Here is a 57671-nt window from a genome sequence, read left to right as displayed (position 1 = left end):
AGTGAAATAAATGAGATCTAACGCAACTGAAGGAGGAATTACTATTTCCTGCGCCTGATCCAAATCCAAATCTTTAACGCAGGAGGTCATGACGAAAAATATAGACAGCAACGTAAGCCTGAATAACAGTTTCATTGTAGACATTGGGGGGCAATTTAAGTAGTCTAACGATTAGGGCAATCTTTTATTGCTACAAATAGGCAGCTATTTCTTTCATTTTCAGCACCTGCAGGTATTTGGGAGAAAATTCTCTTTTATAATAATTATATAAGATCGCTTTCATTCCAACTTTTTGAGCACCCAGAACATCTGCCTCAAAATTATCACCAATCATGATGCTGTTGGAGACCAAAGCTCCTGCAGTTTTAAGGGCTTTTTCAAAAATTAACCGATTAGGTTTTTTTACTCCGGCATCCTCAGAGGTTGTTACCGTATCAAAAAAGGTTTCAATTCCAGAATTTTTTAATTTTTTATGCTGTACATCCTTAAAACCATTGGTGATGATGTGCAGCCTGTACTTTGGCGCCAGGTATTCCAGAAGATCTACCGCTCCCTCTAAAAGAATATTGTGGTTGGGCAAATGATCTATATATTCTATAGATAAAATCTCAATTTGTTCATCACTCACGCTCATCTTGAGCATATCAAAACTCTCCTTCAGCCTCCCATAACGAAGATCTGTTTGGGTCACTTTATCTTCCCGATAAAGCTTCCAGTAATTCTCATTTATGGGAGAATAAACTTCCATAAATCGATCTAGCTTTACTCCTATTTTGTTTTTTTCGAAGATCGAATTGAAGGCCATTCCGGAATTTTTATCAAAATCCCACAAGGTATGATCAAGGTCGAAAAATATATGCTCAACATTATTTAATTTCATTGATGTTCTTTAAGATTTCATAATTTCTTTTAGCATTGGAATATTCAGAAAAATCTTCATTGGTATAAACAGCAATAAGATTTCCGTCCACATTATTGATATTCCGCTTAATTTCAGCAATCCGGCTTTTTATTTCATTTTCTTTAATGCCCTCTAAAGCCTGAATACTGATAGCGTATGGATGTACCTGCAAGGGCGTAGTCACTTCAAAATTTATATCATAAAACAGGAAAGGACTGCAGGTCCCTGCTCTAAAACCTACAGCTTCGGGGTAACCCATAGAATAATCATTCCTAAATTCAAGTTCGGCCATATGGTTATAAGTATCTGGCAGGAGCAAGTTGTATTTACTGTTCATACCACTTTCTATAGAACGTTTCAGGATAGATTCCAGCCGTAATTTCTCATTTTTAAGAACCTTCATTTTTTGATTGGCATAGTAGCCCAACAATAAACCTACTTCTGCATAATCAGCTACAGATTTAATGAGACTCTGAAATTCGAGTCGATTGTGATTAATATTCCTGTCATGGGTTGAAAAATCACTTACCTGAAACATGAATTTCAGCGAAATCCTGTACTTTTTCAGGAATTTAATGATTCCTGTGTAGTTATCAAAGGGATCCTTTTTGAAATTCATCATCACCTGAACCCTGTCTACCACATATTTTATTTTAAACTGTATGAGATCTACCAGAAAACCAATCACGGCCCTTACAATTCCTTTCTTCCTATAACAGAAGGCTTCAGTTACAGAAATCACATTATGGATCTGCCTTTTTCGTACAGGAAATACATTCTCCGGAAACCTTTCCTGCAACAAATTTCTGAATTTGTAGGCCCAAATATCTACCACCGGAAGATTGAGAAAGTCTTCTCTAAAAGCAAGACTTTCTGATGCAGGAAAACGTCCCTGTTCATCCTTTACGTGGGGAGAATATTCTTCATACCTGGTCAACAGATAAAAAGAGGCTGCAAAAATATCAAACGGAATGGAACTCTTTTCAGAAACCGTAAAGAAGCAAGGAGTTCCCTCCCAATCCTGCACTTTAAATTCTACATCGGCAAAACCCTGCTCCTGAAGCAAATCGACACTCTGAATAAAAATTTCATTCCCCAAACTTTGTTTTCCATAGGAGATCTTCATGCCTTCATGAGCTATGAATTCTTCAATTTTGGAAGTAAAAGTCACCGGGATCTTTAATATACCCGTACAAATATGTTTAAAGGAATAAGTAATCCTAGGGGTAACTTTTTGAGTATAAATTAGAAGCATAGCTGCAGCAAGTGTGTTTAAAGCAAACCTTCATCGGCAAAGCTAAAATAAGATTTCTCGGTCACAATGATGTGATCCAGGATCTTTATATCCAGACTTTCTCCGGCGGTTTTTAATTTTTGGGTGAGTTGTTTATCTGCACTACTAGGAGAGAGATTTCCGGATGGGTGATTATGGCTGAGGATGATGGAGGTTGCACCGAGCTCCAATGCTTTTTTCAGAACCAAACGAACATCAACCAGTGTTCCGGTAATGCCGCCCTTACTTAACTGTAGCTGATCAATGACCTTGTTTGAATTATTCAGGTAAATGATCCAGAATTCTTCATGAGGCAATTCTCCTATTATTGGCTGCATCAATTCAAAAACAGAAGCACTGGAAGTGATCTTTTTCTTTTCAAGTGCTTCTTCTGTACGCCTTCTTCTACCTAGTTCCAGAGCTGCAACTATTGCCACAGCCTTCGCCTGCCCTATTCCTTTATAGTCGGTTAACTGATTTATTGAAAGTTTCCCCAATTCGCTCAGGCTATTGCCTGTGCCCGAGAGAATCTTTTTGCAAAGATCAACAGCACTTTGATCTCTGCTACCACTTCCTATTAAAATGGCCAGCAACTCTGCATCACTTAAAGAAACTTTTCCTTTTTGAATAAGTTTTTCCCTTGGGCGGTCATCTTCTGCCCAGTTTTTGATCGTGAATGGAGTCCGATGTTCTTCAGCCATAATTCTTTTTTTTGACTAAATATAATAAAACGAACTCTTATCACGCTCTAAGTCATCATTTTACCCAGCTTTTTATTTCATCAAAATTGAGTCCGCCATAATTTCCGCTACTCATTAAAAGCAGTACAGAATTTTCAAAATCCCGGTCTTTCAGATAATTTTTTAAACTGTCAGGATTTGTAAAGATCATAAGCCCCTCCCTCTGAAAAGCAGCGTGGATCTGATCTTTAGAAATTGCCTTCAATTGTTTCATTTCAACTGCTTCAGGAGAATAAAATACCACCGGCACATCGGCCTGGTTCAAAGCACTTTTATACTGTTCTAAAAACTCTCCATTAAGACTGCTATAGGTATGTAATTCCAGGCACGCGATCAAACGTTTATCGGGATATTGTTCTTTAACAGCAACCGTAGTAGCCAAAACTTTAGATGGACTGTGAGCAAAATCTTTAAAAACCAGACTTGTTCCAGTCTCCACAATTTTCTCAAGTCGTTTGGAAGCGCCATGAAAAGAAGCGATTGCTTCATAAAAATCATCTTCATCTATTCCCATGTGTTGACAGATCCACTTTGCGCCGGCCAGATTATTCAGATTGTGTTTTCCAAAAACCTCGATCGGCATATCCCCTTCGGGGGTTTCAAGCAAAGTAATACCCTCCTCAATTTTATACTCTGGCGTTTTATAAGGGTGCTTCCTAATAGTATTTGTGGTCTCTTCTACAATTTTTTCCAGTTCTTTATCCTCTTCATTATAAACCAGGATTCCTCCTTTCACTATAGAGTCTACAAATATTCTGAATTGCTCTACATATTCCGGATACGTAGGGAAGACGTTTATATGGTCCCAGGCAATTCCACTCAATAAAGCTATGTTGGGTTTATATAAATGAAACTTTGGCCTTGGATCAATAGGAGAAGAGAGATATTCATCGCCTTCCAGAACTATAAAATCGTTATGATCGGTGAGGTGCACCATGGTTTCAAAACCTTCCAGCTGTGCTCCCACCATAAAATCTACTTCCTTTTGATGATATTTGAGCACATGGAGGATCATGGAAGTAATAGTAGTCTTACCATGCGAGCCTCCTATCACCACTCTTGTTTTTCGTCTGGATTGCTCGAATATGAATTCAGGATAAGAATATATTGGTAGATTCAACTCTTTTGCTCTTAAAAGCTCCGGATTATTGGCTTTTGCGTGCATTCCAATAATTACTGCATCAAGGTTCGCAGTCACTTTTTCCGGAAACCATCCGAACTCCTCCGGAAGCAGGCTGTGATTTGACAATCTTGTTCTGGATGGCTCATAAATAGCATCATCACTTCCGGTGATTATGTATCCTTTTTGATGCAAGGCCAGTGCCAGATTATGCATTGCACTACCTCCAATAGCAATAAAATGTAATCTCATGAATTAAAAAATTTAAGCAAAGATAACCGAATCCTAAAGAAGTAAGAAGACTGAAGGAAGAACGTTTTTCTTCATGAAAATAATCTCCTTGACAGGTCTAAATTATCAAGTAGGAATCCACTTTACTTATTCCATTGACCCTGTTAAAAAAAAGTTCATAATTAGAATTTAAAAAAAACCTTAAAAATTTTTTCTTACATAAAAAATTGTACTTTTACCACCCCCTACTTCAACGACATAGCAGCGCAAACCAGCCTGTGATTTAAAGCTCCCCATTAACAGGAGTTTAGGTTTTTTTTTTAATCTTTGTCATATATTTGAACCTTGAATACCATAAACACAATCGATTTAATTTAACACTTAGAGCCTATGCGAATTTTTACTCTGGGCAAGAATGGAATAACCCTATTCTATTTTGCCTTTATTCTATTTAGTGGAACTTACTCCTATGGACAGCAGGTAGACAGCTGTGGAGTAACTGACCAAAACACAGAGGCTGCTGGTAATCAGCAGTATTTCTGTGACAGCCAGGAGGCTGAGCTTAACGACCTGTTGGTAAGCGGAACAAACATATCTTATTATGAAGATTCCAATTATTCAACTGAACTAGACGCCACAGACTTATTAGTTGGCGGAACAACCTATTACATCAATGTTGATGGCTGTTCATCTTCTGTTACAGTAACCATCTTCAACCAACCTCAAATTTTAGGTGTTGAAGAAGATGCATTGACAAGAAGACCGGAAGCAAGTACTAAGCAATCATTAGGAACCTTAGGCCTTTGTGTTGCAGATGTCGACAGTCCAGGAATTTTTGTTTCGGACCTTAGGACTAATGCACCTGAAGGAACAATTCAGTGGTACATGAGTGCTACAGGTACAGGAGAACCACAGCCGATTGCTAATCCAGCTGCAGAAGAACTTCAGAACAACACTTATTATTATGCTGAACGCGTATACAATGACCCTGTAGATTCTGAACTTAATTGTGCTACAAACAGAGCCAGAACATTAGTTCTACTTACTGCAGAAGCAGCGCCAGAGGCCACTCCAGAACAGGAATTTTGTTCATCTGATAATCCAACTGTAGGTGACATCGTTGCTTCTGGAGACAATAGATACTATTCAACTGCAACTTCAGAGGTGGAAATCAGCCAAAATGCACTTCTTGAAGACGGAAGAACATATTATGTTTCCACATTAGGACAAAGTTGTGAGAGTGAATTAAGAACTCCTGTTACAGTGACAGTTCAAGAGCCAGTAGAATTAGAAGACCAGGTTGGAACTGTTTGCGAAACTGAAGTGAGTGAAACTTTTCCAGATGAAGATTCTATCAGAGAATTTTATGTTAATCTTTTAGGAGACGGCTATAGTGTGGACGGCACCTTTGAACCCACTATTGATGAAATTATAGAAGATTATGCAAACAGTGACGGAACAGGTGATTTCACCACAACGTACACAGTGAATACAGGTCTATGCGAATCTCAAGCAGATTTGACGATAAGCATTACCCCAGCTGCAGAAGCGAATGCCGGAGGAGATCAGCAAGCTACTTTATGTATTGGTGAAGGTGAACAGAACCTTTTCGACCTCTTAGGCGAGGATGCTACTCAGGGAGGAGCATTTGTCGGTTATGATGGCGGTACCTTTGATCCTTCAACCGAGGGAGCTGGAACTTATCAAATAACCTATACAGTTAGCGAAAGTGATGAAGAAAGCTGTATTACAGGAACAAGCTCTGCGGTTATTACCATTATTGTAAATGATGGTGAAGGAGATTTAGGTGAAGATCAGGTAGCAGTGATTTGTGAAACTGATATTTCTTCTACATTTCCTGATGATACTGCTGTTGAAGATTTCTACCTTGCCCTTTTACCAGAAGGTGTTTCTCAAACCGGAACTTTTGAGCCTTCTATTCAAGAATTGGTTGAAGAATATCAGGATAACAGTGACGGATTAGGTGATTTCACCACTACATACACTGTAGGTGACGACGAATGCACAGGATCAATTGATCTAACAATTAGCATTATTGAAGCAGTTGAAGCCAATACAGGTGACATTGCAGATGTTACCGTTTGTTCAGCTGAAGGGAGCATTGATCTATTTGCTCAACTTTCAGAAGCGAACACCCCAGGCGGAACTTTCTTTAACGAAGCTGGTGATGAAATTGCCAATGGCACGTTCAGCACTTCTGAAGAAGGTGAATTCACAATCACTTATACCGTAAGCGAAGATGATGAGGAAACCTGTTTGACGGGAACCAATTCTACCAGCTTCACCGTTAATGTAACGGAAGGAACGGCCAATGCAGGTGATGATGTTCTTATTGAGCTTTGCGCTGCACAAGTAGACAACTTTATAGCCAATCCGGCTGAAGCAATAGCTTTCTTGAGCGGTATCATTGATGAAGATGTAGACCAGACAGGGACATTCGAACCTTCACTAGGCTCTATAGTAGCTCAATGGACTTCTAATCCTATTGGAACCTTTAATTCAACGTATACTGTTGGTAACGACGAGTGTGAAGATTCTGCCGAGATCACCATAGTGGTAACTGAAGATGGACCAAGTTTAGGTGAAGAGCAGGTTGGAATTATTTGCGAATCTGATGTTTCTTCTACTTTTCCTGATAATACTGCTGTTGAAGATTTCTACCTTGCCCTTCTACCAGAAGGTGTTTCTCAAACCGGAACTTTTGAGCCTTCTATTCAAGAAATGGTTGAGGAATATCAGGATGACAGTGACGGATTAGGTGATTTCACCACTACATATACTGTGGACAATGGGGAATGTGTTGCTTCAGTAGACCTAACAATCAGGATTAACGAAGCAGAAGATGCTAATGCTGGTACAATCGCAGACCAGACAGTATGTTCTACAGATGGTCTAATCGACCTTAGCACCTATTTATCTGATGAAGCTACCAATGGCGGAACTTTCTCAGGAACAGGTGTTGAGGAAAATGGAATGTTCAATCCTTCTACAGGTGCTGACGTATACACCATCACATACTTTGTAGATGATTCTGCAGATTGTGTTACTCCTGGAACTGAAGATTCAACAACTTTTGAAATTGAAGTGCTTCAGGGTGCAGATCTTGGTGAAGACCTTACAGCAACTGTGTGTGAAACTGATCTTGCAGATGATTTTGGTGCAGATGATTTCACAGCTTACTATATGAGCCTTCTGGGAGATTTGCCAGCCAACGGTACATTTAGCCCTAGCCTGACATCTCTTTACGATGATTATACTGACCAATCAACTGGAACATTTACTACAACATATACTGTAGGAAGTGAAGCATGTGAAGATTCAGTACAAATCTCTTTAACTATTAACGAAGAGGAAGATGCTAATGCTGGTACAATTGCAGACCAGACAGTATGTTCTACAGATGGTCTAATTGACCTTAGCACCTATTTATCTGATGAAGCTACCAGTGGTGGAACTTTCTCAGGAACAGGTGTTGATGAAAATGGAATGTTCAACCCTGCTACGGGTGTGGACGTTTACACCATCACCTACTCCGTAGATGATTCTGCAGATTGTGTTACTCCTGGAACTGAAGATTCAACAACTTTTGAAATTGAAGTGCTTCAGGGTGCAGATCTTGGTGAAGACATTACAGCAACTGTGTGTGAAACTGATCTTGCAGATGATTTTGGTGCAGATGATTTCACAGCTTACTATATGAGCCTTCTGGGAGATTTGCCAGCCAACGGTACATTTAGCCCTAGCCTGACATCTCTTTACGATGATTATACCGATCAATCAACTGGAACATTTACTACAACATATACTGTAGGAAGTGAAGCATGTGAAGATTCTGTACAAATCTCTTTAACTATTAACGAAGAAGAAGATGCAAATGCAGGTACAATCGCAGACCAGACTGTATGTTCTACTGACGGCCTAATTGACCTTAGCGCCTATTTATCTGATGAAGCTACACTTGGTGGAACTTTCTCAGGAACAGGTGTTGATGAAAATGGAATGTTCAACCCTGCTACAGGTGTTGACGTTTACACCATCACCTACTTCGTAGATGATTCTGCAGATTGTGTTACTTCTGGAACTGAAGATTCAACAACTTTTGAAATAGAAGTTCTTGAAGGTCCCGATGCAGGTAGTAATAATAGTGCAGATTTATGTAATGCCGATATTCAAGCAGGATTGTTTGATGGTGATATAGATTTATTGAGAGCATTCTATTTAGATTTGTTAGATGAAGGTGTTTCAAGAGAAGGAACATTTACTACAAATCTTCAGGATCTTATTGACAGGTATGACAGTGGTGATGAAATAGGTGCATTCACTGCTATTTATTCAGTTTCTAATGGAAATTGTGAAAATTCTGTAGAACTAACACTTAATGTAATAACTGGCGAAGAACCTAATGCAGGTGAAGATATGGATCTTGCTTTCTGTACTACAGAAGGAGCTCAGGATCTTACTGAATACCTTGCAGACGGAGTTAATACTACCGGATCTTTTGAAGGTCTGGAAGATGGAATTTTTGATCCTTCTGAATTGGAAGCTGGTGAATACACCTACACTTACACTGTTATTACAACAGGTGAATGTGGAGGTGCAGATACCGCAACTATCACTGTTACTCTAAGTGATTCTCCGGAAGCTCCAGAAGTTGACAACGCAGTTTACTGTGTATCTGAAGGTGCTACTGTTGCAGATCTTGACGCAGAACGAGGCCTTAACTGGTATTCAACTGCCGATTTGGGAACTCCCGCATTAGCTGACGATGTTCTTGTGGAAGGTCCTTACTACGTAACTCAAACCAATGAAGGCGGATGTGAATCTGAAGCTACAGAGATTACAGTTACACTGGAAGACACTGCAGCTCCAACTCTGGGACAGGATGGAAATGTATTCTGTGAATTCGATAATCCTACGATCGCGGATCTGGAAAACAATATCACTGAAACAGGAGATATCACCTGGTATGATGCTGCAACCGGCGGAGAAGCATACAGTAGTGCTGAACTGTTAGAAGATGGTATGACTTACTACGCTTCATTGACAGATGCAACATCTGCATGTGAAAGCTCTCAAAGACTTGCAGTAACCGTTACCCTTGAATCTTGTGAACTTCTAATCCCTGAAGCATTCTCTCCAAACGGAGATGGAATCAACGACAGATTTGATATTGAAAATCTTTCAGCTGAATATCCAAATTTCGGAATGGAAATTTATAACAGATGGGGTAACAAAGTGTTCACCGGAAATTCTTCCAACTCTTCATGGGATGGTACTTCCGATGATGGTTCATTGGGAGATGGAGTTCTACCGGTAGGAGTATACTTCTACATCCTGAATTTTAACGACGGACAAACCGCACCTATCCAAGGTAGAGTGTATTTAAGCAGATAATTTGAAACATCCGAAACACATGAGAAATTCATATATTAAACTTTTAACTATTGTAAGCATTGCCCTTTTTTCTATAAAGGGTAATGCTCAACAAGATCCAATGTATACCCAATACATGTATAACATGAGCGTGATTAACCCAGCTTATGCTATCGATGACATGGGAATGCTAAATGTTGGAGGGATCTACAGAAATCAGTGGGCAGGTATGGAAGGAGCTCCGGAAACGGCTACCTTCTTTGCTCATACTCCTTTAACTAACAGACTTGAAGCTGGTATCTCTATTGTTCACGACGAGATTGGTGATATTGTAAAGGAAAACAACCTTTATGCAGATGTTGCTTACGTGCTTCCGGTATCTGAATCAACTAAACTATCTTTTGGTGTTAAAGCAGGGGTAACCTTCTTTGATGCTGATTTGACAAGGTTGCGCACCCAGCAGGAAAACGATCCTGCAATGCAGAACATAAGTGAGGCCTTTCCTAACTTTGGTGTAGGTACTTACTTATTTGGAGACAACTACTATGTAGGTTTATCTGCTCCAAACCTGTTCACTGCAAAACACCTGGAGAATGAAACAGGACTGGCTCGATTAGGTGAAGAAAACATTCACTATTTCCTTACAGGGGGATATGTGTTTGATCTTAACCCAAATTTAAAGCTTAAACCTGCTTTCATGATGCGTGGAGTTGAAGGTGCACCATTATCTGTAGATATCACAGCAAACTTCTTACTTTACAATAGATTTGAAGCCGGTATAGCGTACCGTCTTGATGAAACTGTAAGTGGTTTGGTTAATTTCAGGGTTACTCCTGAACTTAGAATTGGGTATGCCTATGATTACACAACCGGAAACCTTGGAGATTATAATGACGGCACCCATGAAATCATGGTGTTATTTGACCTCGACCTACTTGGATTATCAAAAGGTTACAACGTATCACCCCGATTCTTCTAAAAAACACTTAATATGAAAAACGTATATACAACAATTTTAACCATACTTATTGGAGTATCGGCATTCGCTCAGAATGCCAATATCAAAAAGGCCGACAAGCTTTTCCTCCAAAGAGCATACATGGACGCCTCCGATGAATATCGGAAGGCTGCCGACAAAAACCAGGAGATACTTCAGAATCTTGGCGATTCCTACTTCTACACAAACAGAATGGGCAATGCCGAAGAAACGTACCGTCTGTTATTTTTGAGACATGAAGGAGAAGTTGCTCCGGAATACAAATTCCGTTTTGCACATGCTCTTAGAGCTTCCGGAAATCATGAGGAAGCGGATAAGTACATGAGTGAGTATCTTGGAACTAAAGTTAACTTCGAAGACTGGGAAAATGAACTGGACTCAACTGTTGTTCATACCTACACTACAGATCAGGTTATGCAGAATGCTGCCTCTTCTGACTTTGGAATCACTTTTATGGGAGACCGTGTGGTATTTGCTTCTACAAGAAATCAGGATAGACCAATCTACAAATGGAACAACAAGCCATATTTAGATCTTTATACTGCTGATATTTCTGAAGAAGGACAACTTTCTAACATCTCTTTATTCTCAGATGAGATAAATACAGATACTCATGAAAGCTCTGCAGCTTTTAGTGATGATGGACAAACCATGTACTTTGACAGAACGAATGCAAGAAGAGTTAAAACTCTTTGGTCTGAAGTACCTGTAGCTACCATCAGGATCTACCGTGCAGAAATGGTAAACGGAGAATGGGATAATATTGAAGAATTACCTTTCACAAGCGATGACTACTCTACCGAGCACCCAACTTTAAGTGCCGATGGAACGAAATTATATTTCGCCAGTGACATGCCGGGTGGTCTCGGATCATTTGATATCTACGTTGTAGATGTAAATGAAGACGGAACTTTTGGAGAACCTCAAAATTTAGGGCCAAATGTAAACACTCCGGAGCGTGAGCAATTTCCTTACATCAGTGATGAAGGAGTGCTTTACTTCGCTTCTACAGGAAGAATGGGCTTTGGTAACCTTGATCTTTTCAGAAGCGAAGGTTCAAACGGTTCTTTTGAAGAAGCTCAGAACCTTGGGAGTTCAGTAAACAGTAGTTCAGATGATTTCGCCTTTGTATTAAAAGAAGGTGAAGACAGAGGATATTTTGCTTCTAACAGAAGAGGATCTGACAACCTTTACGCCTTCACTCGTGAAGACTATGAAAAGCCAGTTGTCCCAAAAGACCTGAGAGAAACCAATGTTGAAACCGGAAGGCAGCAACTTAGAGACGTTGGAAATATTCACTTCGACTTTGATAAAGCTGAAATCTTACCAGAAGCCGAAGAGACTTTGGATAAGGTGGTAAACATCATGAAGGAGTATCCAACGCTTGAAATCGAAATAGGTTCTCATGCTGATGCTCGTGGTCCAGATCAATACAACCAAAAATTATCTGAAAGACGTGCAGCTGCAACTCTTGAGTACATTGTAAGTCAGGGAATCGATCGTAACAGATTGAGCGCTCAGGGATATGGTGAATCAAGACCATTAAATGATTGTACACAACCAACCGGATGTACAGTTGAACAGTATGCAAGGAACAGACGAAGCGAGTTCACTATTATGAACTAAGCAGGTTTCTGACTAACCAACCAAAATTAAGGCTCCGGAAACGGAGCCTTTTTTATTTTATCCAACCTATACTATCTATATTCCTTGTTTCAGAAGTTGCAATAACTGTTACACTTTCCAGTACATTAAAAACCTGCCTTCAATCCAGAATAAGAATTATTACTTTCACAACTTAAAATTGCCTGTTTAATGAAATGCAAAATACTATAAGACGTCCCTTGAAAACTTCCCTGTTGCTAATAGTATAATGAGCTAAGAATTTTATACATATGGCATGTTAGCCCCTTGTTTTCTAAACAGGAAAACATCTCTTCATAATATTCTGTAGTAAAACTGCTAAACAATAATTCTATTTTTTAGGCGGATAACCTTCTAGAGCTTTCTTTACGATCCTTTCAAATCTCGCCTGCCGCTTTTCCGGACTGGCATCGGGATCAAATTTACTCTCCACTACTGCCTGCCAAATCAAAGAATCATCCTGAACATCTATAAAATCGAACGTAAGTTTCAGGAAAGTTTTAGGTCCGCCTAAAGGGATGCCACCAGAAACTCCTACGCCCAGGTTCCCTCCTCCTCCACCAACTCCTATACCTATATTATTACGGCTCTGTTCCTGAAATTCTTCCGTATATACATTCACGTAAAGATCGGGCATTTGGGAGCTTGAAAAGCCTTTTTCCTGGAGAGTTGATTCAAGACCGGAAACAAGCCGGCGTTCATCCAACTGACTAAGCCCCGAATGGAATTCGGGGTATAGTGAATAAGTAACATAGTTATCGAAATTCACCTGTGGATCGTAATCGTGGACAGCTCGAGGCGTATTACAGGAAGAAGCCAACAGGCATAGAAAGAAAATTTTTAGAATTTTCATCGAAATAGTTTTTACTAAATTTAGCAAAAACTATCCCAATAATATTGCAGCTATACTTCAGGTTCTCGGTTCAACATTTCCCAAAGTTTATCTTTTAATTGTGTAAGTCCCTGTTGGGCTACAGAAGAAATAAAAAGATAAGGAGCATTAAGATTTTTATCAAGTTCAGACTTTAGTTCAGCTTTGAGTTCATCATCCAGCATGTCACTTTTTGAAATGGCGATCAACCGGTCCTTGTCCAGCATTTCAGGGTTGTACCTTCTTAACTCATCCAGCAAGATCTCGTACTGTTTCACAATATCTGCAGCATCTGCAGGGACCAGGAACAACAATGTAGAGTTTCGCTCAATATGTCTTAAGAAACGATGTCCAATACCTTTTCCTTCCGCAGCACCTTCAATAATTCCAGGGATATCTGCAACCACAAAGGTCTTAAAATCGCGGTATTCCACGATTCCAAGGTTTGGCTTTAGCGTAGTAAATTCATAATCTGCAATCTTTGGCTTGGCAGCCGTAATGACAGACAACAAAGTGGATTTTCCGGCATTCGGAAAACCGACCAGACCTACATCTGCCAAAATTTTAAGCTCCAGCGTAATATCATGCTCTTCCCCAGGAATCCCCGGTTGTGCATAACGCGGTGTCTGATTGGTAGAGGATTTAAAATGCCAGTTTCCCTGGCCTCCTTTTCCTCCCTCAGCTATCACTAGTTCCTGACCATCTTCAGTTATCTCATGAAGGATATCCTGCGTCTCAGTATCCCGGATCACCGTTCCCAATGGAACCTCAATATATTGATCTTCCCCGTCACCCCCGGTACTTCTTTGTTTTCCGCCATGTTCCCCATGGCCCGCTTTGACGTGTCTTTTGAACTTTAGATGGAAAAGTGTCCAGAGGTTTTTGTTACCACGCAATATAATGTGCCCTCCACGGCCACCATCTCCCCCATCGGGACCTCCTTTGGCAATATATTTCTCCCTGTGTAAATGAGCAGATCCTTTACCTCCGTTTCCGGAAGCTACGTGTATCTTTACGTAATCAACAAAATTCCCTTCTGTCATATTCTTTTCCTGTTATCTTTCAGCAGGTATTTACTGCTTCTTCTTAATCTTTTCTATCACCTCACTCAGGCGCTGTGTTATTTCATTCACACTACCTACTCCGTCAACTCCGTAATATTTATCCTGTTTCAGGTAAAACTGCTTTAAAATAGCAGTTTCTTCGTAGTACACCCTAATTCTTTTTCTTATCACTTCTTCATTTGCATCATCTGGCCTTCCCGAGGTTTTCCCTCTTTCCAAAAGACGTTGCACCAATATTTCATCATCAACTTCCAGTGCAATCATAGCACTCACTTCCGTACCTTTTTCATCCAGAAGTTCAGCCAAAGCTTCCGCCTGGGCCACTGTTCTTGGAAAGCCGTCAAAAATGAATCCGTTCCCATTAATATCTTTTTCTACCTCAGCATTCAACATGTTGATCGTCACTTCATCTGGCACTAACTGACCTTTATCCATATAGGATTTTGCCAGATTACCAAGTTCAGTTTGATTTTTAATGTTATATCTAAAAACATCCCCGGTAGAAATATGTTTTAACTGATAGGATTCTTTCAAGATGTTCGCCTGTGTTCCTTTTCCGGCACCCGGAGGTCCGAATAACACTAAATTTGTCATGTTGCTGCTTTCTTTAAGTTTATATACCTGAGTAAGGTTTCGTCCCAAACCGTCGTAGTCCAGGCCGTAACCAACAATAAAGTCATTAGGGATCTCCATACCTATATAATCAATAGGCAGTGGTTTTTTATAAGCTTCGGGTTTATAGAACAAAGTCACCACTTTAAATTCCTTTACCTTTTCTGCTTTTAAAATCCTGTGAATACTTTCCAGGGTATTTCCTGTATCCACAATATCTTCAATAACAATTACTGTTCGGTTTTCAAGAGACTGGGTTAACCCCAGCAGAGTATCCACATTTCCGGTAGTACCAGTGCCCTCGTAAGAACTCAACTTCACAAAATTGACCTCACAATCTCCTTCAAATCTCTTGATTAGCTCGGCTGCAAATAAAAAAGCGCCGTTTAAAATCCCCAGAAATACAGGTTTTTCGTCCCTGAAATCTTCATTGATCTTTAGCGCAAGTTGTTCTATTGCCAATGTGATCTCGGCTTCAGAAATAAAAGGAGTAAATTTTAAATCGTGTAGTTGTACCAAAACAGAATTATTTTTGGGAAACAAAGATACATATTCCAATCAAACCCACAGGCCCTAAAAAAGTACATTTACAGAGGTTTATTTCTCCTTTTCCGTCTTAATGAATTATTTTTGCTGAAACTCTTCATATATGACCAATTATTTTTCTTCAGAATTTAAATTAGGCATTCTTGGCGGCGGCCAGTTAGGGAAAATGATGCTTTATGAAACCAGAAAGTTTGATGTACAGACTTTTGTACTGGACCCCAGCAATGAAGCCCCTTCCCGGATAGCCTGTAACCAGTTTGAACAGGGAGATCTCATGGATTACGAAACTGTTCTCAACTTCGGAAGAAAAGTAGATGTCCTTACTTTCGAGATAGAATCTGTAAACGTGGAGGCACTTGAAAAACTGAAAGAGGAAGGAATCAAAGTTTTTCCGGCTCCGGAAACATTAAGAAAAATTCAGGATAAAGGAATTCAGAAGGAGTTTTATCTTGAGAATGATATTTCAACCGCTCCTTTCAAAAAGTTCACCTCCAAAGCCGATTTAATTTCAGCTATAGAAAATGTAGAGGTCGACCTTCCTTTTGTGTGGAAAAATACCACCGGAGGTTATGACGGAAAAGGTGTGGCGGTCATTAAAACAAAAGATGCTTTAAAGGATCTTCCCGACACTCCTTGTATTGCAGAAAAACTTATTCCTTTTAAAAATGAACTTGCCGTGATCGTGGCGAGAAGCCCTTCAGGCGAGGTACAAACTTACCCTGTGGTGGAGATGGAATTCCATCCCGAAGCAAATCAGGTAGAATATGTAATCTGCCCCGCAAGGATAGATGCTTCAGTAGCTGAAAAAGCCAGAGCGTTGGCTAAGAAAGTTTCCGAAGCATTTGAACATGTAGGCTTACTCGCGGTGGAAATGTTCCAGACTAAAGAGGATGAGATCCTGGTAAATGAAGTGGCACCGAGACCTCACAACAGTGGACACTATTCTATCGAAGCCAGTTATACCAATCAGTTTGAACAACACATTAGAGCTATATTAGATCTTCCGTTGGGAAACACCCAGAGTAAAGTGGGTGGTGTAATGGTTAATTTAGTGGGCGAAGAAGGTCACACGGGAAATGTGGTTTATGAGAATATTTCTGAAATATTGGCTATGAAAGCCGTTACTCCGCATATCTACGGAAAAAAAATCACCCGGCCTTTCCGGAAAATGGGGCATGTAACAATCGTAAATGAAGATCTCGCAGAAGCCCGTCGAATTGCTGAAGAAGTAAAAAATACCATTAAAGTTATTAGTGAATAAATAATAAACAAACCTCACAGATTTTCAAAATCGGGAAGGTTTAAATTTAATTTATATGAGTAAAGTAGGAATTATTATGGGAAGTACCAGTGACATGCCTGTTATGCAGGACGCCATTGATATTCTTGAAAGTTTTGATATTGCAGTGGAAGTAGACATAGTTTCTGCTCACCGTACGCCAGATAAGCTTTTTGACTATGGAAAAAATGCCCATACCCGTGGAATTAAGGTTATCATTGCCGGAGCCGGCGGGGCAGCTCACCTCCCTGGGATGATTGCCTCCTTGTCACCGCTACCAGTGATAGGTGTGCCGGTGAAATCCAGCAACTCCATTGACGGTTGGGATTCTGTACTATCTATCCTACAAATGCCCGGCGGAGTGCCTGTAGCTACAGTGGCTCTGGATGGCGCAAAAAATGCCGGAATTCTTGCCGCCCAGATCTTAGGCGCTTCAGATAAAGATATTCAGCATAAAATTCTGAAGTACAAAGAAGGCTTAAAAGATAAAGTCATCGAAGGCGCGAAAAACCTGAAAAAATAAAAGCCACACCGTGTGGTGTGGCTTTCTGGTAGCATTTAAATGTTTAATATTATTTATTAACCATTCTAAATATATTAATCAAAACTTAAAAGCTACTTCTTTTAATGTTTTTCCTGTTATCTTCCCGATAAGCTGTAAAGATATGAAAATGTAATTTCTTTTTCGGGGAAAAGCACTTAAAATCGATAAACAGTTTAAACATTTTTAATCAGAAATTAATTTATGTCTCAACAAAATCCTCTTTTAGAACCTTTTGAAACCGCTCCTTTTTCCCAACTAAGGACCGAACATTTTAAACCGGCAATAGAAGAAGCAATAAAATCTGCCCGGCTGCAAATTGAAGAAATCACCTCTTCCGAAGCCGAGCCTGCATTCAAAAACACCATTGAAGCACTGGAATTTTCCGGCTCGCAACTGGACCGGGTAACCAGCATTTTTTTTAATCTCAACTCCGCTGAAACCAATGATGAGATCCAGAAACTTGCCCAGGAAATCTCTCCTGTCCTTTCAGATTTCAGGAATGATATCATTCTCAATGAAGAACTTTTCCGAAAAGTAAAAGTGGTATATGATCAAAAGGAAAATCTGGACCTCAACGTAGAGCAACAAACTTTACTGGATAAAAAATACAAAATGTTCTCCCGAAACGGAGCTAATTTAACCGAAGACAAAAAACAGCAATTGCGGGAGATTGATAAAAAATTATCCTCCTTAAGCCTTAATTTCGGAGAAAATGTACTGGCAGAAACCAACAGGTTTGAACTTCATCTCACCGATGAAAAAGAACTCGAAGGATTGCCTAACGGGTTGAGAAGTGCAGCAAGAAGTCTCGCTAAATCAAAGAATAAGGAAGGATGGATCTTCAACCTTCATTACCCCAGCTATCTTCCATTCATGAAATATGCTACCAATCGTGAGCTTCGGAAGAAAATGGCCATCGCTTTTGGAGCTAAAGGCTTTCATAATGATGAACTGGATAACCAGAAAAATGTGCTTCAGATTGCGAAGCTAAGGCATGAAAAAGCAAATTTACTGGGATACAAGACCTATGCAGATTTCATCCTTGAAGAACGTATGGCAGAAACACCAGATAAAGTCGATAGCTTTCTGCAGGAATTATTGGAAAAAGCAAAACCAGCTGCAGAAAGAGAGTTTAAAGAACTGGAGAATTTCGCCAAAGATCTTGACGGGATCGACCGACTGGAGAAATGGGATGCTGCTTTCTACAGTGAGAAACTCAAACAAAAACTATTTGATCTTGATGACGAGCAGTTAAAACCATATTTTGAACTTGAGAATGTCATCAGCGGTGTGTTCACAGTTTCAGAAAAGCTATACGGATTAAAATTTGAGGAAGTATTTGATGTAGATAAATACCACGAGGAAGTTAAGACGTACCGTGTTACAGACGGAGATAATCATGAAATCTCCCTTTTCTACGCAGACTTCTTTCCCAGGGAAGGAAAAAGAGGAGGTGCATGGATGACCTCTTACAAACCTCAGCAGAAAAAAGGTGACAAAGATGACCGTCCACATATTTCTATCGTTTGTAACTTTACGAAACCCACAGAAGAGGAGCCTTCCTTACTTACTTTTAACGAAGTAACCACCCTTTTCCATGAATTTGGACACGCTTTACATGGAATGCTGGCAAATACTACCTATCCCAGCCTTTCGGGTGCCAATGTTTTCTGGGATTTCGTAGAACTTCCGAGTCAGGTGCTGGAAAACTGGTGCTATGAAAAAGAAGCACTTCAGTTGTTCGCAAAACACTATAAAACCGGGGAACCCATTCCGGAGGAGTTAATTGAGAAGATCAAGGAATCTGCTACTTTTCACGAGGGCATGGCAACTTTGCGACAATTGAGTTTCGGAATGCTGGACATGAGCTGGCATAGAATTGATCCTTCAGAAATCGATAATGTAAAAGAGCACGAAAATAAAGCTTTTGAAGCCACAAAATTATATCCCGATGTTACAGAGAATTGCATGAGCACCTCTTTCTCCCACATTTTCCAGGGAGGTTATGCAGCAGGATATTACTCGTATAAATGGGCAGAAGTTCTGGATGCAGATACTTTTGAATTTTTCAAAGAAAAAGGCATTTTTGACAGGGAAACTGCGAATAAATTCAGGGACAGCATATTGTCTCAGGGAGGAACAGAACATCCACTCACCCTTTACAAACGCTTTAGAGGCAAAGAACCCGAGCCCGAGGCTTTACTAAGAAGAGCCGGATTGATTGAGAAAAAGTAGATTTAAAACGGAGGGACCCTTTTCAGGATCACTCCGTTTTAATTTGTTGTTTCTTCGCAATAAAGAGAAGAAAACTTTTTCCTATTTTTAAAGAATAACTAACTTTATATGGCAACTAACATTATTGATCCTACAAAATGGGTTGATAGATATTCAGATTATCTTTTCAATTACACCATTGTGCGTGTAAATGACAGGGAAGTTGCCAATGATCTAATTTCTGAAACCTTTCTTGCCGGGCTTAAGTCGATGAAGAATTTTAAGGGAGAATCCACCGAGAGGACCTGGCTTATTTCTATTCTAAAAAGGAAAATTGTTGATTATTACAGGAAAATAAATTCTAATAAGGGCAGAGCAGAAGTTAAAGTTAATTACAACAGTGATGACAACGATGGAGACTGGCTGGAAGAACAGATAGCAGACCTTTCGGACAAAACTGCCGAGGACACCATGGAAAATGAAGAGCTGGGAATGGCAATCCTGGAATGCCTTGATCAACTGAATGAAAAACAGGCTACGATCTTTAAAATGAAAACTATTGACGGAATTGATACAGATGCCATCTGTAATGAATTCGATATTAGTCCGTCTAATTTATGGGTGATCATCCACAGAGCCAGAACATCCCTGGCAAAATGTTTAGAAAAAAACTGGTTTTAATTATGAAGCTTAGAGAATTATTTAAGTTAAACTGTTCAGAAGCAGCCGAATTCTGCGACAAAGCACAGTATAGGGAAGCCGGTTTCCTGAACAAGCTTAAACTGCGCCTTCATCTCATTTTCTGTCCTCCATGCCAGGAATACACAAAAAAAAACCTGAAATTAACTTCTCTTCTGAAGAAAGCTTCCATTAAAACCTGTACCAAAAAGGAAAAGGAACGTTATAAAAAGCAAATTGAGGAGAATCTTTAAACGAGATTTTCCAACAGTAATAGTATCCCCAGCCATAAAAGAGGAAGCCCTTCTACCCAAAAAGAAGAAAAATATTTTGATTGCTCCTCCTCTGCTTCTATCATCATAAAGCCTGTCACAACAATTACCATCCCCAAAGCTCCTAAGGATTCGGGCGTTCCCGCTTTTTTCAAGAATTCCACCACCAGCATCAAGATCATAAAGATAACTCCGATCAATTTTGATCCGCGAACCCCAATGTTTTGAGGCAGGGTTTTCAATTCTGCCCGGTCATACTTAAGATCTCGTATTTCAAAAGGAATTAACAAGACGAGCACGAACAAAAAAATCTGAAAAAATTCCAGGATTACCTCTGCATTAACCAGCATTCCCGAATCTATTACCGGAAGAAAAACAGTTACTCCCGCCCAAATTAGGGCAATTATGTAGATTTTGATGCCGCCTATGGTGCGCAGGTTTCTTTCCCCGAAAAAGGGAAGGGCGTACAAAAGGGTGAGAAACCCTAAAAGTACTGCCACTGCTATGACCTCAAACCTGATCCTGAAGGCAAAGTTCACCAGGCCCACGAAGCACAGGAATGAAAAAATCTGGATAAGCCTTAAATTTTGAGTCAGGCTCCTGTGATGCAAACCGGCCACCCCGGCGTATTTTATAAAATTATAGCCCGTAATTGTTCCGAAAAAGATAAAAAGTAATAGGTTTATATCAGGGGAAATCCCCAGGTGAATTGTGGAAATCACTGCGAGTGCCACCACGGCAAAAGCCACGTGAATACTACTGGCTATATAAAATGCAAAAAGATTTTTCAGAATTCTCATTATCACTTCTTCAGCACTATTCTTTCATATGATTTAAATTGAAAAAGTTAACAAGACTTCCGGTAAAAATCCTGAAAAAATAGGTTTAAAATACGTAATTTCGCGGCTCAAAACACAACTTTATTCTTCATGAATACAAATTCTTTTTCCCTACGACACATAGGTCCTAAAGAAAATGATCTTCAGGATATGCTAAAAGCGGTTGGAGCAGATTCGCTCGATCAATTGATCTACGAAACCCTGCCCGACGACATTCGCCTGAAAAAAGATCTTGATCTTGCTCCTGCTATGAGCGAGAACGAATATATCACCCACAGCATTTCTTTAGCTGCCAAAAATAAAATATTTAAAAGTTATATTGGATTAGGTTACCACGAATCCATCACCCCCCCGGTGATCCAGAGAAACATTCTGGAGAATCCGGGTTGGTATACTGCCTACACGCCTTACCAGGCAGAGATCGCGCAGGGAAGGCTGGAAGCTTTGATCAATTTCCAGACTGTGGTTGCAGATCTTACCGGGATGGAACTTGCCAATGCTTCCCTACTGGATGAAGCGACGGCTGCCGGGGAAGCCATGTCATTACTTTATTCTGTTAGAAGCCGGGATCAAAAGAAGAATGAGGTAAATAAATTCTTTGTTTCTGAAGAAGTTTTACCGCAAACCATCGATGTACTTAAATCACGAGCACTTCCACTGGACATTGAGCTAGTGATTGGGGATCATGAAAAATTTGATTTTTCAGATAAGTTTTTCGGAGCTTTTCTTCAATATCCGGGGAAACTGGGACAGATCTTTAACTATGCCGATTTTGTTTCCAAAGCTAAAAATGCTGAAATTAAAGTTGCTGTCGCAGCCGATATTTTAAGCCTTGTTAAGCTTCAGGCTCCGGGAGAGTTTGGAGTAGATGTGGTAGTTGGTACTACCCAGCGCTTCGGAATACCATTAGGGTACGGTGGACCACATGCAGCTTATTTTGCTACCCGTGAAGAATACAAACGAAGCATTCCAGGTAGGATCATTGGAGCTACGAAAGATATGGACGGCAATGTTGCCCTTCGAATGGCACTTCAGACCCGGGAACAACACATCAAAAGGGATAAAGCCACTTCAAATATCTGTACTGCACAGGTGCTACTGGCAGTAATGGCCGGGATGTATGCCGTTTACCACGGACCTAAGGGCCTAGAATTCATCGCTACCAAAGTTCATAAATCCGCAGTTACTGTGGCAGAGGAGCTTGAGAAACTAGGTTTTTCTCAACTAAACTCCGCTTATTTCGATACTATTCTTCTGAAAGCAGATGCTGCCAAAGTAAAAGCTGTTGCTGAAAGAAACGAAGTGAATTTCTACTATCCGTCTTCAGAAACAGTAGCTATTTCGCTTAATGAGCCTACAAACCTTGATAACATTCATACTGTTATTGCTATTTTTGCTGAAGTTGCAGAAAAGGAAGCTAAAAAAGTTTCTGCTTTAACTGAAGCCAACAGAATACCTGAAGCGGTAGCGCGAAAAACAGCATTTCTTCAAAATGAGGTTTTCAACTCCTACCATTCAGAAACAGAACTAATGCGCTACATCAAAAAGCTGGAAAGAAAGGATCTTTCCTTAAATCATTCTATGATAGCTTTAGGATCCTGCACAATGAAACTGAATGCCGCAGCCGAAATGTTGCCAATCAGTTATCCGCAGTGGGGAAATATTCATCCGTTCGTGCCGCTTGATCAGGCAGAAGGTTACCAGATCGTTTTGAAAAGACTGGAAAAGCAGCTTAATGAGATCACCGGATTTGCAGCAACTTCGCTTCAGCCAAATTCCGGAGCACAGGGGGAGTTAGCCGGATTAATGGTGATAAGGGCTTATCACGAATCTCGTGGTGAATCCCACCGGAATGTATGTTTGATCCCTTCTTCAGCTCACGGTACCAACCCTGCTTCTGCTGTAATGGCGGGAATGAAGGTAGTGGTAACAAAAGCTTCAGAAAACGGAAATATCGACGTGGACGATCTTCGGGAAAAAGCGATCAAATACAAGGATAATCTTGCCGCCCTGATGGTGACCTATCCTTCGACACACGGAGTGTTTGAATCTGCCATTAAAGAAGTTACTCAAATCATCCACAATAACGGTGGACAGGTTTATATGGATGGCGCCAACATGAACGCCCAGGTAGGCTTGACAAATCCCGGAGCTATTGGAGCCGATGTTTGTCACCTAAACCTTCACAAAACTTTTGCTATTCCACATGGCGGTGGTGGTCCCGGAGTTGGGCCTATATGTGTGGCACCTCAGCTGGTTCCGTTTTTACCAGGTAATCCTGTAATACCAACCGGGGGACAATCTGCCATTCCTGCAATTTCTGCAGCACCATGGGGTTCTGCTTTGGTTTGCTTGATCTCTTACGCCTACATCACTATGTTGGGAAGTGAAGGATTGAAAAAGGCCACACAATACGCTATTTTAAACGCCAATTATATCAAAGCCCGACTTGAAGGAGAAGGACAGTACAAGACCTTGTACAGCGGAGAAAGAGGTCGCGCAGCTCATGAAATGATCCTGGACTGTCGCCCGTTCAAAGCCAAAGGGATTGAGATTACAGATATTGCAAAGAGGCTTATTGATTATGGCTTCCACTCTCCTACCGTTTCTTTCCCTGTGGCAGGAACGCTCATGATCGAACCCACGGAAAGTGAAAGCAAAGCCGAATTAGATCGTTTTTGTGATGCATTGCTTTCCATCAAAAAAGAAATTGAGGAGGTAAGCGAAGATGAGCCAAACAACGTTCTGAAGAACGCACCTCATACATTACAGATGCTGACTTCAGATGAATGGAATTTACCATACAATCGTGAAAAGGCAGCGTATCCTCTGGAATATTTAAGAGACAATAAATTCTGGCCATCTGTTAGAAGGGTAGATGACGCATACGGAGACAGGAACCTTATTTGTACCTGTGCTCCCATAGAAGAATACATGTAAAGGATTCACTTAAAAGGAGCCTCCGAAAAATGAATTCCGGAGGCTTTTTTTTGCCTCCTAAATCTTAACTATATCTTAACAAAAATTCCCTATTTTATCATAATTTATAATGAGTCTTTAATGTTCTTCTCAGGTATTGAGAATTCCGTAAAACTGAATTTTTATTACCAGAAATTGAGGGTTTATGCCTCTGCATTTATTAATTTTGAATAGATTACCCCATTTAAATGAAGTTATGAGTATCAAAATCACAGGTACTGGAAGTTTTATCCCGGAAAGAATTGAAAGAAATTCAGATTTTAATGAACATGAATTTCTAAATCTCGATGGCACCGGATTCAATCAGCCTAATGCAGTTATCATTGAAAAATTCAAAGCTATAACAGGCATTGCTGAGAGAAGATACATTGAGGATGAACTTTTCAATTCCGATATTGCTTTTTTTGCTGCAGAAAGAGCCATTGCAGATGCAGGCATAGATCCCGAAGAGCTGGATTATCTAATCGTGGCGCACAATTATGGGGATGTTGCCCATAATCACATGCAAAGTGATACCGTACCAAGTATTGCCACCCGGGTAAAGCAAAAGCTCAAAATTAAAAATCCGAAATGTGTGGCATACGACATGCTTTTTGGCTGCCCGGGATGGGTGGAATCAGTGATCCAGGCAAATGCTTTTATCAAAGCGGGAATTGCAAAAAAATGCCTGGTGATCGGCTCAGAAACTCTTTCAAGAGTCATTGACAAACATGATCGTGATTCCATGATCTATTCAGATGGTGCCGGTGCCACAGTGATTGAAGCTTCCGATGAAGAAGGCGGAATCCTGGCGCACGAAAGTGCTACCTATGCCCTTGATGAAGGAACCTTTATTTACTTCGGAAAATCAAATAACCCTACTATTTCCGAAGAAAGACGCTACATCAAAATGCACGGCCGTAAGATCTATGAATTTGCTCTCAGTAATGTGCCCGAGGCCATGAAAACATGTCTCGAAAAAAGTGGAACTGACATTGCTGATGTCAAAAAGATCCTCATCCACCAGGCAAATGAAAAAATGGACGAAGCGATCCTCAAACGCTTCTACAAATTATTCGGCTTATCTGTGCCGCAGGGCATCATGCCAATGAGTATTGACAAACTTGGGAATAGCAGTGTTGCTACAGTGCCTACTCTCCTGGACCTCATCCTGAAAGGAAATATGGAAAACCAGGAGCTTAAAAAAGGAGACACCATCATTCTTGCCAGCGTAGGTGCCGGTATGAACATAAATTCAATCGTCTATAAGCTGTAGGATGTACGAAGGCACTTTTCCTAACAAACGCTATAAACATACGCTGGAATTCTTACAGGAAACAGCACCGTCTCCCGCAAACATCCTGGATCTCGGTGTAAGAAATCCTTTCTCTGAATTGATGGAGAAAAGCGGTTATACGGTGTCCAATACTACCGGCGAAGACCTGGACTTTGACAGGGAAGTCCTCAAAGCTTCCAATGCAGATATTGTAACCGCATTTGAAATTTTTGAACATCTGCTAGCTCCTTTTAATGTTCTCCAGGAAATAAAAGCAAAAAAGCTGATTGCCACCGTACCTTTAAAGTTGTGGTTCTCCCCCGCCTATCGCAGTAAAACCGATATGTGGGACCGGCATTTCCACGAGTTTGAAGACTGGCAATTCGACTGGCTTCTGGAAAAAACCGGATGGCAAATTAAAAAGCGACATAAATGGACGAATCCGGTAAAGAAAATTGGACTTAGACCCCTTCTGCGGAACTTCACTCCGCGGTATTATGCTGTTTACGCCGAAAGGAAGTAATTTACAACATCCTCCAATTGACTACTGAATTCTATCAGAAGAATCATTTTTCCTGTATTTATTTCGTAACGCTAAATTAATCCAGGCGTAAAAGAGAATTCCCTTAGCAGATGCATTTTTGCAGCAAAAACAAATGGATTTATTCATCTATGTATTTGCCGCATTGTTCTCGGTTATTAATCCGTTAGGCACTGTCCCTATTTTTGTAGGATTAACGGGTGATCACAGCCAGAAAGAACGCTCAAAAATATCCCTTTTTACTGCTATAAATGTGCTGGTAATCCTGATTACCTCTTTTTTCACCGGCAGGTATATCTTACAGTTCTTCGGAATAAGCATTGAATCTTTAAGGATCGCCGGCGGACTTATTATTGCTACTTCAGGTTTTGCCTTGCTTACTGGCTCCTTCTCCAAGCATAAAGGAATGGATAAGCAACGGGTAAAAGATGACGCTTTCCAGCGGGAGGAAATCGCACTCACACCCCTTGCCATCCCCATGCTTGCAGGGCCGGGATCTATATCTCTCTTGATTGGCTTATTTGAAGAATACGCGCTGGTTTCTCAAAAAGCAACCGTAATTCTTGCTATCATTACTGTTTGTTTTGCCACATTTTTAATGCTGAGATGTTCGCACTACATTGTACGCCTGTTGGGTGCATCAGGGATCAATGCTATTTCCAGAATTATTGGTTTTATTGTAATTGCTATTGGAATAGAATACATCACTTCTTCGGTAATGGCGGTTTTGGGGGTTACTTTTAAATAAGAAATCAATTTGTCTCTCCGGGTAATTCTTTCAGCCAAGATGAGCCTGAAAAATTGTAATTTAGCCCCAAAATAATTTCTTTTTGAAAGTTTACATTGTCATTCCGGCGCACAACGAAGCAGCATTTATAAGCCGAACGCTTCAGTCACTGGTGGAGCAAAGCCATCTTCCGGAGAAGATCATTGTTGTAGACGATCAGTCTTCAGATAATACTGCTGAAATTGTTGCCGGCTTTGCTAAAATACACTCCTTCATTTCTCTTGTAAAAACTACCTCATCCGAAGCACATCTCCCCGGAAGCAAAGTTGTAAATGCTTTTTATAAAGGTTATGACCTACTGGATGAGGAGTATGATATCATCTGTAAGTTTGATGCCGACCTTATTTTTCCGAAGAATTACCTGGAGCAGATTGCAGCTCATTTTAATGCCGATCCTAAAACCGGAATGGCCGGCGGATTCTGCCATATCTTAAAAAACGATAAATGGAAATTGGAAAATCTCACGGGGAAAGACCACATTCGGGGCGCTTTAAAGGCCTACCGAAAAGATTGTTTTAAACAAATTGGAGGTCTTAAGCCTTCCATGGGCTGGGATACTGTCGATGAACTGCTGGCCCAATATCATAATTGGAAAATAGTTACAGATGAATCTCTTGCGGTAAAACATTTACGACCTACAGGTTTCACTTATGATAAAGCTGCTAAATTAAAACAAGGGGAAGCTTTTTATAAACTGCGCTATGGCTTTTTAATTACATTAATAGCATCGGCCAAACTCGCCTGGAACAAAAGGATGCCGGGTCTTACTAAAGACTATCTGGAGGGATTTTTTCACGCAAAAACCAGCGATTTGCCTTTTCTAGTATCCAAAAAAGAAGGAGCCTTCATAAGAAGGCTCCGGTATAAAAAAATGGTAAATAAATTTTTATAGATCTATTTTTCCAAAGCCACTTCCAGAGGTCTTCCGGTAGAACCATTAGGATAAGTTATTCCAAGTAAGGCTGAGATCGTTGGTGCAATGTCAGATATTTCCACCCGTTCCATACTGCTTCCCTGTTTGATCCCGTGTCCATAGAACAATATAGGAGCATGCGTATCATAGTTTTGTCCGCTACCATGAGTAGATCCTGTTCTGGAATAGGAAATTACAGAAGGTTCTAAAACCAACACCACGTCTCCACTCCGCTTTTGATGATATCCCATATCGATCAGGGCATCCATTCCACGGGTGTAGTTTGTTGCTTCCAGCTGACGACGGGTATATACTTTATTGACCGCATCATACTGAAGACTGAAAAGAGCTACTGCTTTTTCTAACTGCTGAACATCAATTTCCTCTTCCAGCAATTTTTCGTAATTAAAGAAAATCTGGTTGTTGGAAATATTCGAAACAGCATCCTCCATTTCAAAAGTTGAAGCAATAAATTCATTTAAAGAGGATTTGAATTCTCCATAGTTAAAATATCCCGAAGGTATTTTTACGGTTTCCAGGTATGCCGGCACATGAACCCCACCATGATCCGCAGTCAGGAATAACGTGTAATTACCTTTTCCAACTTTTTCATCCAGGACATTCAGCATTCGTTCAAGATCTTTATCCAGACGAAGATACGTATCCTGTATTTCCTTGGAGTTCACTCCGAAATTATGGCCTACATAATCGGTAGAAGAATAACTTAAGGTTAAGAAATCTGTAATATCATCCTGCCCAAGCTCTTCTCCATCCAATGCAGCTATAGCAAAATCTGTTGTTAGATTATTTCCGAAGGGAGTAGATTTGATAATATCAAAACCTCCGTTTTGTTTACTTAGTTTTTTAAGATCGTAAGGAAAGCTTGCTGAATTCTGGCCTTTAAATCCACCTTCAAAATTATTTACATCCAGACCACTTTCAGCATAGGTTTCTATATCATATAAAGTATTCCATTCTTTAAAATATGATGCTGCTTTTTTGGAAGCATTGAAATCCATCACCCACTGCGGAAGATCTTCCCGGTAAAAGCTACTGGTGATCCATTTTCCTTCATCTTCGCCGTGGAACCAGTATGCCGCATTCGCCGTATGCCCGGCAGGTAGGACAGAACCGCGATCTTTTAGTGCTACCCCTATGGTTTTCCCCCGCATCTGAGTGTGAAGTCGGTTTTCGTCAGCCACACTGGTGGTCAACATTCGGTGGGGAGACATTTTCCCTGCTGAAGAAGAAGTTCCCACGGGATTTACTTCCGGATCGCCTGCACAGTAAACACTTTCCCCGGCAAATTTATCATACCAGTTATTCCCTATGATCCCGTGACTCTCGGGAGTTGCCCCAGTCCATACCGAAGCGTGTCCGGGACCGGTGTAGGTGGGAATATAATTGAAATGTGCATTTTTAAAATTAAATCCATCACCAGCGATCCTTTTGAACCCGCCATCTCCGAACCTGTTCCAGAATCGGGTGATATAGTCGTAACGCATCTGGTCTACAACTACTCCAACCACTAGTTTTGGGGTAGAATGTAATGCATCTGAAGAAATTTTCTGTTCCTGTGCCGAAATGTTTCCGGTAATAAATAAGCCAAAGATAATTAGCAAAAGTTGTTTCATGGTTTTTGTTCTTTAAACCCAAAAATACCAAATATCCTGTAGTTAAAGTTTCCAGAAGGTTAAAATACTTTGCTTAAAAAAATTAGTATTTTAGCGTTACAAAACGTGCAAATGAACTACCTGCAATCTATTGGTGAATACTTATTAATGATAAAAGGGGTTTTTGGTCGAATGACCAAAGGCTCAGTACTAAAGGAACTTATTTTTAAAGAGATCGATGAACTGGTAGTAGGATCTTTGGGGATTGTTGCTTTTCTTTCCTTCTTTATTGGAGGGGTTGTAGCACTGCAAACTGCCCTTAACCTTAGTAATCCCATCATCCCGAAAAGTCTCGTGGCATTTGCTGCAAGACAATCGATCATCCTGGAATTCTCCCCTACCTTCATCTCCATCATTATGGCAGGTAAGGTGGGTTCCTTCATTACCTCCAGTATTGGATCTATGAGGGTGACCGAACAAATAGATGCTCTTGAAGTAATGGGAATCAATTCACTGAATTATCTGGTATTTCCAAAGATCATAGCAATGCTTACCTATCCATTTGTGATAGCCATCTCTATGTTCCTGGGAGTTTTGGGTGCATATACGTCGGCTGTGCTGGGTGGCTTTGTAAGTTCAGAAGCTTTTATCACTGGTCTTCAGGAAGATTTCATTGGCTTTCATGTGTTCTATGCCTTCTTCAAAACCTTCCTTTTTGCTTTTATTCTCGCCACCATTCCTGCATATCACGGATATTATATGACGGGAGGATCGCTTGAAGTTGGAAAATCAAGTACCACCTCATTCGTCTGGACCAGTGTAGTGATCATCGTAACAAATTACATTGTTACACAATTAATGCTTAGCTAATGATAGAAATTAAAAATTTACATAAAAGTTTTGGTGAAGAAAAAATTCTGAAGGGAATTGATTTTGTCTTTGAAACTGGTAAAACCAATTTGATCATTGGCCAGTCTGGTTCCGGAAAAAGTGTACTCCTTAAATGTATGCTTGGACTTTTTACCCCCGAACAGGGAACTATTGAATATGACGGGGATGCTTATTCGAGCTTCAATGAAGAGCAAAAAAGGGATCTGCGTACAAAAGTTGGGATGCTGTTTCAGGGTGGTGCTCTCTTTGATTCCATGACGGTAGAAGAGAACGTCATGTTTCCTCTCCGGATGTTTACAAAAACAAAAAAGAAAGATCTTAAAGACAGGGTTCACGAGGTTCTTGAACGGGTAAATTTAAATGATACAGGACAAAAATACCCTGCAGAAATTAGTGGTGGTATGCAAAAAAGGGTAGCTATTGCACGTGCCATCGTAAACAGACCTAAATATTTATTCTGTGATGAGCCCAACTCCGGGCTCGATCCTCATACAGCTACCGTGATCGATAACCTGATCCATGATCTAACCGTAGAGTATGATATTACCACTGTGGTGATTACCCACGATATGAACTCATTACTGGAAATTGGCGAGAATATTGCCTTCTTGAAAGACGGCGTACTGGCCTGGAAAGGTGACAAAACCCAGATCTTTAAAACTGAGGATGAAACTGTAACAGATTTTGTTTATTCATCAGATCTTTTCAAAAAAGTAAGAGTAGCCCAGCAAAGGGGGATTTAAAAAACTACAGCTTTACACCATATTAATTTATCGCCTGTACAGAAATGGTGTCGAGCGACAACCTTACCTGAAGCCACTCCCTAAGCTTCTCCATTTCACTTTGCCGTACCTGGTTTGACAGAGATTTATTCCACCTTACATTAAATGTGGGAACCGTATCTGTGCGGGAGAAATCTGTCACTATACTATTGGCATAGCTTAACTGCTCAATGTTTCTGTAATTTATTTTTGCTTCCCTGCTTATTGTCTGAAATGGAATTCCGGAAGCCCTGTGCCGCACCAGCTCCTGTTCCAGCAAACGGATCCTTGCATCCTTATCCTCAACGATCTGCTGATTCCTTACGTATAGATCCTCCAGGATACCTGCTCTTACATCACTGGTGAGCTGCTGGGCAATTTCTGAACTTTGATCACTCCCCTGATGAATTCTAAGGTTTACATCTTCCATATCCCGTCCTTCCTTTATCTCTTCCACCCATTGACCAATCTGACCCTGAGGTACCGGCCTTCCTATGAGGTATACATCTACAAATTTTCTTTTGTAGTCCTGATCATACTTCACCACCTCAGCTCCCGGATAATCAATTTGATTCTCCACATAATCCTTGGTATTAGAAAGAAAAACCTGCTCCCTTAATAAATTTATAAAGAGAAAAATACTAGGGATCATCACCAGAATAGCTATAAGAGAAGCCAGTTTAGCTGTATTTCTCCTGCGCCTGCTGTTAGCATATTTTACAAGCGGAAACCGAAGGATCTTGGCAACCACAAATGTGGAAAGAGCTATGAACACAGAATTAATGGCAAATAAATACAATGCGCCGCCGGCGTATTCCCAGTTTCCAATTGCCAATCCATATCCTACCGTACACAATGGAGGCATCAGGGCTGTGGCAATTGCCACCCCCATGATCACACTGGCAATCGTGCCTTTTTTGGTTTTGGCCACAATTAGCGCCAGACCACCAAAAATAGCCACCAGCACATCCAGAATAGTAGGATAGGTCCTTGCCTTAAGCTCAGGAGTTTCCTGCTCTATAGGCGATATTAGAAAATATAAATAAGCCGTTAAAACACTCAAAACTACCATGACGGCAAGGTTCACCAGGGAACGTTTAAGCGTATCAATATCGTTGATCGCCACACCAAGCCCCACTCCAACTATCGGACCCATAAGTGGTGAAATTAACATGGCACCAATGACCACCGCTGTACTACTCACATTTAAACCTATGGAAGCGACAAAAATGGAAAAAATAAGAATCCAGGCATTGTGGCCTTTAAAGGAAATATCCCTTTTCACCATTTCTATAGTAGTATCCCTGTCGGTTTCCTCGTGTATATCAAGAAGTTCCTTTAAAAAAACCTTGATCTCTTCAAAAGCACCTTTTATATGTGACTTACCCGAAGGCTTTGTATGTATGGGGGGAATGCTGTTATTGTCTTCCATATTTTATCCTAAGTGTTCACCAAAATCCTGCTGCACCTTTGCTCTTATTTGTTTTATCTCCTGCTCTTTCTCTTTAGGAACAATCATTAAAACATCTTTTTCGTCGATAATTATATAATCCTTCAAGTCTTCAACGACAACCACTTTTCCGGAAGCCGAACTAATAATATTTCCGGTAGATTTATTTGCAAGAAGTTTCACGTTAAGAGCAGCATTTTCATTTTCATCCTTATCCACTTCATTGTAAAGAGAACCCCAGGTCCCCAGATCATTCCAGTCAAAAGAAGCTGAAATGACAAATATGTGCTCCTCCTTTTCAAGAATCCCGTAGTCGATCGAGATATTTTCTGCTTCAGGATAATTTTTCTTTATAAAATCCTTTTCTTCAGAAGTATTAAAAACGGCGGTACCTTCTGAAAATAACCGATGCATCTCAGGAAGATTTCTTCGGAAAGAATCAAGGATAAAGGAAGCATTCCAGATGAAAATTCCGGCATTCCAGTCGTAGTTACCCTGGGAAATAAAGTTGCGAGCTACTTCAATGGAAGGTTTTTCAGTAAAATTTTGAACAGATTTTATCTTCTCCTTACTGTCATCATACTGAATATAACCATATCCGGTATTGGGAAAAGTAGGTTTTATCCCCAAGGTAAGTATTTTATCTCCTGTACGGCACGCATCAAAAGCAAGGGAGACGTCATTGGCAAAAGCATCCTCATCTTCTATCCAGTGATCGCTGGGTGCCATGATCATCACCGCATTACTATTTTTCTTATAGATCTTGAGAGCTGCGAGTAAAACCGCCGGGGCAGTATTTCTCATTTCAGGTTCAAGGACTATTTGATCACTTTGTAGCTGCGGTAATTGCTCCTTTACAAGTTGATCGTATATCTCATTCGTAAGGATGATAATATTCTCTGCAGGCACTAATTTATTCAATCTTCTATAGGTTGTCTGGATCAACGTTTCGCCCGTACCCAAAAGATCCCGAAACTGCTTGGGATGTCTTGTTGTACTCACGGGCCAAAACCGGGACCCAACCCCTCCTGCCATCAAAACCGCAAAATTATTCTTATCCATGATGCTGCATTTAAGATGATTAATTAGCTGCCTTAAGCAACTCTACTTCTGCGTTAGGCTGAAACAGATACACCTTTCCTGTATTCACCTCCACACATTCATATCTTTTTACCCTCTTCACTCCTTTTTTAAAAACCTTTCCGTTATAAATCCTAAAAGTACTGCCTTGCGGAACTTCAAAAATGTAATTTTTATCATTGGGCTGATCAAATCTTTTTAAAGCTACCGCAAGATGCGCATCTGTATCACTGCTCGCCTTCGGATTCCTGAAATGCCTTGCAATATAAGGTAACAATTCCGTCGGAAATATTTCAGGTCGTATAAACGGCAACATCAACTTCTGAAAAGTACTTTTCCATTCAATTCCGTGAGGTTTAATTAATCTACCATACGATTCAAATGCAAGTAAATGCGCAATTTCATGAACGAGCGTAATTAGAAAACGGTATTTATTTAAATTAGCATTAACGGTGATTTGCTGGGTGCCATCCGGCATTCTCCGGTAATCACCATGTCTTGTTTTCCTTTCATTAACAATCTTCAGGTGGATATGATTTCTTTCTATCAGCCCAAAAACGGGCTCCACTGCGTGACTGGGAATATATCTTGCTAAAATATCTTTCATTCAATTAAGGGGTACTATTGGACACCTGTAGTAACTTTCCGTTGTAATATTTATTTCCGGTCAAAGAAAAATGACCAATATATGCTGCCATTTCTTTAGCCGAAGTAGGCGCTTTATACCCGGGAAAGGCCTCTTCCAGCATTTCTGTTTGTACAGCTCCAAGAGCCAGTACATTAAAGGATGGTCCGTTTCCTTTATATTCTTCTGCGAGTAATTCTGTAAGGGTAATGACCGCACCCTTGCTGGAACTATAGGCCGAAAGTCCCGGAAACTTCACGCTTCCCTGAACTCCGCCCATGCTGCTCACCGTTACCACATGACTCTTGGAAGTCATCACCGGCAAAAGTTGCTGAATAAGACACGCCACGCCAAAAACATTTGTTTTATAGACATGCTCGAATTCTTCTTCCGTAATTTCAGCAAAAGCTTTGTTTACTATAGCCCCTGCATTATTGATAAGAATATCTACTTCTCCCCAGGTTTCCTTTACAAAATCTGACACAGCTTGTAATTGCGCTCTTTTAGTAATATCACAGGAGAGACTATGTACGTTTTTAAGGTCAAGATTTTTTACCGGTTTCTCATTTCGTGAAATTGCAAGCACGTGGTGTCCTTCTTTAGCAAAATATTTTACCAACTCCAATCCTATTCCCCTGCTCGTACCCGTTATAACAACCTTCTTCATTACTCGTTCATTTTGATTTCTTTTGTCGGGGTGTTTGCCATCCTCGCAATCCCAGGAATGATCTCTTCTATCAGCTTTGTCATATGCCCGGCATCCATAAGTTCAAATTCATCATCTACATGATGATAATACTCATAATTGGTAAAATCAAACGTGGAAATCGTCTGCGCTGGAATCTCAAATTCCTGATAAAATGGATAATTATCACTTCTCCTGAAAAGACTGTATTCCTTAGCCTGAGGTAAAAAACCCACCACCTCAGCTCCTGCATATTCATTGAACTTTTCAGCCAGATTGGATAATTCGTATCCTGTCAAATAAGCAGAATAACTTTTGTCCTTCATAGGTACCCCAATCATTTCGATATTAAACATTACATAAAGATCAATGTTCTCCCCACTAAGTTTCTGAGCCAGATGAGAGGAACCTACCAGTCCCAATTCTTCGGCTGAATAAAGAGTGAACAGAATACTTCTTTTTGTATCCATATCTGCAAAGTATTTTGCCAGTTCCAGGACGGCAGTAGTCCCTGAAGCATTGTCATTGGCCCCGTTAGCCAAAGAATCGTTCCCAACGGTTTCCCCCTGCCCAATGTGGTCATAATGTGCTCCAATAATGATAAATTCATCCTTCAGCTGCGGGTCTTTTCCTTCTTTGAACCCCACGACATTATATCCGGTAGTTCCTTTGGTTTCAAAAGAATCCCTGTAAGTTTCAAAATAGGGTTTAATATTATTCTTTCTGAATATGTTTTCAATATAGACTGCTGCTTTTTCAATTCCTTCGGAACCTGTATTTCTGCCTTGCAGCTCATCTGAAGCCAGGTACTGAAGTGTTTCAGAAACCTCCGATTCTACAACGCTAACTTCTCCTGAAAAATTCTCTGATCCTGATTCTTTTTCGGCAACCTCTTTTGGCTGTCCGCAACTCAGGAAAAGCGAACAAGTAAATAAAAAGAAGACTGACAATATATTTTTTCTCATAAAGCTAAAGATAAAAAAATCCCACAATTGAGTGGGATTTTGATATTTATAATTAAGTATGACAGCATTATGCTAACATTACCACCGGGTTTTCAAGATATTGCTTTAATGTTTGAAGAAAAGCAGCACCAGTAGCTCCATCTACAGTTCTGTGGTCACATGCAAGTGTAACTTTCATTGTGTTTCCAACCGCAATCTGCCCGTTTCTCACTACCGGTTTTTCAACGATAGCCCCTACTGAAAGAATAGCAGAGTTTGGCTGATTTATAATACTGGTAAATTCTGTGATCCCGAACATTCCCAGATTGGAAACCGTAAAGGTACTTCCTTCCATTTCCTTTGGCTGTAGTTTCTTATTTCTTGCTTTTCCAGCAAGATCCTTCACATTTGCACCAATTTGAGTCATACTCATCTGGTCGGCAAATGGAAGCACAGGAACCACAAGGCCTTCATCTACAGCAACGGCAACTCCCATGTGAATGTGTTTTGCAATTTTCGTGCTCTCACCTGTCCACTGAGAATTTACGCGCGGATGCTTTCTCAATGCCATAGCAGATGCTTTGATCACCATGTCATTAAAAGAAACTTTCACGTCTGGTAATTCATTGATCTGTTTACGGCTTGCCATTGCATTGGCCATATCCACTTCAATGGTAAGATAGTAGTGAGGAGCATTGAATTTTGATTCTCCAAGCCTCTTCGCAATGGTTTTACGCATTTGCGAATTTTTAACTTCTTCGAAACTCTCTTCTCCTGCAGGAACGTATGGCTGAACTGCAGCTTTCGCAGGTTCACCTTTTTCAAGACCAGCCTCCTGCTTTTGAGCAGCTGCCGGTTTTTCTGAAGGTTTAAAGTTTTCGATATCTTTCTTAACGATCCTGTTATTCTCACCAGATCCTTTTACATCTGCAAGATTAATCCCTTTATCTTCTGCCATTTTCTTAGCTAGAGGGGAAGCAAATATTCTTCCTCCATCTTTAGAAGTGGTATTAGAAGTTGATTCTTTTTCAGTTTCTTCAGAAGGTTTCTCTTCCTTCTTTTCTTCAGATTTTGCAGGAGAAGTAGATTTCTTCCTTCCTCCACCTTGCAAAACAGCAGAAACATCGGTTCCTTCCGGCCCAATCACCGCAAGAACACTGTCTACAGGAGCGGTTTCTCCTTCTTCAATGCCAATGTGCAGTAATGTACCCGAATAAAAAGATTCGAATTCCATTGTAGCCTTATCGGTTTCGATTTCAGCAAGGATTTCTCCTTCTTCTACTTTATCTCCTTTTTTCTTCAGCCAGGAAGCAACAGTACCCTCCTCCATAGTATCACTAAGACGAGGCATTTTAACTACTTCTACACCTTCAGGAATTTCACCGGCACCGGTTACTTCTTCCTCATCACCTTCTTCCTGCTTCTTCTCTTCTGTTTTTTCTGCTTTTGCTTCTTTAGCTTCAGAAGTATCCTTTTTTTCATCGGAAGAATTTCCATCGAGCAAGCCCGATATGTCTTCGCCTTCCTCACCAATAATAGCCAGAAGAGTATCAACAGGAGCTGTTTCTCCTTCCTCTATCCCTATATGCAGCAGCGTACCTTCATGGAAAGATTCAAATTCCATGGTCGCTTTATCTGTTTCGATCTCTGCAAGGATATCTCCCTCTTCTACTTTATCTCCTTTTTGCTTTAGCCACTTTGCAACAACACCTTCTTCCATAGTGTCGCTCAAACGCGGCATGTTAATTACTTCTGCCATAGCTTAGTCTAATTTATGGGATAAAAACGGATAATCTTTTTGTTCGTACACTACATCGTACATCACATTTTTGTCTGGATAATCAGATTCGTCTGCGAACTTCTCACATTCAGAAACAAGATCTTTTACCCTCTTGTCGATTTCTTTGATCTCCTTATCTGTAGCGTATTTATTTTCTTTAATGATGTCCTTCACCTGGGTGATAGGATCGATCTTCTGGTACTCGGCTACTTCATCCTTGGTACGATATTGCTGCGCATCACTCATGGAGTGACCACGATAACGATATGTTTTAAGCTCAAGGAAAGTAGGCCCTTCTCCTTTACGGGCACGTACAATGGCTTCATCTAAAGCTTCGGCCACTTTCTCCGGATTCATTGCATCTACAGGACCACAAGGCATATCATAGCCTAACCCAAGTTTCCAGATCTCAGTACTCTTTGAAGTACGTGCAACAGAAGTACCCATGGCATATCCATTATTCTCAACACAAAAAACAACCGGCAAATTCCATTTCACGGCCATGGTAAAGGTTTCATGAAGCGAACCCTGTCGAGCAGCTCCATCCCCTAAGAAGGTCAGGGTAACTGCATCTCTTTTGAAATATTTATCGGCAAATGCAAGACCGGCACCTAAAGGTATTTGCCCTCCTACAATCCCGTGACCACCATAAAAACGGTGTTCTTTAGAAAATATATGCATAGAACCACCTAATCCCTGGGAAGTTCCTGTCTTCTTACCATAAAGTTCAGCCATCACCCTTCTTGGATCAACACCCATTCCAATTGGCTGAACGTGATTCCTGTAAGCAGTGATCATCTTGTCTTTTGATAAATCCATGGCGTGCAAAGCCCCTGCAAGAATAGCTTCCTGGCCATTGTAAAGGTGTAAAAATCCTCTAACTTTTTGCTGAATATATACTTGAGCAAGTTTATCTTCAAACTTGCGCCAAAACAGCATGTCCTCATACCACTTTAAATACGTGGCTTTTGTGATTTTTTTCATTAACTACTAGTTTTTAATTTGCCAAGCAAAAGCTCAGGCCAAGCGAAACACAAAAGTACTATTTTCAAGATGAATTGAAAACAGTTTTAGGTGTAAAAAATAAGAAAAAGACTATAAGAAAGAACTATCAAAAATCAAGGGAAGTAAATCTGATATAGAATTAGCTTTTACCACCTTTCCTGTCTCTCCCATAAAGTAAATCTCAATTGGTGTTTCCTGTTTCATTTCATACTCTGCGATAGCCTGCCGGCAGGAGCCACAAGGCGGGGTAGGAATTTTTACAGTGTGCTTATCAGACTTAGCAGAAAGTGCGAGCTTAATGATCTTTGCTTCAGGGAATTTTGCCCCTGCGTAAAAAATGGCAGTACGCTCGGCACAAAGGCCGGCAGGATAGGATGCATTTTCCTGATTGCTGCCGGTAATGATCTCTCCATTATCGAGCAATATAGCTGCACCTACACTAAACTTTGAATATGGGGAATACGCCTTATCCCTGGCCGTAAATGCATCTCCCATCAAGGCCTTAACATCTTCCGGTAATTCATCAATACTTTTATAAATATCAAGATCTGCAGTGATTGTAAATTTTTCCATGTTATATAAGATAAAAAAGACCGCGCAAATATGATTTGCAACGGCCTGTTTAGTTTTTAAATGTTATAAGTTTTTTCTAAAAATATCCGTTGTCATATTGATCCCCGAAATTGAATGTTAACCCAAACCTTAAAGTTCCTTCAAGAGGACTCACAACATCTGAGGTAGAAAACAAATAAGAAACGTCAATATTCACCATGGTATATTTAAATCCGGCACCAAAAGACAAAAACCTTCTGGAACCCTTCTCTTCGCTTTCATTAAAATACCCGGCTCTTAAAGCAAAAGCATCTTCATATACATACTCTGCCCCTAAAGCCCAGGTTACTTCTTTAAGTTCTTCACTAAAACCATCGGGTGCATCTCCAAAAGATTTAAAGATACCTTCAATAGCCCCAATATCATTATACTCCCTGTTATCCTCTGCATCTATTTGCCCGTCGTTATTAAAATCCTGAGGCGTAGGCACCAGCAATTTATTAAATTCGACGTATGTTCCAATCCTGTTTGAAGCATCAAGAATAAAGTCAAAACCCCCTCCTAATTTAAAGTTAGTAGGAATAAAATTTTCCTGTCCGCCTTCATCATATTTTATTTTAGGGCCAATGTTTGAGATGTTCGCACCGGCTCTCCACTGCCCGTCAAAAGAATCAAAAAAGATAAGATTACTTTGATAAAATGCCGCTACATCCACCCCGAAAGAACCTGCCGCAGTAGCGTCTGGATCTACGGGAGCTAGTTTAAGGTCCGACCTTAAGTAACGCCCCGCTACTGCCATAGAAAAGTTCTCACTAAGACGAAGGGAATAAGAAAGATCAAACGTAAATTCATTAGGACTTAAGATAAGGGGAAGGTCATCTGGAAATTCCCTGGCTTCAATATTACCCAAACTGAAATATTTAAAACTTGCAGCAAAAGCACTTCTTTCGTCGATCCTGTTATAATAGGTAATGTTTCCAAGGAAAATATCATTTACTAATTCACTTAAGTATGGAGTATAAGTAACTCCAAATCCGTGTTCATTAGGTGCAAAAACATATTTTGCGGGGTTCCACTGCTGAGAAAAGGCATCCACCGGGGTTGCAACACCCTGGTCTCCCATCCCTGCCGCACGAGCATCTGCCGCAACCAGAAGGAAAGGCACTGCTGTAGTTATTACTCTATCCTGTTCCTGCGCCAGCGCTTTGGCATTAATCAATAAGAAGCCACTTATTAATAAGAGTGAAAATTTCCTCATAGAATAATTTAAATATCAACAAATATATCTGAATTCCCGCTACAAAATAACCAAATTACAGAAATTCTCCACTTTCTTAGTGTATAACGCACTTTTTACTATAAACTTGTGTATCTTTTAATCTTTTCCTACAAATCCTTACAGCATCGAATAGGATCCTCCAAACCACTGCCCACGCAGCTTTTCAGAAAATCTATTTTAAAAATGATAAAAATTTGACGTACAACCTCTTTTACAGCCATATAAGATTTGAACAAATTCGAAAAAAACAGCTACTTTTGTCCCATCTTAGTTAATAGGTATTAATTTTGATACAAAGGATTAAAAGTAAAAAGTGGGTTTTATTAAAATAATAAACCGTAATTCATAACGTTAGTTATGGATTTACAGGATATTACAGTATTTCAAATCCTCTGTAATATTCTTGAAAGTTTGACGTTAATTACTATATTGCAAAGCCAAAAATTGCTACAAAAGATACTGTGAATATGAGAAATAAGGTTGCTGTAAAAGCATTTTTCGCCATCGCATTAAGCGCCGGCTTATTAAGCTGTAACAACTCTAGGGATTACAAGAACAACTCCCGTGCTACGGGCTGGGATATTAATTCCAAAGATGGTGGCTTCAACTACAATGCAGATTTCAAGGAACAGGAAGCAGGTCCCGGTCTTATTTTTGTTGAAGGCGGAACTTTTACAATGGGAAGAGTTCAGGATGATGTAATGCACGATTGGAACAACACTCCTACCCAACAACACGTACAGTCATTCTATATGGATGAAACAGAGGTTACAAATTTAATGTACCTCGAATACTTAGATTATTTAAAAAGAGTATACCCTCCAAGCGAAGAAAGGTACCGCAACATTTATCATGGTGCTTTACCCGATACATTAGTATGGAGAAACCGGTTAGGCTACAATGAGACCATGACTAATAACTACCTGCGCCATCCCGCATATGCAAACTATCCTGTAGTTGGGGTTAGCTGGATACAGGCAGTTGAATTCAGTAAATGGAGAACCGACAGGGTGAATGAGCTACGACTGGAAGAAGAAGGGATTACCCAGAAAGGCGCACGTATGGAAGCCGAAGCCGGACAAACTTTCAATACAGAAACCTACCTAAATACTCCAACCCAGGCTTATGGAGGAAATGAAGAAATTTTACGTGGCGGGAATAATTCAGATAGATATACTCAGGGAGACAGTACCGGCCTTTACGTACAACGTAAGCACGGAATCCTTCTTCCGGAATACCGACTTCCTACTGAAGCCGAATGGGAATATGCAGCACTTGCCATGGTTGGCATAAGAAGCTACAATGCATACCGCGGAAGAAAAAAATATCCATGGGATAGCCAGTACACCAGATCTGGAGATGCTACAAGTCGTGGCGACCAGATGGCAAACTTTAAGCAAGGTGACGGAGATTACGGCGGAATTGCGGGATGGAGTGATGACGGTGCCGATATTACTGCAGAGGTAAAATCATACGAACCTAATGACTTCGGACTTTACGATATGGCCGGAAACGTTGCAGAATGGGTATTAGATGTATATCGCCCTATAGTCGATGACGAATTCAACGATTTCAACTATTACCGCGGAAACATCTACACAAAACACTCCATTACCGAAGATGGCACCATCAAGGTTTTGGGAGTTGACGAAATCCAGTATGATACATTGAGTAACGGAAGAATTGTCGCAAGAAACCTTCCGGGGGAGATTGCTACAGAACCTATCACTGAAGAGGACACTTACCTGAGACCAAATTTTTCAGAAAGTGACAACAGGAATTTCCGTGACGGAGACAAAAGGTCTTCCAGAAATTATGGTTCTTTTGCAGAAACCGAAGAACCTTCGCAAAGAATGTACAACTCACCAATCCATACTGCAAGTATTGACAGTGCAGGCGGACGTAGCCTTCAGTACGATGAAACATCAGGAAGAACAACCCTTATCGATGACAACGTAAGAGTATACAAAGGAGGCTCCTGGAGAGACAGAGCTTACTGGCTCGATCCTGCACAAAGAAGATATTTCCCTCAGGATATGGCTACAGATTATATTGGATTTAGAAACGCAATGTCGCGCGTAGGATCCAAATCACAGTCAAAAAACAAGACTGCAAGAAATTAATTGCATATTTAAATAAATTCAGAAAAGCCCTAATTGATTTAGGGCTTTTTTTATAGCTTTATTTTCATGAAAATTGAACAGATACATGAGCTTTTCCTGAACAGCTCCGGCGTTAGTACCGATACCCGAAAAATCAATCACAATAGCATCTTCTTCGCACTTAAAGGAGATAACTTCAATGGAAACAGCTTTGCCCTGCAGGCCCTTGAGAAAGGAGCTTCTTACGCATTCATTGATGAGCAACCTGTCGAACAAAACAGTCGGCTCATCCTGGTACAGGATGTTTTAACAGCACTTCAGGAACTTTCCACCTTTCATCGGATTTACCTCAACACACCAATAATCTCCCTTACCGGAAGCAATGGCAAGACCACTACCAAAGAATTAATCAATGCAGTGCTTTCAAAGAAATATAAGACTACCGCTACTGTTGGCAACCTTAATAACCCCATTGGAGTTCCTTTAACACTCCTTTCCATGACCAGAGAAACTGAAATTGGAATTGTTGAAATGGGCGCCAATCACCAAAAGGAAATTGAATTTCTATGCGGAATAGCCCAACCCGACTATGGTTATATCACCAATTTCGGAAAAGCACACCTGGAAGGTTTTGGAAGCGTGGAAGGAGTAATAAAAGGTAAAAGTGAACTTTATGATTTCCTCAAGCAAAACAATAAAACTGTCTTTTTAAACTACGATGATCCTATTCAAAAAAAGCAATTTGATTATCATAAAACATATAGCTTCGGAAGTTCCAAAGAAGCCGATCTTCAAATTCAGTTTCCAATGGGATCAGATTACGCTTCAATACAGTACAATGACCTGAAAATAGAATCTAATCTTATCGGAGCATACAACGCAAAGAATATGGCCGCTGCTTTTTCCATCGGAAAATATTTTGATGTTCCTGAAGATCAAATTAAGGCCGCTATTAAAGAATACACTCCCCGGAATAATAGATCACAAATCATCCAGAAGGGCAGCACAAAGATAATCCTTGACGCTTATAATGCAAATCCCACAAGTATGGTCGCGGCGATAGAAAATTTTGAAAACCTAAAAGGAGCTTCAAAAATAGTATTTCTGGGAGACATGTTTGAAATGGGAGCACAAGCCGCAGACGAACACCAACAGCTGGTAAATAAAATGGAAGCATCGAACATAGAAAAGGTCATTCTGCTTGGCGAGAATTTTCATAGAACGACGACAGCTACAGAAAAGATCCAGAAATTCAAAAATTTTGAAGATTTCAAAGCTGCTTTTAATCCCAAGGAAACAGAAGGGAAATTTCTGCTGATAAAAGGCTCAAGAGGTATGGCCCTGGAACGGATTGTCGATTTATTGTAATGAACAACCTCTGAAATTTCAGGACGGGACAAATCTTAAAATCGAAAAGGCCTCCAAATGGAAGCCTTTTCTTTTGTGGGCAATGAGGGATTCGAACCCCCGACCCCCTCGGTGTAAACGAGGTGCTCTGAACCAACTGAGCTAATTGCCCCAATAAACTTTCTTTTAGTAGAACCGAAGTTCTTCTGTCATTCTGTGGGTGATACTGGGTTCGAACCAGTGACCCCTACCTTGTCGAGGTAGTGCTCTGAACCAGCTGAGCTAATCACCCTTTTTCAGGATTGGAATTAAAAAACAATCCCTCTCTAAATATAATAAAAAAGGCCTCCAAATGGAAGCCTTTCTTTTGTGGGCAATGAGGGATTCGAACCCCCGACCCCCTCGGTGTAAACGAGGTGCTCTGAACCAACTGAGCTAATTGCCCCAATAAACTTTTGAACTTTCGCTTTCTTCAAGTGCTAGTCTCTCTCTGAATGCGGATGCAAATATAGACTACATTTTTATTTATGCAAAGAAAAAAATTAAAAAAATTAAATTATTTCAGCAACCGTAAAAGTGCTGCCGCCAACGTAGATAACATCCCGCTCACCGGCTGCTTTCAGAGCAGATCCGTAAGCTTTTGAAACCGAAGAATATGACCGCCCTTTTAACCCAATTTCCCCAGCTTTTTCTTCCAAGATTTCAGCATCAAGACCTCTGGGGATATTTGGTCTGCAGTAATAAAAAGTTGCAAAATCTGGCATTAGGGGAAGAACAGCCGATAAATCTTTATCGTTGACCACTCCCAAAACTATATGCATATTCTCAAATTGTTCCTCCTGCAACTGTTTCATCGCATAAACAAGACCTTCCCTGTTATGTGCTGTATCGCAAATCACTTTAGGATTAACCTGCAGCACCTCCCAACGACCCCGCAGCCCGGTATTCCTTACAACGTTTTTCAGGCCTTTTTCTGCCGCTTCCGGGATGATGTTCCAACCATTCTCCTTCAGCACTTCTATTGAAGCCAGGACAGTTCTTATATTCTTTTGTTGATACGTACCTTTAAGATCAGTTTCTACTATCTTGCCGCTATATTCTTCAGCTAAAAAAAGCGGAGCATTAAATTGCGCTGCCACTTTTCTAAAAACAGGAAGGGTTTCGAGATGAGTTTCACCAATTACTACAGGGACTTCATTCTTGACAATTCCGGCCTTTTCGCCGGCAATCGCTGCCAGGGTATTCCCCAGCATAGCTGTATGATCAAAGCCAATATTGGTGATTACAGAAAGTTCCGGATGAATGATATTGGTGGAATCCAATCTTCCGCCCAGCCCCACCTCAATAACAGCAACATCTACTTGTTGAGCAGAAAAATATTCGAAAGCCATTCCTACCGTCATCTCGAAAAAAGAGAAGTTCCTTTCCTCCAAAAATGCTTTGTTTTCAGAAATGAAATTTGTAACTGCATTTTCACTGATTTCTTTTCCGTTGATCTTTATCCGTTCCCGAAAATCTTTAAGGTGCGGAGAAGTATATAATCCGACTTTAAATCCTGACTCCTGCAATACTGAAGCCAGCATATGAGAAACAGAACCTTTTCCATTAGTACCTGCCACATGAAGTGTTTGAAACTTCTTGTGCGGATCTTGTAAATGTGCTGAAAGTTTTTCAATATTGGATAAGTTTACCCTGTACGCCTTGCTTCCCAGCTGCTGATACATGGGTAACTGCTGAAACATCCAGTCAACAGTTTCCTGATAGTTCATCAATATTATTCTGAAAGTTTGAAGTTGTAGATAATTGTCCCCACTTGTTTGGAGGGAGCATTGTCATCGCTGTTGAACCTGGTAGCAAGCGCAGCCCTTCTTGCAGGATCTGTCAAACAGGAGGCATTATTGGTAGTTCCTTTAACACCGGGTATTGCTCGTGTCACCTGCCCGTTCTGGTTTACTTCTATCTGCACTACCACAATCCCCGATTCGTTACAATCCTGAACAAATTTCTCTTTATTCAAAGCTCTTCTGCCTCCAAGACGGTAATTCCCATCACCATCAAGCCCGGAACCGTTCCCGTAATATGCACTGGCATTAGGATCTCCGTTTGGATCTCCTTTGTCTCCGGCCTGATTATCGTTTCCTTCCCCACCTGTTGCACTGCCGTCATTTTCGGGTCCGTTAAGGATACTGCTTAAAGCATCTGTAGTCGATTTATCGGGTTTTGGTTCGGGTTTCTTGGCAGGTTCTTTTGGCTGCTCTTTTACCGGCTCCTGCTTCTTAACAACAGGCTCTTCTTTTTTCTTCTTCTCAATAACCGGTGCATCAGAAATTTCTGAAGTTACTATTTCTTCCTGCACATTTGATTCTACCGGAGTAACTTCTGGCCGTGTTTGTTGAGGCGCAGATTGAACCGGCTCGGTTGGCTGGTCGACACCCGAACCGACTTCAGAAGTGCCGAAGTTTATAGCGATTCCGCTTTCCGGCGGCGGGTCCAGATATTTAAATCCGAAGAAAAAAAGGATAAGGATCAACAACACGTGCAACACTACCGTGATGGCAAATGATTTTCTTTCGTGTTGTGTCTCTAGATATTTCACTTTTTCAGAAATTATAATTTATTCCGGTCTTACCGCAAGAACGATCTTGTATCTGTTCCTATTAGCAATGTCCATAACATTTACAGCATTTTCAATAGGAACTCCTTCTTCTGCTCTTAAAATAATGGTTGGATCATCCACCCCTCCAAGTTTACTCTTCAATCTTTGTTCCAAAGAGCTTGTGCTTACCCTTTCATCATCAATATACACCTGCAGGTCTTTTGTAATACTCACGGATACATTTTGTACAGAGGTGGTTTTCCCTTTTGCTTTTGGCAGGATAAGATCAAGCGCCTCCGGCGTTATCGACGGCGAAGTAAGCATGAAAAAGATAAGTAATAAAAATACGATATCTGTCATGGAACTCATGCTGAATTCCGTACTTATTTTATTTCTGCCTCGTAAGTTCATATTATGCTGGTTCGTTTAAGAGGTCAAGGAAATCTACTGCTGTGGCTTCCATTTGGTGTACTACCTTATCGGTTTTTACTACCAGGTGGTTGTATCCTATATAAGCAACGATCCCTACAATTAATCCGGCAACGGTTGTTGTCATTGCAATATAAATACCTTCTGCCAAAGCTCCCATTTCTGCCTGTCCACTACTGGTGGCCAGCTCATGGAAAGCGATTACCATTCCTATAACCGTTCCCAGGAAACCTATCATAGGTCCTACCCCGGCAATACTCGCCAGTATACTAATATTCTTTTCAAGTTTGTAAACTTCAAGCCTTCCCGCATTTTCTATGGCAGTATTTATATCCTCCAGCGGACTTCCAATACGGTCCAGACCTTTGGCAGTAAGTCTGGCTACAGGAGAATTTGCCTGTGCACATCTCATTCTTGCCGATTCTATATTTCCGTTTAATACACTGTCCTTTATCTGGTTCATAAAGTTACTGTCGGTTTCCGAAGCCGCTTTAATCGCAAAAAGGCGTTCAAAATAAATATACACCGCCACGAAGAGCATAATAAAAAGAAGGGCGATAATGACCTGCCCTGCAATTCCGCCACTTAAAAAAAGATCAAATAATGAGAGGGTTTTTTCTTCGACTATAGGTTCTGCAGTCTGGGCGCTTTCTGCCAATCCATCCTCCTGAAAAAAATGTAGCATATGTAGTTCTTGGTTTTTTATTTAAACGTGGTAAACTTATTTTAATTGTATTTCTTGGTCTTCAAAAAGATACGGATCTTTGATTATACCAATTGTTTCAGCGCAATTTCAAATGCAGTCCTGCTAATATTGGTTTTGCTGCTGTTGTGATCAAACGTATTTCTAATGGCATTTTTTATAGTTATAGAAGTATCATTAAAAATAGCTTCATCTGTCATTTGCACCCTTCGTTCCATGAAATATGCAAATACACGCGCCATTCCGCAGTTGGAAATAAAGTCGGGAATAAGACTTACCCGTTCATCTGTATATTCCATAATAGGTCCAAAGAAAATTTCTTTGTCGGCAAAAGGAACATTTGCGCCACAGGAGATCACTTCAAGTTTGGTCTCGATCATTTTGGTGATCTGATCTTTAGTAATTAGCCTTGAAGCTGCACACGGAGCAAATATTTCGGCCTCCAGCGTCCATATTTTTTCATTCACCTCTGCAAAAGGAATCATTTGATCACTTTTCAACGTGTTTCCTTCTTTATTAAGAAAAAGATCTTTTACTTCTTCAAAACTGAATCCGTCCTCTTTGATCAATCCTCCTGCTCTATCGATGATCCCAACAATCTTCGCGCCCATTTGCGCCAGATAATAAGCTGCTGCAGACCCTACGTTTCCAAATCCTTGAACAATGGCTCTTTTTCCTTTGACATCGCCACCATAGATCTCGTAATATTGTTTTACAGCCTCGGCTACCCCATAACCAGTTATCATATCGGCTACCGTATATTTCCGGGAAACATCGGGAGAATAATTCACATTTTCCAGAACCTTGATCACACCCTGTCTTAACTGACCTATCCTGTTGATCTTATCTGCTTCAGAAGGTTGAAAATGTCCGTTAAAAACCCCTTCCTGCGGATGCCAAACACCACAATCTTCGGTAATAGGAATTACTTCATTGATCTCATCCACGTTCAGATCACCTCCGGTTCCGTAGTAACTTTTCAGAAGCGGGGAAACGGCTTTATACCATCGCTCCAAAACCCCTTTTTTGCGGGGGTCGTTAGGATCAAAATTAATTCCGGATTTTGCTCCACCAATGGCAGGCCCCGAAACGGTAAATTTCACCTCCATGGTTTTAGCAAGAGACAACACTTCATTCATATCCAACCCCTGTCTCATTCTGGTTCCTCCGCCGGCTGCACCACCACGCAGGGAATTAATAACCGTCCAGCCTTCTGCCTCGGTTTCGGGGTCTTTCCAGTTAAAAACTAATTCAGGATCTTTATCTTGATATAAATTCAGTAATTCTTTCATTATTTATTTTAATTGCTGCACAAATATAAAAAACTATGTATGGTGAAAGTTGAAATCAAAATATATTTTAAGGAGTGAAAATGTTTCCGGAAGAATGGTTTTTTGAAGCACCCGTAACACTACTTAATACATTCACCTCGTTTCTCAATCTCAATACTCCCAAAAAGCCAAAAATCAACGCCTCTTTAAAGTTGACCACCTTTGGAGACGGAATCACAATCTCATTTTTTGTCCTCTTCTTTATTTGATCCATTAAGAATCCATTGAAGGCTCCCCCACCGGTCACCAAAACTTTTGAGGCAGGTTTATTATCAAACATTTCTGAAATCTGAATAGCCGCATGCAACGTATAGGTATTTAAAAGTGTTGGAATACTGTCCTTATTATTAAGCATCGGAAAGATATGCTTATTCACCCACTCTATACCTAAAGATTTTGGCGGTTTTTGAAAATAGAACTCAAGCGCATTTAATTGCTGAAGAAGGGCTTTATCTGTAGTCCCTGAAGCGGCTATTTCTCCATTTCTATCGTAGGCAAGATGGAGTTCCGCGGCTAGAAAATTCAGAACCGTATTCACAGGGCAAATATCATAAGCCACCCTTTGACCATTTAAAACCGTAGAAACATTTGCGAAACCGCCAAGATTGAGGCAGTATTGATATGCCGGAAAAAGTAGTTCATCTCCTATAGGTACCAGCGGAGCTCCCTGCCCTCCCAGCTTTACATCCTGAACCCTGAAATTACAAACAACTTTTCTCCCGGTAAGTTGTGCAAGCTCCGGAAGGTTGCCAATTTGAAGAGTATATCCGTTTTCAGGTTCATGTTTTATGGTATGGCCATGACTGCAAATAGCATCCAATTCCTTAATGTTGTTTTTTGTCAGGAAACCTGAAATGGTTTCAGCCAAAAATTGTGTGTACTGCTCATCGAGTTCATGTAGTTGCTGGTCATTATAAGAAATAGCTTCAGAAAGCCTTTTTTGCCACTCTGCTGGGTATGCCAGCGTATCGGCAGTAATGATTTGATATTCCCAGGAATCTCTAAATTCAAATTGAATAAAAGCCAGGTCAATACCATCCAAAGAAGTCCCGGACATTACCCCGAGCACATCGTATCGTATTTTTTCCATAAATGTAAAATTAGCCAATCTTAATTGAAAATATGCCTTCAAAAAGGTATCTTTGATCACAAAAATTTACATTTTTTAAAATTTAAGACCTAATGGATTTCAAGCTAACAGAAGAGCACTTAATGATAAAGGAAGCAGCACGTGACTTCGCAAAGAATGAATTGCTGCCGGGAGTAATAGAAAGGGACGAAAAACAGGAATTTCCTAAAGAACAGGTAAAAAAAATGGGGGAACTTGGTTTCCTTGGAATGATGGCTTCACCGGAATATGGCGGCGGCGGTATGGATACGGTTGCGTATGTTCTTGCCATGGAAGAGATTTCAAAAATCGATGCATCGGCCTCGGTGGTAATGTCTGTGAACAACTCGCTGGTTTGCTGGGGACTCGACACCTACGGAAACGAAGAGCAAAAAAAGAAGTTTTTATCAAAACTCACCACCGGCGAATCTATTGGAGCCTTTTGTCTTTCTGAGCCGGAAGCCGGAAGCGATGCTACTTCTCAGAGAACTACCGCAATCGATAAAGGAGACCACTACCTCCTTAACGGAACCAAAAACTGGATTACTAACGGAAGTACTGCAGATTTCTATATTGTAATTGCCCAAACAGATGTGGAGAAAAAACACCGCGGCATCAATGCTTTTATTATAGAAAAGGGCTGGAAAGGTTTTGATATAGGACCAAAAGAGCAAAAACTGGGGATTAGAGGAAGTGATACACATTCTTTAATGTTCAACGATGTGAAAGTTCCAAAAGAAAACAGGATAGGTGAAGATGGCTTCGGATTTAAATTTGCCATGAAAACCCTTTCCGGAGGACGTATTGGAATTGCCGCACAGGCCCTGGGGATCGCAGCAGGTGCTTACGAACTGGCCAAAGAATATTCTAAAGTAAGAAAAGCTTTTGGCACCGAGATTATGAACCACCAGGCGATTGCCTTTAAACTGGCCGACATGCATACTTCTATCGAAGCAGCCCGACACCTGGTAATGAAAGCCGCCTGCGATAAAGACAATGGTGAGAACTATGATCTTTCGGGCGCAATGGCGAAGTTATTTGCTTCCAAAACTGCCATGGATGTCACAATTGAAGCCGTCCAGGTACATGGAGGAAATGGTTATGTAAAAGAATATCATGTAGAAAGATTGATGCGGGATGCAAAAATAACCCAGATCTACGAAGGAACTTCAGAAATTCAAAAAATAGTAATTTCAAGAAGCATTCTTAAGGATTAAAGAAAACATAAAATATATTTTTCCAAGCCCGATTTTTTCAAGTCGGGCTTTTTATTTGTCATAACTGCTGCTGAAAGATTCGTAATCTGAAGCCTTACAATTCCGAATATATGAATTTAGCGCAAAATAAATAATAGTATTGCATTTCTTCCTATGAAACAAAGGTTATGCTTCGTATTATACATAGAATGTTATATTTTAGTGAAAATAATATAAGCAGAAAGATATATGAAACCAGGAAAGCAAGGGCTTTATTCGCCCGAATTTGAACGTGACAACTGTGGCGCCGGATTTATTTGTAATTTAGAAGGAAAGCGTACAAATGATATTATTCACAAGGCGCTAGATATATTAATAAGACTGGAACACCGTGGCGCTGTTAGTGCAGATGGAAGAACAGGAGATGGAGCAGGAATTCTGATTGAAATTCCTCATGATTTTTTCAGGAAGAAATGCAGCTTTGAACTACCCGAATTTCAGGAATATGCAGTAGGAATGGTCTTCTTTCCACCTTCCTCAAACCAGCGCAACATCTGTAAGGAAATATTTGAAGAAGAAATTAATAAACAGCAGCTCCAAATTATTGGCTGGAGGGAAGTTCCTGTAGATAAAACCTGCCTTGGAAGCATTGCTGCATTAACCGAACCCAATGTGCAACAAATCTTCATTGGGAAAGGAGAAAAAGAGATTTCGGACAGGGAATTCAGCGCCAGGCTCTTCACTTCCCGAAAAATTGCCGAACACAGAATAGAGAATTCCGGACTTTCTGAAGCATCCACTTTCTACCTTACCAGTTTATCTACCAATACCATTATTTACAAAGGTCTTTTAATGCCTCAGGATATTAATGTCTACTATCCTGATTTGAATGATCCAGAAGTAGTGACCAAGCTTGCCTTGGTGCATCAGCGTTTTTCCACAAATACTTTTCCTAGCTGGGATTTGGCGCAACCCTTCAGGTACATGTGCCATAATGGTGAGATTAATACACTTCGCGGAAACTTAAGCAGAATGAAAGCACGGGAAGAACTTTTCAAAAGTGAGCTTTTCGGAGATGAGAATATAAAAGAAATTTTACCAATTACTTCCGAAGGCAAATCAGATTCTGCTTCCATGGATACTGTACTGGAGCTTCTGGTACAAACAGGCAGATCCTTACCTGAAGCAATGATGATGATGGTCCCCGAAGCCTGGGAGAAAAATCCTTCCATGGCAGAAGAAAAAAAAGCTTTCTATGAATACAATTCCTGCATCATGGAGCCCTGGGATGGCCCTGCTTCTATCCCATTTACCGATGGGAAATATATAGGTGCCTTACTCGACAGAAATGGACTTCGTCCTTCAAGATACACCCTTACAAAAGATGGCTATGTGGTGATGGCTTCAGAAACAGGGGTTATGGATATAGCACCTGAAAATGTGGAGCTGCACGGCCGCTTGGAACCGGGAAGAATGTTCCTGGTAGATATGAATGAGGGGAGAATAATTGGAGATGAAGAAGTAAAAAGAAAAATTGTTACCGAAAGGCCTTACCAGAATTGGCTGGATGAACATTTACTTCAGCTGGCAGATGTGCCATATACGGGAAACCGCACTCCTATAGAAAAAGTGGATTTTCTTACCCGCCAAAAGCTCTTTGGCTATACTATTGAAGATATCAAAACCATTATTAGCCCCATGGCTACCCTGGCAAAGGAAGCTACCGGTTCCATGGGAACAGATACACCTTTAGCTGTTCTTTCAGACAAACCGCAATTACTCTTCAATTACTTTAAACAGCTGTTCGCCCAGGTGACGAATCCACCCCTGGACGGCATCAGGGAAGAAATTGTTACAGATATAAGCCTTGCTATTGGGGAAGACAGAAATCTTTTTGATATAATTCCTGAGCAGTGCAAAAAGCTAAGGATTCAGAATCCGGTGATTTCCAATGAAGATCTTGACAAGATAAAATACATTGATGAGCCGGGCTTTAAAGCAGCATCGATCTCCATACTATATGAAGCCGACAAAGGCCTGAATGGATTGGAAACCCGCCTGGATGAAATGATCCTGGAAATCACCGCAGCGGTAGACAGTGGCTGTAATATCATCATCCTGTCAGACAGAAATGTGAATCCGGAGCTAGCTCCAATTCCGTCATTGCTGGCCTGTTCATTCGTTCACCATATGGTGAAAAAGCACAACAGAAGGTCTTCTTTTGGGATTGTCATCGAATCTGCCGAACCCAGGGAACCCCATCATTTTGCACTTCTGTTTGGATATGGTGCTAGCGCTATTAATCCATACATGGTGAACGAGATTATTCATAACCTGGTGGTAGAAAAAGAAATCCCTGTAGGAGATCCTGAAGAGGCCGTAGAAAATTTTAATACTGCAATAGGAAAAGGGATCATCAAGATCATGAATAAAATAGGAATTTCTACCCTTCACTCCTATCGAGGTGCCCAGATCTTTGAGATTCTTGGGCTAAATCAGAAATTCGTGGACAAACATTTCTGCAATACCCCCACAAGAATAGAAGGTATTGGATTATACGAAATAGAAAAAGAAATTCAGGAGAGATACAAGAAAGCTTTTAAACCATCGGAAACAGGTACAGATCTGGAACTGGAAATTGGAGGAGATTACCGCTGGAGAAGAAACGGAGAACGGCATATGTTCAATCCCGCGAGCATTGCCAAACTTCAGCAGGCTGTCAAACAGAACAACCCGAAAAGCTATGAAGAATATTCTCAGTTTATAAATGAGCAGAGTAAGAATTTAATGACCTTACGAGGAATGTTCAGGTTCCGAGATCTTAATCCTATTCCTGTAGAAGAAGTAGAACCCTGGACAGAGATCGTAAAAAGGTTTAAAACGGGTGCCATGTCCTTTGGTTCCATAAGTAAAGAGGCCCACGAAAATCTGGCAATTGCCATGAACAGGATGCAGGGTAAAAGCAATTCGGGTGAAGGCGGTGAAGATCCCTCAAGATTTCACAAAAGCACGGACGGAAACTGGCGGAATTCTGCTATCAAGCAGGTGGCTTCTGGAAGATTTGGCGTCTCCATAGATTATCTTACCAATGCCCAGGAGATACAAATAAAAATGGCTCAGGGGGCAAAACCGGGAGAGGGAGGACAGTTACCGGGTCCAAAAGTAAATCCGGATATTGCTAAAACCAGAAATTCAACCCCTTATGTCGGATTAATTTCACCACCACCACACCACGACATTTATTCTATTGAAGATCTTGCCCAGTTAATTTTCGATTTGAAGAATGCGAACCGAGAAGCCAGGATCAATGTAAAACTTGTATCAAAAATAGGTGTCGGAACCATTGCTGCCGGTGTCGCAAAAGCAAAAGCCGATGTAGTACTGGTATCGGGTTATGATGGAGGTACGGGAGCATCTCCTTTAACTTCCTTACGACATGCAGGTCTTCCTTGGGAACTGGGAATCGCAGAAGTGCAACAAACCTTGCTTTTAAACGACCTTAGAAGCAGGATTGTTGTAGAATGTGACGGACAGCTAAAAACTGGTAGAGACGTCGCTATTGCTTGTTTACTGGGAGCCGAAGAATTCGGATTCTCTACCGCTCCGTTGGTGGCTTCGGGCTGTATTATGATGCGTGCCTGCCATCTTAACACTTGTCCTGTAGGCATCGCAACACAGGATCCGGAATTACGAAAAAATTTCAAGGGAACACCAGAGCATGTGATCAATTTCATGTATTTCGTAGCACAGGAATTAAGGCAGATCATGGCCGATCTTGGCTACCGAACCATTAATGAAATGGTGGGGCAAAGTCAGAAACTTGATATGAACAAGGCTATAAAACACTATAAAGCACAGGGGCTGGATCTTTCGAACATCCTCTACAAACCGAATATTGATAAGGATATGCCACTTTACAATACGGCGAAGCAGGATCATAAGTTAGACGATGTGCTTGATTTTGAGATTTTGAGAAGGGCACATCCAGCCATTTATAGAAAGGAAAAAATGGTACTGAATTTCCCTATCAATAATATTAACAGGACCACTGGAGCTGTTCTAAGCAACGAGATCACAAAGATTCACGGAGCAAAAGGTCTTCCGAAGAATACTTTAACCTTAAATTTTTCAGGATCTGCTGGCCAGAGCTTTGGTGCTTTTGCCACAAAGGGACTCACCTTAAATGTGGAAGGCAATACTAATGATTACTTCGGAAAAGGTCTTAGTGGAGCTACTCTAACCGTCAGAAAACCTAAAGAAGCGACTTTTAAATCCAATGAAAATGTAATCATTGGAAATGTGGCACTATATGGCGCCACCAATGGCGAAGCCTATATCAATGGTATAGGTGGTGAACGTTTTTGCGTGAGGAATTCAGGAGCTAAAGCAGTTATTGAAGGAATTGGGGATCACGGCTGTGAATATATGACCGGTGGTGTGGCAGTCATTTTAGGAACAATAGGAAGAAATTTTGCTGCAGGAATGAGTGGCGGAATCGCGTATATCTATAATCCTGAAAAAAATATAGACATGCACAATTTCAATATGGAAATGATAGGCTTTGAAGATCCTTCACAACATGACAAAGACGAATTGAAGAAATTAATTAAAAACCATCTCCTTTATACCGAAAGTGATGTGGCCAGGGAGATCCTTAAAAACTGGGAGGTGACATCAGGAAATTTCATGAAGATTATGCCTACTGAATATAAAAAAGCATTAAAAATACTGGAAGAAGAAAGAATGGCAAAAGAAGAAGTAGAATTAAAAACAGCATAAAAATGGATAAATTAAGAGGATTTCTGAAATATGAACGCAGAGAGGAAGACACCATTGCTGTTCCGGAAAGAGTGAAAAATTACAGTGAGTTTAGCAAAGAACTCAGCAATGAAGAATTAAATGAGCAGGGAGCACGATGTATGGACTGCGGAATTCCATTTTGCCACAGTGGATGTCCGCTTGGCAATCTTATTCCCGACTTTAATGATGCCGTATATAAAAATGAGTGGCAAAAGGCCCTGAAAATTTTACATTCCACAAACAATTTCCCCGAGTTCACCGGAAGGTTATGTCCTGCACCATGTGAATCTGCTTGTGTATTAGGTATTATAAAACCTCCCGTATCCATTGAACTTATTGAAAAGTATATTCCGGAAAGAGGTTTTCAGGAAGGCTGGATAAAGCCAGATCCGCCTGCACACCGCACCGGAAAAACGGTTGCCGTGGTAGGTTCTGGTCCTGCAGGACTAGCTGCAGCTCAGCAATTGAACAGGGCCGGGCATACAGTGACTGTCTTGGAAAGAGATAAGAAAATTGGGGGTCTGCTAAGATATGGAATCCCGGATTTTAAGCTAGAAAAGAAAATCATTGACCGGAGACTGGCGGTTCTGGAAGAAGAAGGAATTAAATTTCAAACGGAAACAAACGTAGGAATAAATTATTCCGTAGAAAAGCTGGAAGAGTTTGATGCCATTGTGCTTTGTGGTGGTGCCACCGAAAAAAGATCACTACCAATACCGGGGGCAGACGCAAAAGGAGTAGTCCAGGCAATGAATTTTCTTAAGAAAAATAATGAGGTGGTCGATGGTATTGCTGAACCAACAGAAGAATATTCGGCCGAAGGTAAACATGTAATTGTTATAGGAGGTGGCGACACAGGATCTGATTGTGTGGGAACCTCTAACAGACATGGCGCTAAATCTGTGACAAATTTCGAAATAATGCCGATGCCCTCCACTTCCCGGACAGTTGAAAATCCTTGGCCATACTGGAGCTTTACATTAAAAACAACTTCTTCCCATGAAGAGGGAGTAGAACGAAATTGGAGTATAGCCACCAGAAAATTTATTACCGACGATCATGGCCATTTAAAGGCGCTTGAAACTATTGATGTGGAGTGGGTCAAAACAGAAGGAAGAGCACCAAAGCTACAGGAAGTCCCCGGAACAGAAAAAGAATGGCCATGTGAAATGGCTTTATTAGCCCTGGGTTTCACCGGACCAGAAAATACCTTGAGTCAGCAATTAGGTCTTGAAGTCGATACAAGAACAAATATAAAGGCTGATAAATACCAGACCAATGTTCCAAACATTTTTGCTGCAGGTGATATGCGTAGGGGACAGTCTTTAATCGTCTGGGCCATCTCTGAAGGACGGGAAGCCGCTAGAAAAGTTGATAAATATTTAATGGGGAAAACCGCATTACCCACTAAAGGAAAAGGAGATCTACCGGCGGCATAGTTAGATCACCTAATTAGAAAAGCAGCCTCCTATGGGCTGCTTTTTTATTTATGGTGATGTAAGAAAAGACTAAAAACCATTAGACTAAAACCATTTAAAGCTCAATGCCACTCGTACTACTTCTATTCAAAGGACTTCCCCTCCTTGAGCAGGGGCACCTGCAGGCCGGGCTGGTTTTACTACAAAAAAAAACCCTTCATCAAATACATGATGAAGGGTTCTAAAAAAAGGCGGCGACATACTCTCCCACTGGATGCAGTA

General features: G+C 40.6%; 45 protein-coding genes and 3 tRNA genes (1 of these 48 running past the window's edge). 20 read left to right on the top strand and 28 right to left on the bottom strand.

Annotation, left to right across the window (positions count from 1 at the left end):
* The 5 genes in view from IE056_RS11645 to IE056_RS11625 are tightly spaced (at most 55 nt apart) and all read right to left on the bottom strand, a layout consistent with a single transcriptional unit that may run on beyond the window.
* On the bottom strand, positions 1–144 hold the start of the coding sequence (locus IE056_RS11645) for a hypothetical protein (protein WP_189604889.1). The gene continues 405 nt to the left of window position 1, outside the view; the window shows 144 of its 549 coding nt (coding positions 1–144); its start codon is at positions 142–144; its stop codon lies off the left edge, out of view.
* 46 nt (positions 145–190) lie between these two features.
* Positions 191–880 (bottom strand): YjjG family noncanonical pyrimidine nucleotidase, encoded by a 690-nt coding sequence (locus IE056_RS11640; protein ID WP_189604888.1) that lies wholly within the window; start codon positions 878–880, stop codon positions 191–193.
* Positions 867–2156, bottom strand: a complete 1290-nt coding sequence (locus tag IE056_RS11635; protein WP_189604887.1) for a polysaccharide deacetylase family protein — start codon at positions 2154–2156, stop codon at positions 867–869. Before IE056_RS11635 ends, IE056_RS11640 begins: the two co-directional genes overlap by 14 nt.
* 17 nt (positions 2157–2173) lie before the next feature.
* Positions 2174–2875, bottom strand: coding sequence for a RadC family protein (gene radC, locus IE056_RS11630; protein ID WP_189604886.1), 702 nt, complete (start codon positions 2873–2875; stop codon positions 2174–2176).
* A gap of 55 nt (positions 2876–2930) precedes the next feature.
* On the bottom strand, positions 2931–4286 hold the full coding sequence (locus IE056_RS11625) for a UDP-N-acetylmuramate--L-alanine ligase (RefSeq protein ID WP_189604885.1): 1356 nt from the start codon (positions 4284–4286) through the stop codon (positions 2931–2933).
* A gap of 369 nt (positions 4287–4655) precedes the next feature.
* On the opposite strand from IE056_RS11625, the gene IE056_RS11620 reads away from it, so the two are divergent.
* From IE056_RS11620 to IE056_RS11610, 3 genes are read left to right on the top strand one after another with little or no spacing between them, the layout of a single operon-like run.
* Positions 4656–9680, top strand: a complete 5025-nt coding sequence (locus IE056_RS11620) for a T9SS type B sorting domain-containing protein (RefSeq protein ID WP_189604884.1) — start codon at positions 4656–4658, stop codon at positions 9678–9680.
* Between the two features lie 19 nt (positions 9681–9699).
* Positions 9700–10638, top strand: coding sequence for a PorP/SprF family type IX secretion system membrane protein (locus IE056_RS11615; protein WP_189604883.1), 939 nt, complete (start codon positions 9700–9702; stop codon positions 10636–10638).
* Positions 10639–10650: 12 nt separating this feature from the next.
* Positions 10651–12282, top strand: coding sequence for an OmpA family protein (locus IE056_RS11610; RefSeq protein ID WP_189604882.1), 1632 nt, complete (start codon positions 10651–10653; stop codon positions 12280–12282).
* 349 nt (positions 12283–12631) lie between these two features.
* On the opposite strand, the gene IE056_RS11605 is transcribed toward IE056_RS11610, so the two are convergent.
* The 3 genes from IE056_RS11605 to IE056_RS11595 are packed head-to-tail and all read right to left on the bottom strand — an operon-like array spanning position 12632 to position 15366.
* Entirely contained in the window at positions 12632–13153 is a 522-nt protein-coding gene (locus IE056_RS11605; RefSeq protein WP_189604881.1) for a DUF4136 domain-containing protein, read from the bottom strand.
* A 50-nt stretch (positions 13154–13203) separates the two neighbouring features.
* Positions 13204–14214 carry a GTPase ObgE gene (gene obgE, locus IE056_RS11600; protein ID WP_189604880.1) on the bottom strand — a complete coding sequence of 337 codons (1011 nt, stop codon included), beginning with the start codon at positions 14212–14214 and terminating at the stop codon, positions 13204–13206.
* Positions 14215–14244: 30 nt separating this feature from the next.
* Positions 14245–15366: an adenylate kinase gene (locus IE056_RS11595; protein WP_189604879.1), complete on the bottom strand. Its 1122-nt coding sequence runs from the start codon at positions 15364–15366 to the stop codon at positions 14245–14247.
* A gap of 130 nt (positions 15367–15496) precedes the next feature.
* Here IE056_RS11595 and IE056_RS11590 point away from each other — a divergent pair, with 130 nt between their 5' ends.
* From IE056_RS11590 to IE056_RS11570, 5 genes are all read left to right on the top strand, one after another.
* Positions 15497–16654, top strand: coding sequence for a 5-(carboxyamino)imidazole ribonucleotide synthase (locus IE056_RS11590; protein WP_189604878.1), 1158 nt, complete (start codon positions 15497–15499; stop codon positions 16652–16654).
* Between the two features lie 55 nt (positions 16655–16709).
* Entirely contained in the window at positions 16710–17195 is a 486-nt protein-coding gene (gene purE / locus IE056_RS11585) for a 5-(carboxyamino)imidazole ribonucleotide mutase (protein ID WP_189604877.1), read from the top strand.
* Positions 17196–17417: 222 nt separating this feature from the next.
* A complete protein-coding gene (locus IE056_RS11580; RefSeq protein ID WP_189604876.1) occupies positions 17418–19451 on the top strand; it encodes a M3 family metallopeptidase in 2034 nt (677 codons plus the stop codon).
* 108 nt (positions 19452–19559) lie between these two features.
* Complete coding sequence (locus tag IE056_RS11575; RefSeq protein ID WP_189604875.1) at positions 19560–20111, top strand: sigma-70 family RNA polymerase sigma factor; 552 nt, start codon at positions 19560–19562, stop codon at positions 20109–20111.
* Positions 20112–20113: 2 nt separating this feature from the next.
* A complete protein-coding gene (locus IE056_RS11570) occupies positions 20114–20362 on the top strand; it encodes a hypothetical protein (RefSeq protein WP_229793741.1) in 249 nt (82 codons plus the stop codon).
* Here IE056_RS11570 and IE056_RS11565 read toward each other — a convergent pair.
* Positions 20359–21180, bottom strand: a complete 822-nt coding sequence (locus IE056_RS11565; RefSeq protein WP_189604874.1) for a UbiA prenyltransferase family protein — start codon at positions 21178–21180, stop codon at positions 20359–20361. The two genes, IE056_RS11570 and IE056_RS11565, sit on opposite strands and share 4 nt — an antisense overlap.
* Before the next feature lie 129 nt (positions 21181–21309).
* On the opposite strand from IE056_RS11565, the gene gcvP reads away from it, so the two are divergent.
* The 5 genes from gcvP to IE056_RS11540 all read left to right on the top strand — a co-directional run bounded on the left by gcvP (position 21310) and on the right by IE056_RS11540 (position 27673).
* Positions 21310–24159: an aminomethyl-transferring glycine dehydrogenase gene (gene gcvP, locus IE056_RS11560; RefSeq protein ID WP_189604873.1), complete on the top strand. Its 2850-nt coding sequence runs from the start codon at positions 21310–21312 to the stop codon at positions 24157–24159.
* Between the two features lie 235 nt (positions 24160–24394).
* Positions 24395–25453: a 3-oxoacyl-ACP synthase III family protein gene (locus IE056_RS11555; protein ID WP_189604872.1), complete on the top strand. Its 1059-nt coding sequence runs from the start codon at positions 24395–24397 to the stop codon at positions 25451–25453.
* A gap of 1 nt (position 25454) precedes the next feature.
* A complete protein-coding gene (locus tag IE056_RS11550) occupies positions 25455–25976 on the top strand; it encodes a class I SAM-dependent methyltransferase (RefSeq protein WP_189604871.1) in 522 nt (173 codons plus the stop codon).
* Positions 25977–26109: 133 nt separating this feature from the next.
* Positions 26110–26742, top strand: coding sequence for a MarC family protein (locus IE056_RS11545; protein WP_189604870.1), 633 nt, complete (start codon positions 26110–26112; stop codon positions 26740–26742).
* An 82-nt stretch (positions 26743–26824) separates the two neighbouring features.
* The gene (locus IE056_RS11540) at positions 26825–27673 is read left to right on the top strand and encodes a glycosyltransferase family 2 protein (RefSeq protein WP_189604869.1); all 849 of its coding nucleotides are present in this window, start codon (positions 26825–26827) and stop codon (positions 27671–27673) included.
* Between the two features lie 2 nt (positions 27674–27675).
* Here IE056_RS11540 and pafA read toward each other — a convergent pair whose 3' ends face one another.
* The gene (pafA, locus tag IE056_RS11535) at positions 27676–29328 is read right to left on the bottom strand and encodes an alkaline phosphatase PafA (protein WP_189604868.1); all 1653 of its coding nucleotides are present in this window, start codon (positions 29326–29328) and stop codon (positions 27676–27678) included.
* A 111-nt stretch (positions 29329–29439) separates the two neighbouring features.
* On the opposite strand from pafA, the gene IE056_RS11530 reads away from it, so the two are divergent.
* Positions 29440–30177 (top strand): MlaE family ABC transporter permease, encoded by a 738-nt coding sequence (locus IE056_RS11530; RefSeq protein ID WP_189604867.1) that lies wholly within the window; start codon positions 29440–29442, stop codon positions 30175–30177.
* A complete protein-coding gene (locus IE056_RS11525; RefSeq protein WP_189604866.1) occupies positions 30177–30941 on the top strand; it encodes an ABC transporter ATP-binding protein in 765 nt (254 codons plus the stop codon). The genes IE056_RS11530 and IE056_RS11525 overlap by 1 nt, the downstream gene beginning before the upstream one ends.
* A 22-nt stretch (positions 30942–30963) precedes the next feature.
* Here IE056_RS11525 and IE056_RS11520 read toward each other — a convergent pair whose 3' ends face one another.
* The 9 genes from IE056_RS11520 to porV all read right to left on the bottom strand — a co-directional run bounded on the left by IE056_RS11520 (position 30964) and on the right by porV (position 40338).
* Positions 30964–32391, bottom strand: a complete 1428-nt coding sequence (locus tag IE056_RS11520; RefSeq protein WP_189604865.1) for a DUF389 domain-containing protein — start codon at positions 32389–32391, stop codon at positions 30964–30966.
* A 3-nt stretch (positions 32392–32394) separates the two neighbouring features.
* Complete coding sequence (locus IE056_RS11515) at positions 32395–33471, bottom strand: mannose-1-phosphate guanylyltransferase (RefSeq protein WP_189604864.1); 1077 nt, start codon at positions 33469–33471, stop codon at positions 32395–32397.
* 19 nt (positions 33472–33490) lie between these two features.
* A complete protein-coding gene (locus IE056_RS11510) occupies positions 33491–34096 on the bottom strand; it encodes a SprT-like domain-containing protein (RefSeq protein ID WP_189604863.1) in 606 nt (201 codons plus the stop codon).
* A 4-nt stretch (positions 34097–34100) separates the two neighbouring features.
* Complete coding sequence (locus IE056_RS11505) at positions 34101–34781, bottom strand: SDR family NAD(P)-dependent oxidoreductase (protein WP_189604862.1); 681 nt, start codon at positions 34779–34781, stop codon at positions 34101–34103.
* On the bottom strand, positions 34781–35764 hold the full coding sequence (locus tag IE056_RS11500) for a M28 family peptidase (RefSeq protein WP_189604861.1): 984 nt from the start codon (positions 35762–35764) through the stop codon (positions 34781–34783). Before IE056_RS11500 ends, IE056_RS11505 begins: the two co-directional genes overlap by 1 nt.
* Before the next feature lie 67 nt (positions 35765–35831).
* Positions 35832–37502 carry a pyruvate dehydrogenase complex dihydrolipoamide acetyltransferase gene (locus IE056_RS11495; RefSeq protein ID WP_189604860.1) on the bottom strand — a complete coding sequence of 557 codons (1671 nt, stop codon included), beginning with the start codon at positions 37500–37502 and terminating at the stop codon, positions 35832–35834.
* A gap of 3 nt (positions 37503–37505) precedes the next feature.
* Complete coding sequence (gene pdhA / locus IE056_RS11490) at positions 37506–38507, bottom strand: pyruvate dehydrogenase (acetyl-transferring) E1 component subunit alpha (protein ID WP_189604859.1); 1002 nt, start codon at positions 38505–38507, stop codon at positions 37506–37508.
* A gap of 111 nt (positions 38508–38618) precedes the next feature.
* The gene (gene cdd, locus IE056_RS11485; protein ID WP_189604858.1) at positions 38619–39101 is read right to left on the bottom strand and encodes a cytidine deaminase; all 483 of its coding nucleotides are present in this window, start codon (positions 39099–39101) and stop codon (positions 38619–38621) included.
* A gap of 76 nt (positions 39102–39177) precedes the next feature.
* A complete protein-coding gene (porV, locus tag IE056_RS11480) occupies positions 39178–40338 on the bottom strand; it encodes a type IX secretion system outer membrane channel protein PorV (RefSeq protein WP_189604857.1) in 1161 nt (386 codons plus the stop codon).
* A 488-nt stretch (positions 40339–40826) separates the two neighbouring features.
* Here porV and gldJ point away from each other — a divergent pair, with 488 nt between their 5' ends.
* Both gldJ and IE056_RS11470 read left to right on the top strand, forming a co-directional pair.
* The gene (gene gldJ / locus IE056_RS11475; protein ID WP_189604856.1) at positions 40827–42482 is read left to right on the top strand and encodes a gliding motility lipoprotein GldJ; all 1656 of its coding nucleotides are present in this window, start codon (positions 40827–40829) and stop codon (positions 42480–42482) included.
* Between the two features lie 66 nt (positions 42483–42548).
* Positions 42549–43829 carry a UDP-N-acetylmuramoyl-tripeptide--D-alanyl-D-alanine ligase gene (locus tag IE056_RS11470; RefSeq protein WP_189604855.1) on the top strand — a complete coding sequence of 427 codons (1281 nt, stop codon included), beginning with the start codon at positions 42549–42551 and terminating at the stop codon, positions 43827–43829.
* A gap of 76 nt (positions 43830–43905) precedes the next feature.
* On the opposite strand, the gene IE056_RS11465 is transcribed toward IE056_RS11470, so the two are convergent.
* From IE056_RS11465 to IE056_RS11425, 9 genes are all read right to left on the bottom strand, one after another.
* Positions 43906–43980, bottom strand: a tRNA-Val gene (locus IE056_RS11465).
* A gap of 45 nt (positions 43981–44025) precedes the next feature.
* Positions 44026–44100: transfer RNA gene (locus tag IE056_RS11460), tRNA-Val, on the bottom strand.
* A gap of 78 nt (positions 44101–44178) precedes the next feature.
* Positions 44179–44253, bottom strand: a tRNA-Val gene (locus IE056_RS11455).
* A gap of 106 nt (positions 44254–44359) precedes the next feature.
* Positions 44360–45577 (bottom strand): bifunctional folylpolyglutamate synthase/dihydrofolate synthase, encoded by a 1218-nt coding sequence (locus IE056_RS11450; RefSeq protein ID WP_189604854.1) that lies wholly within the window; start codon positions 45575–45577, stop codon positions 44360–44362.
* A 5-nt stretch (positions 45578–45582) separates the two neighbouring features.
* The gene (locus IE056_RS11445) at positions 45583–46404 is read right to left on the bottom strand and encodes an energy transducer TonB (protein WP_189604853.1); all 822 of its coding nucleotides are present in this window, start codon (positions 46402–46404) and stop codon (positions 45583–45585) included.
* A gap of 18 nt (positions 46405–46422) precedes the next feature.
* Positions 46423–46815, bottom strand: coding sequence for an ExbD/TolR family protein (locus tag IE056_RS11440; RefSeq protein WP_189604852.1), 393 nt, complete (start codon positions 46813–46815; stop codon positions 46423–46425).
* Position 46816: 1 nt separating this feature from the next.
* Positions 46817–47518 carry a MotA/TolQ/ExbB proton channel family protein gene (locus tag IE056_RS11435; RefSeq protein ID WP_189604851.1) on the bottom strand — a complete coding sequence of 234 codons (702 nt, stop codon included), beginning with the start codon at positions 47516–47518 and terminating at the stop codon, positions 46817–46819.
* Positions 47519–47601: 83 nt separating this feature from the next.
* The gene (locus IE056_RS11430; protein WP_189604850.1) at positions 47602–48828 is read right to left on the bottom strand and encodes a Glu/Leu/Phe/Val dehydrogenase dimerization domain-containing protein; all 1227 of its coding nucleotides are present in this window, start codon (positions 48826–48828) and stop codon (positions 47602–47604) included.
* A 67-nt stretch (positions 48829–48895) separates the two neighbouring features.
* The gene (locus IE056_RS11425) at positions 48896–49957 is read right to left on the bottom strand and encodes an anhydro-N-acetylmuramic acid kinase (protein ID WP_189604849.1); all 1062 of its coding nucleotides are present in this window, start codon (positions 49955–49957) and stop codon (positions 48896–48898) included.
* Between the two features lie 92 nt (positions 49958–50049).
* Between IE056_RS11425 and IE056_RS11420 the strand changes: the two genes are divergently transcribed.
* The 3 genes from IE056_RS11420 (at position 50050) to IE056_RS11410 (ending at position 57410) form a co-directional block, all read left to right on the top strand.
* Positions 50050–51192 carry an acyl-CoA dehydrogenase gene (locus tag IE056_RS11420; protein WP_189604848.1) on the top strand — a complete coding sequence of 381 codons (1143 nt, stop codon included), beginning with the start codon at positions 50050–50052 and terminating at the stop codon, positions 51190–51192.
* Between the two features lie 228 nt (positions 51193–51420).
* On the top strand, positions 51421–55950 hold the full coding sequence (gene gltB / locus IE056_RS11415) for a glutamate synthase large subunit (protein WP_189604847.1): 4530 nt from the start codon (positions 51421–51423) through the stop codon (positions 55948–55950).
* A 2-nt stretch (positions 55951–55952) separates the two neighbouring features.
* The gene (locus tag IE056_RS11410) at positions 55953–57410 is read left to right on the top strand and encodes a glutamate synthase subunit beta (RefSeq protein WP_189604846.1); all 1458 of its coding nucleotides are present in this window, start codon (positions 55953–55955) and stop codon (positions 57408–57410) included.
* Positions 57411–57671: the final 261 nt, after the last annotated feature.

Source organism: Salinimicrobium marinum (assembly GCF_014651535.1).
GTDB lineage: Bacteria > Bacteroidota > Bacteroidia > Flavobacteriales > Flavobacteriaceae > Salinimicrobium > Salinimicrobium marinum.
Note: the sequence above shows the minus strand (reverse complement) of the source record. Positions and strands in the feature narration are given on the sequence as shown.

Bases quoted from the DNA above. Each gene is read 5' to 3' on its own strand.
- IE056_RS11640 (WP_189604888.1), bottom strand. From the start codon at position 880: ATGAAATTAAATAATGTTGAGCATATATTTTTCGACCTTGATCATACC.
- IE056_RS11635 (WP_189604887.1), bottom strand. From the start codon at position 2,156: ATGCTTCTAATTTATACTCAAAAAGTTACCCCTAGGATTACTTATTCC.
- radC (WP_189604886.1), bottom strand. From the start codon at position 2,875: ATGGCTGAAGAACATCGGACTCCATTCACGATCAAAAACTGGGCAGAA.
- IE056_RS11625 (WP_189604885.1), bottom strand. From the start codon at position 4,286: ATGAGATTACATTTTATTGCTATTGGAGGTAGTGCAATGCATAATCTG.
- IE056_RS11620 (WP_189604884.1), top strand. From the start codon at position 4,656: ATGCGAATTTTTACTCTGGGCAAGAATGGAATAACCCTATTCTATTTT.
- IE056_RS11615 (WP_189604883.1), top strand. From the start codon at position 9,700: ATGAGAAATTCATATATTAAACTTTTAACTATTGTAAGCATTGCCCTT.
- IE056_RS11610 (WP_189604882.1), top strand. From the start codon at position 10,651: ATGAAAAACGTATATACAACAATTTTAACCATACTTATTGGAGTATCG.
- IE056_RS11605 (WP_189604881.1), bottom strand. From the start codon at position 13,153: ATGAAAATTCTAAAAATTTTCTTTCTATGCCTGTTGGCTTCTTCCTGT.
- obgE (WP_189604880.1), bottom strand. From the start codon at position 14,214: ATGACAGAAGGGAATTTTGTTGATTACGTAAAGATACACGTAGCTTCC.
- IE056_RS11590 (WP_189604878.1), top strand. From the start codon at position 15,497: ATGACCAATTATTTTTCTTCAGAATTTAAATTAGGCATTCTTGGCGGC.
- purE (WP_189604877.1), top strand. From the start codon at position 16,710: ATGAGTAAAGTAGGAATTATTATGGGAAGTACCAGTGACATGCCTGTT.
- IE056_RS11580 (WP_189604876.1), top strand. From the start codon at position 17,418: ATGTCTCAACAAAATCCTCTTTTAGAACCTTTTGAAACCGCTCCTTTT.
- IE056_RS11575 (WP_189604875.1), top strand. From the start codon at position 19,560: ATGGCAACTAACATTATTGATCCTACAAAATGGGTTGATAGATATTCA.
- IE056_RS11570 (WP_229793741.1), top strand. From the start codon at position 20,114: ATGAAGCTTAGAGAATTATTTAAGTTAAACTGTTCAGAAGCAGCCGAA.
- IE056_RS11565 (WP_189604874.1), bottom strand. From the start codon at position 21,180: ATGAGAATTCTGAAAAATCTTTTTGCATTTTATATAGCCAGTAGTATT.
- gcvP (WP_189604873.1), top strand. From the start codon at position 21,310: ATGAATACAAATTCTTTTTCCCTACGACACATAGGTCCTAAAGAAAAT.
- IE056_RS11555 (WP_189604872.1), top strand. From the start codon at position 24,395: ATGAGTATCAAAATCACAGGTACTGGAAGTTTTATCCCGGAAAGAATT.
- IE056_RS11550 (WP_189604871.1), top strand. From the start codon at position 25,455: ATGTACGAAGGCACTTTTCCTAACAAACGCTATAAACATACGCTGGAA.
- IE056_RS11545 (WP_189604870.1), top strand. From the start codon at position 26,110: ATGGATTTATTCATCTATGTATTTGCCGCATTGTTCTCGGTTATTAAT.
- pafA (WP_189604868.1), bottom strand. From the start codon at position 29,328: ATGAAACAACTTTTGCTAATTATCTTTGGCTTATTTATTACCGGAAAC.
- IE056_RS11530 (WP_189604867.1), top strand. From the start codon at position 29,440: ATGAACTACCTGCAATCTATTGGTGAATACTTATTAATGATAAAAGGG.
- IE056_RS11525 (WP_189604866.1), top strand. From the start codon at position 30,177: ATGATAGAAATTAAAAATTTACATAAAAGTTTTGGTGAAGAAAAAATT.
- IE056_RS11520 (WP_189604865.1), bottom strand. From the start codon at position 32,391: ATGGAAGACAATAACAGCATTCCCCCCATACATACAAAGCCTTCGGGT.
- IE056_RS11515 (WP_189604864.1), bottom strand. From the start codon at position 33,471: ATGGATAAGAATAATTTTGCGGTTTTGATGGCAGGAGGGGTTGGGTCC.
- IE056_RS11510 (WP_189604863.1), bottom strand. From the start codon at position 34,096: ATGAAAGATATTTTAGCAAGATATATTCCCAGTCACGCAGTGGAGCCC.
- IE056_RS11505 (WP_189604862.1), bottom strand. From the start codon at position 34,781: ATGAAGAAGGTTGTTATAACGGGTACGAGCAGGGGAATAGGATTGGAG.
- IE056_RS11500 (WP_189604861.1), bottom strand. From the start codon at position 35,764: ATGAGAAAAAATATATTGTCAGTCTTCTTTTTATTTACTTGTTCGCTT.
- IE056_RS11495 (WP_189604860.1), bottom strand. From the start codon at position 37,502: ATGGCAGAAGTAATTAACATGCCGCGTTTGAGCGACACTATGGAAGAA.
- pdhA (WP_189604859.1), bottom strand. From the start codon at position 38,507: ATGAAAAAAATCACAAAAGCCACGTATTTAAAGTGGTATGAGGACATG.
- cdd (WP_189604858.1), bottom strand. From the start codon at position 39,101: ATGGAAAAATTTACAATCACTGCAGATCTTGATATTTATAAAAGTATT.
- porV (WP_189604857.1), bottom strand. From the start codon at position 40,338: ATGAGGAAATTTTCACTCTTATTAATAAGTGGCTTCTTATTGATTAAT.
- gldJ (WP_189604856.1), top strand. From the start codon at position 40,827: ATGAGAAATAAGGTTGCTGTAAAAGCATTTTTCGCCATCGCATTAAGC.
- IE056_RS11470 (WP_189604855.1), top strand. From the start codon at position 42,549: ATGAAAATTGAACAGATACATGAGCTTTTCCTGAACAGCTCCGGCGTT.
- IE056_RS11450 (WP_189604854.1), bottom strand. From the start codon at position 45,577: ATGAACTATCAGGAAACTGTTGACTGGATGTTTCAGCAGTTACCCATG.
- IE056_RS11440 (WP_189604852.1), bottom strand. From the start codon at position 46,815: ATGAACTTACGAGGCAGAAATAAAATAAGTACGGAATTCAGCATGAGT.
- IE056_RS11435 (WP_189604851.1), bottom strand. From the start codon at position 47,518: ATGCTACATTTTTTTCAGGAGGATGGATTGGCAGAAAGCGCCCAGACT.
- IE056_RS11430 (WP_189604850.1), bottom strand. From the start codon at position 48,828: ATGAAAGAATTACTGAATTTATATCAAGATAAAGATCCTGAATTAGTT.
- IE056_RS11425 (WP_189604849.1), bottom strand. From the start codon at position 49,957: ATGGAAAAAATACGATACGATGTGCTCGGGGTAATGTCCGGGACTTCT.
- IE056_RS11420 (WP_189604848.1), top strand. From the start codon at position 50,050: ATGGATTTCAAGCTAACAGAAGAGCACTTAATGATAAAGGAAGCAGCA.
- gltB (WP_189604847.1), top strand. From the start codon at position 51,421: ATGAAACCAGGAAAGCAAGGGCTTTATTCGCCCGAATTTGAACGTGAC.
- IE056_RS11410 (WP_189604846.1), top strand. From the start codon at position 55,953: ATGGATAAATTAAGAGGATTTCTGAAATATGAACGCAGAGAGGAAGAC.